The 57,506-nt window shown below is 62.0% G+C and carries 51 protein-coding genes (2 of these 51 only partly in view); 27 read left to right on the forward strand and 24 right to left on the reverse strand.

Annotated features, from left to right (window positions below; all coding sequences use genetic code 11):
• The 4 genes from ACST81_RS07730 to ACST81_RS07745 form a co-directional block, all read right to left on the reverse strand.
• Positions 1-1,279 carry the 5' portion of a sugar ABC transporter ATP-binding protein gene (locus ACST81_RS07730; protein WP_438752329.1) on the reverse strand. It extends 218 nt beyond the left edge of the window, so only the first 1,279 of its 1,497 coding nucleotides appear in the window; it begins with the start codon at positions 1,277-1,279; the stop codon falls past the left edge of the window.
• Positions 1,280-1,370: 91 nt separating this feature from the next.
• A complete protein-coding gene (locus ACST81_RS07735; protein WP_438752330.1) occupies positions 1,371-2,261 on the reverse strand; it encodes an NAD(P)-dependent oxidoreductase in 891 nt (296 codons plus the stop codon).
• Positions 2,258-2,800, reverse strand: coding sequence for a gluconokinase (locus ACST81_RS07740; protein WP_438752331.1), 543 nt, complete (start codon positions 2,798-2,800; stop codon positions 2,258-2,260). Before ACST81_RS07740 ends, ACST81_RS07735 begins: the two co-directional genes overlap by 4 nt.
• Positions 2,769-3,536, reverse strand: coding sequence for an SDR family oxidoreductase (locus ACST81_RS07745; RefSeq protein WP_438752332.1), 768 nt, complete (start codon positions 3,534-3,536; stop codon positions 2,769-2,771). Before ACST81_RS07745 ends, ACST81_RS07740 begins: the two co-directional genes overlap by 32 nt.
• A gap of 125 nt (positions 3,537-3,661) precedes the next feature.
• Here ACST81_RS07745 and ACST81_RS07750 point away from each other — a divergent pair, with 125 nt between their 5' ends.
• Entirely contained in the window at positions 3,662-4,603 is a 942-nt protein-coding gene (locus tag ACST81_RS07750) for a 2-hydroxyacid dehydrogenase (protein WP_438752333.1), read from the forward strand.
• 22 nt (positions 4,604-4,625) lie between these two features.
• Complete coding sequence (locus ACST81_RS07755; protein ID WP_438752334.1) at positions 4,626-5,657, forward strand: L-idonate 5-dehydrogenase; 1,032 nt, start codon at positions 4,626-4,628, stop codon at positions 5,655-5,657.
• On the opposite strand, the gene ACST81_RS07760 is transcribed toward ACST81_RS07755, so the two are convergent.
• On the reverse strand, positions 5,658-6,692 hold the full coding sequence (locus ACST81_RS07760) for a LacI family DNA-binding transcriptional regulator (protein WP_438752335.1): 1,035 nt from the start codon (positions 6,690-6,692) through the stop codon (positions 5,658-5,660).
• 127 nt (positions 6,693-6,819) lie between these two features.
• Between ACST81_RS07760 and ACST81_RS07765 the strand changes: the two genes are divergently transcribed.
• Positions 6,820-7,746 (forward strand): SMP-30/gluconolactonase/LRE family protein, encoded by a 927-nt coding sequence (locus tag ACST81_RS07765; protein ID WP_438752337.1) that lies wholly within the window; start codon positions 6,820-6,822, stop codon positions 7,744-7,746.
• A 194-nt stretch (positions 7,747-7,940) separates the two neighbouring features.
• Here ACST81_RS07765 and pepT read toward each other — a convergent pair whose 3' ends face one another.
• Positions 7,941-9,173: a peptidase T gene (pepT, locus tag ACST81_RS07770; protein WP_438752339.1), complete on the reverse strand. Its 1,233-nt coding sequence runs from the start codon at positions 9,171-9,173 to the stop codon at positions 7,941-7,943.
• Positions 9,174-9,350: 177 nt separating this feature from the next.
• Here pepT and ACST81_RS07775 point away from each other — a divergent pair, with 177 nt between their 5' ends.
• The 3 genes from ACST81_RS07775 to ACST81_RS07785 all read left to right on the forward strand — a co-directional run bounded on the left by ACST81_RS07775 (position 9,351) and on the right by ACST81_RS07785 (position 13,240).
• Positions 9,351-10,973, forward strand: a complete 1,623-nt coding sequence (locus ACST81_RS07775) for an ABC-F family ATP-binding cassette domain-containing protein (RefSeq protein WP_438752340.1) — start codon at positions 9,351-9,353, stop codon at positions 10,971-10,973.
• Positions 10,974-11,312: 339 nt separating this feature from the next.
• A complete protein-coding gene (locus tag ACST81_RS07780) occupies positions 11,313-12,839 on the forward strand; it encodes an ABC-F family ATP-binding cassette domain-containing protein (protein WP_438752342.1) in 1,527 nt (508 codons plus the stop codon).
• Between the two features lie 239 nt (positions 12,840-13,078).
• A complete protein-coding gene (locus tag ACST81_RS07785) occupies positions 13,079-13,240 on the forward strand; it encodes a hypothetical protein (RefSeq protein ID WP_438752343.1) in 162 nt (53 codons plus the stop codon).
• Positions 13,241-13,511: 271 nt separating this feature from the next.
• Here the strand turns inward: ACST81_RS07785 and ACST81_RS07790 are convergent, their stop codons facing one another.
• The 3 genes from ACST81_RS07790 to ACST81_RS07800 are packed head-to-tail and all read right to left on the reverse strand — an operon-like array spanning position 13,512 to position 16,602.
• Positions 13,512-14,612: a D-TA family PLP-dependent enzyme gene (locus tag ACST81_RS07790; protein ID WP_438752345.1), complete on the reverse strand. Its 1,101-nt coding sequence runs from the start codon at positions 14,610-14,612 to the stop codon at positions 13,512-13,514.
• A complete protein-coding gene (locus ACST81_RS07795; RefSeq protein WP_438752346.1) occupies positions 14,609-16,087 on the reverse strand; it encodes a M81 family metallopeptidase in 1,479 nt (492 codons plus the stop codon). Before ACST81_RS07795 ends, ACST81_RS07790 begins: the two co-directional genes overlap by 4 nt.
• 23 nt (positions 16,088-16,110) lie before the next feature.
• A complete protein-coding gene (locus ACST81_RS07800) occupies positions 16,111-16,602 on the reverse strand; it encodes a hypothetical protein (RefSeq protein WP_438752347.1) in 492 nt (163 codons plus the stop codon).
• Positions 16,603-16,716: 114 nt separating this feature from the next.
• Here ACST81_RS07800 and ACST81_RS07805 point away from each other — a divergent pair, with 114 nt between their 5' ends.
• The 3 genes from ACST81_RS07805 (at position 16,717) to ACST81_RS07815 (ending at position 18,589) form a co-directional block, all read left to right on the forward strand.
• Positions 16,717-17,106: a RidA family protein gene (locus tag ACST81_RS07805; protein WP_438752349.1), complete on the forward strand. Its 390-nt coding sequence runs from the start codon at positions 16,717-16,719 to the stop codon at positions 17,104-17,106.
• A gap of 126 nt (positions 17,107-17,232) precedes the next feature.
• Positions 17,233-18,096 (forward strand): MurR/RpiR family transcriptional regulator, encoded by an 864-nt coding sequence (locus ACST81_RS07810; RefSeq protein WP_438752351.1) that lies wholly within the window; start codon positions 17,233-17,235, stop codon positions 18,094-18,096.
• Between the two features lie 316 nt (positions 18,097-18,412).
• Positions 18,413-18,589, forward strand: a complete 177-nt coding sequence (locus ACST81_RS07815) for a hypothetical protein (RefSeq protein ID WP_438753426.1) — start codon at positions 18,413-18,415, stop codon at positions 18,587-18,589.
• Here ACST81_RS07815 and ACST81_RS07820 read toward each other — a convergent pair.
• A complete protein-coding gene (locus ACST81_RS07820) occupies positions 18,570-19,631 on the reverse strand; it encodes a LacI family DNA-binding transcriptional regulator (protein WP_438752353.1) in 1,062 nt (353 codons plus the stop codon). The genes ACST81_RS07815 and ACST81_RS07820 overlap by 20 nt on opposite strands.
• A 248-nt stretch (positions 19,632-19,879) precedes the next feature.
• Between ACST81_RS07820 and ACST81_RS07825 the strand changes: the two genes are divergently transcribed.
• From ACST81_RS07825 to ACST81_RS07855, 7 genes are all read left to right on the forward strand, one after another.
• Positions 19,880-20,857: a substrate-binding domain-containing protein gene (locus tag ACST81_RS07825; RefSeq protein WP_438752354.1), complete on the forward strand. Its 978-nt coding sequence runs from the start codon at positions 19,880-19,882 to the stop codon at positions 20,855-20,857.
• A 96-nt stretch (positions 20,858-20,953) separates the two neighbouring features.
• On the forward strand, positions 20,954-22,468 hold the full coding sequence (locus ACST81_RS07830; protein WP_438752355.1) for a sugar ABC transporter ATP-binding protein: 1,515 nt from the start codon (positions 20,954-20,956) through the stop codon (positions 22,466-22,468).
• Positions 22,461-23,462, forward strand: a complete 1,002-nt coding sequence (locus ACST81_RS07835) for an ABC transporter permease (protein ID WP_438752356.1) — start codon at positions 22,461-22,463, stop codon at positions 23,460-23,462. The genes ACST81_RS07830 and ACST81_RS07835 overlap by 8 nt, the downstream gene beginning before the upstream one ends.
• Positions 23,459-24,454 carry an ABC transporter permease gene (locus ACST81_RS07840; RefSeq protein ID WP_438752357.1) on the forward strand — a complete coding sequence of 332 codons (996 nt, stop codon included), beginning with the start codon at positions 23,459-23,461 and terminating at the stop codon, positions 24,452-24,454. The genes ACST81_RS07835 and ACST81_RS07840 overlap by 4 nt, the downstream gene beginning before the upstream one ends.
• A 4-nt stretch (positions 24,455-24,458) precedes the next feature.
• Positions 24,459-25,307: a sugar phosphate isomerase/epimerase family protein gene (locus ACST81_RS07845; protein WP_438752358.1), complete on the forward strand. Its 849-nt coding sequence runs from the start codon at positions 24,459-24,461 to the stop codon at positions 25,305-25,307.
• Positions 25,308-25,371: 64 nt separating this feature from the next.
• A complete protein-coding gene (locus ACST81_RS07850) occupies positions 25,372-26,859 on the forward strand; it encodes an FGGY-family carbohydrate kinase (protein ID WP_438752359.1) in 1,488 nt (495 codons plus the stop codon).
• The gene (locus ACST81_RS07855) at positions 26,856-27,560 is read left to right on the forward strand and encodes a class II aldolase/adducin family protein (protein ID WP_438752360.1); all 705 of its coding nucleotides are present in this window, start codon (positions 26,856-26,858) and stop codon (positions 27,558-27,560) included. Before ACST81_RS07850 ends, ACST81_RS07855 begins: the two co-directional genes overlap by 4 nt.
• A gap of 49 nt (positions 27,561-27,609) precedes the next feature.
• Here the strand turns inward: ACST81_RS07855 and ACST81_RS07860 are convergent, their stop codons facing one another.
• Positions 27,610-28,833 (reverse strand): ROK family transcriptional regulator, encoded by a 1,224-nt coding sequence (locus ACST81_RS07860; RefSeq protein ID WP_438752362.1) that lies wholly within the window; start codon positions 28,831-28,833, stop codon positions 27,610-27,612.
• A 231-nt stretch (positions 28,834-29,064) separates the two neighbouring features.
• Here ACST81_RS07860 and ACST81_RS07865 point away from each other — a divergent pair, with 231 nt between their 5' ends.
• The 8 genes from ACST81_RS07865 (at position 29,065) to ACST81_RS07900 (ending at position 37,066) form a co-directional block, all read left to right on the forward strand.
• Entirely contained in the window at positions 29,065-30,303 is a 1,239-nt protein-coding gene (locus tag ACST81_RS07865; protein ID WP_438752364.1) for an extracellular solute-binding protein, read from the forward strand.
• Positions 30,304-30,397: 94 nt separating this feature from the next.
• Complete coding sequence (locus ACST81_RS07870; protein WP_438752366.1) at positions 30,398-31,282, forward strand: carbohydrate ABC transporter permease; 885 nt, start codon at positions 30,398-30,400, stop codon at positions 31,280-31,282.
• Positions 31,282-32,127 carry a carbohydrate ABC transporter permease gene (locus ACST81_RS07875; protein WP_438752368.1) on the forward strand — a complete coding sequence of 282 codons (846 nt, stop codon included), beginning with the start codon at positions 31,282-31,284 and terminating at the stop codon, positions 32,125-32,127. The genes ACST81_RS07870 and ACST81_RS07875 overlap by 1 nt, the downstream gene beginning before the upstream one ends.
• 2 nt (positions 32,128-32,129) lie before the next feature.
• Positions 32,130-33,146, forward strand: a complete 1,017-nt coding sequence (locus ACST81_RS07880) for an SIS domain-containing protein (RefSeq protein WP_438752370.1) — start codon at positions 32,130-32,132, stop codon at positions 33,144-33,146.
• Positions 33,147-33,148: 2 nt separating this feature from the next.
• Positions 33,149-34,084, forward strand: a complete 936-nt coding sequence (locus ACST81_RS07885) for a PfkB family carbohydrate kinase (protein WP_438753429.1) — start codon at positions 33,149-33,151, stop codon at positions 34,082-34,084.
• A complete protein-coding gene (locus ACST81_RS07890; RefSeq protein ID WP_438752371.1) occupies positions 34,081-35,160 on the forward strand; it encodes an ABC transporter ATP-binding protein in 1,080 nt (359 codons plus the stop codon). The genes ACST81_RS07885 and ACST81_RS07890 overlap by 4 nt, the downstream gene beginning before the upstream one ends.
• A gap of 71 nt (positions 35,161-35,231) precedes the next feature.
• Entirely contained in the window at positions 35,232-36,326 is a 1,095-nt protein-coding gene (locus tag ACST81_RS07895; RefSeq protein WP_438752372.1) for a glycosyltransferase family 4 protein, read from the forward strand.
• Positions 36,323-37,066 (forward strand): polysaccharide deacetylase family protein, encoded by a 744-nt coding sequence (locus ACST81_RS07900; protein WP_438752374.1) that lies wholly within the window; start codon positions 36,323-36,325, stop codon positions 37,064-37,066. Before ACST81_RS07895 ends, ACST81_RS07900 begins: the two co-directional genes overlap by 4 nt.
• An 18-nt stretch (positions 37,067-37,084) precedes the next feature.
• Here the strand turns inward: ACST81_RS07900 and ACST81_RS07905 are convergent, their stop codons facing one another.
• Positions 37,085-37,915 (reverse strand): MBL fold metallo-hydrolase, encoded by an 831-nt coding sequence (locus ACST81_RS07905; protein WP_438752376.1) that lies wholly within the window; start codon positions 37,913-37,915, stop codon positions 37,085-37,087.
• 229 nt (positions 37,916-38,144) lie between these two features.
• Here ACST81_RS07905 and ACST81_RS07910 point away from each other — a divergent pair, with 229 nt between their 5' ends.
• Positions 38,145-39,941, forward strand: a complete 1,797-nt coding sequence (locus ACST81_RS07910; protein WP_438752378.1) for a metallophosphoesterase family protein — start codon at positions 38,145-38,147, stop codon at positions 39,939-39,941.
• 27 nt (positions 39,942-39,968) lie between these two features.
• On the opposite strand, the gene ACST81_RS07915 is transcribed toward ACST81_RS07910, so the two are convergent.
• From ACST81_RS07915 to ACST81_RS07925, 3 genes are all read right to left on the reverse strand, one after another.
• Positions 39,969-40,433, reverse strand: a complete 465-nt coding sequence (locus tag ACST81_RS07915) for a cyclic nucleotide-binding domain-containing protein (protein ID WP_325464050.1) — start codon at positions 40,431-40,433, stop codon at positions 39,969-39,971.
• A gap of 121 nt (positions 40,434-40,554) precedes the next feature.
• Positions 40,555-43,272 (reverse strand): ABC transporter transmembrane domain-containing protein, encoded by a 2,718-nt coding sequence (locus ACST81_RS07920; RefSeq protein ID WP_438752380.1) that lies wholly within the window; start codon positions 43,270-43,272, stop codon positions 40,555-40,557.
• A gap of 8 nt (positions 43,273-43,280) precedes the next feature.
• Positions 43,281-43,880, reverse strand: coding sequence for a hypothetical protein (locus tag ACST81_RS07925; RefSeq protein ID WP_438752381.1), 600 nt, complete (start codon positions 43,878-43,880; stop codon positions 43,281-43,283).
• Positions 43,881-43,918: 38 nt separating this feature from the next.
• On the opposite strand from ACST81_RS07925, the gene ACST81_RS07930 reads away from it, so the two are divergent.
• The gene (locus ACST81_RS07930; protein WP_438752382.1) at positions 43,919-44,596 is read left to right on the forward strand and encodes a class I SAM-dependent methyltransferase; all 678 of its coding nucleotides are present in this window, start codon (positions 43,919-43,921) and stop codon (positions 44,594-44,596) included.
• Positions 44,597-44,605: 9 nt separating this feature from the next.
• Here ACST81_RS07930 and ACST81_RS07935 read toward each other — a convergent pair whose 3' ends face one another.
• The 8 genes from ACST81_RS07935 to ACST81_RS07970 all read right to left on the reverse strand — a co-directional run bounded on the left by ACST81_RS07935 (position 44,606) and on the right by ACST81_RS07970 (position 55,847).
• Complete coding sequence (locus ACST81_RS07935; RefSeq protein WP_438752383.1) at positions 44,606-45,748, reverse strand: glycosyltransferase family protein; 1,143 nt, start codon at positions 45,746-45,748, stop codon at positions 44,606-44,608.
• Positions 45,745-46,992, reverse strand: a complete 1,248-nt coding sequence (locus ACST81_RS07940) for a glycosyltransferase family 4 protein (RefSeq protein ID WP_438752384.1) — start codon at positions 46,990-46,992, stop codon at positions 45,745-45,747. The genes ACST81_RS07935 and ACST81_RS07940 overlap by 4 nt, the downstream gene beginning before the upstream one ends.
• A 7-nt stretch (positions 46,993-46,999) precedes the next feature.
• Positions 47,000-48,211, reverse strand: coding sequence for a glycosyltransferase family protein (locus ACST81_RS07945; protein WP_438752385.1), 1,212 nt, complete (start codon positions 48,209-48,211; stop codon positions 47,000-47,002).
• 63 nt (positions 48,212-48,274) lie between these two features.
• Positions 48,275-49,450, reverse strand: coding sequence for an ABC transporter permease (locus ACST81_RS07950; RefSeq protein ID WP_438752386.1), 1,176 nt, complete (start codon positions 49,448-49,450; stop codon positions 48,275-48,277).
• Positions 49,447-50,445 carry an ABC transporter permease gene (locus tag ACST81_RS07955; RefSeq protein WP_438752387.1) on the reverse strand — a complete coding sequence of 333 codons (999 nt, stop codon included), beginning with the start codon at positions 50,443-50,445 and terminating at the stop codon, positions 49,447-49,449. Before ACST81_RS07955 ends, ACST81_RS07950 begins: the two co-directional genes overlap by 4 nt.
• Positions 50,446-50,447: 2 nt before the next feature.
• Positions 50,448-52,343, reverse strand: a complete 1,896-nt coding sequence (locus ACST81_RS07960) for an ABC transporter substrate-binding protein (RefSeq protein WP_438752388.1) — start codon at positions 52,341-52,343, stop codon at positions 50,448-50,450.
• Complete coding sequence (locus tag ACST81_RS07965) at positions 52,340-54,241, reverse strand: dipeptide ABC transporter ATP-binding protein (RefSeq protein WP_438752389.1); 1,902 nt, start codon at positions 54,239-54,241, stop codon at positions 52,340-52,342. Before ACST81_RS07965 ends, ACST81_RS07960 begins: the two co-directional genes overlap by 4 nt.
• Before the next feature lie 256 nt (positions 54,242-54,497).
• Positions 54,498-55,847 carry an adenylate/guanylate cyclase domain-containing protein gene (locus ACST81_RS07970; RefSeq protein WP_438752390.1) on the reverse strand — a complete coding sequence of 450 codons (1,350 nt, stop codon included), beginning with the start codon at positions 55,845-55,847 and terminating at the stop codon, positions 54,498-54,500.
• A 213-nt stretch (positions 55,848-56,060) separates the two neighbouring features.
• Between ACST81_RS07970 and ACST81_RS07975 the strand changes: the two genes are divergently transcribed.
• Positions 56,061-57,404, forward strand: coding sequence for a nucleotide sugar dehydrogenase (locus tag ACST81_RS07975; RefSeq protein WP_438752391.1), 1,344 nt, complete (start codon positions 56,061-56,063; stop codon positions 57,402-57,404).
• On the opposite strand, the gene ACST81_RS07980 is transcribed toward ACST81_RS07975, so the two are convergent.
• Positions 57,394-57,506: the end of a DUF3095 domain-containing protein gene (locus tag ACST81_RS07980; RefSeq protein WP_438752392.1), read on the reverse strand. Its footprint extends 1,057 nt past the window's final position; 113 of the gene's 1,170 nt are visible here — the last part of the coding sequence; its start codon lies beyond the right edge, outside the window; it ends in the stop codon at positions 57,394-57,396. The genes ACST81_RS07975 and ACST81_RS07980 overlap by 11 nt on opposite strands.

Consider the following 57,506-nt stretch of genomic DNA (forward strand, 5'->3'; position numbering starts at 1 on the left):
CGCCGGCCGTCGGGTCCTCGGCAACCAGCAGCTTGCGGCCGGTGACCAGCCAGCGGCCGACGACGACCTTCTGCTGGTTGCCACCCGAAAGGGCCTCGATCGGCAGGCTCTGGTCGTTCGGCCGCAGGCCGACGGTTTCACCGATCTTGTGGGCTTGTGCGGCTTCGTTTGCAGGCGAGAGAAACGAGAACAGGCCACGGCCAGAGGCGCCGGGATTGATGAAGGTGTTTTCCCTGAGCGACAGCGACATGGCGACGGATTCTTCCGTCCGGTCGCGGGCGATCAGCCCGATGCCGGATTTCATCGCCGCAACCGGGTTTGAAAGGTCCGGCGTTTCGCCGTTGAGGTGGATCGTGCCACCGAAGGCCTCGCATCCAAACAGGGCGCGGCCGATCAGTTCCTGGCCTGCGCCCCGCAGGCCGACCAGACCCAGCAACTCGTTCTGGCGGATATCGAAGGAAACCGGGCCGGTGCCGCCGCAAGTCAGGTTCCGTGCCGCAAGCACGGTCTTGCCGGGTGTGCAGGCGGCCTTGACGAAGAGCTGATTGGCCGGGCGGCCGACGATCATTTCGATCAGATCGTCCGGCCGGGTCTCACTGACGGGGCGCTGGCCGACCAGCTTGCCGTCGCGCAGGACGGCGACGCGGTCGGCAATGCGGAAAATCTCATCCAAGCGATGCGACACATAGATCATGCCGACGCCGCGTTCCTTCAGCGGGCGGATGGCGTTGAACAGTCGTTCCACCTCGTCGGCGGGGAGGCTGGCAGTCGGTTCGTCCAGCACCAGCACGTCAGCTTCGACAGCCAGCGCGCGGGCGATGGCGACCAGCGATTTTTCCGTGCGGGTGAGGTCTTGGACACGGGTGCTCGGGTCGAAATCGCAGCCGACGAGTTCCAGCGCCTCGCGCGCCCGATCTTCCGTCCGGCGCCAGTCGATCAGCCGCGAGCGCAACGAAAAGCCTTGCGCCAGGCCGACATTCTCACCGACCGTCATCCATTCGATCAGGCCGAGATCCTGATGGATGAAGGCGACCGGCTGGCGGGTGTTGGGCTTCGGCGGGCGATGGCTGTAAGGCTCGCCGCGAAAGAGGATCTGGCCGCCATCCGGCTTGTAGATACCGGCGAGTGTCTTGATCAGCGTCGACTTTCCTGCGCCGTTTTCGCCGAGGAGGGCGAGGATTTCGCCGGGACGCAGATCGATCGAGACATTTTCAAGCGCACGGGTGCCGCCAAAGACCTTGGTGATCCCCTGGAACTCGATGAGTGTGCGATTGTCCATCTCTGCTCCTCCCAAAGCGTCGAATGAAGATATGTTATCGATAACATATCCGGTTAGTCAAGGACCGATATTGGTTACTGTCCCGAATTCGTCAGGAAAGGGCGCCGTCGAGCAGGCGCATCATCTCGGCGGAATCGTGTCCGCCCAGACCGGCGGCGCAGAGCAGCCGGTGGATTTCGACGACCTGGCCGGTCATCGGCAGCGGCGTCTTGGTCTTCAGCGCGAAGGACTGCAGGGAATCCAGATCCTTCAGCATGTTGTCGATCCGCCCGGTTGGTGTGTAGTCGCGGGCGGCAAACTTGGCCATGAATTCCTGCAGGATGCTGGAATCGGCACGGCCGCCAGCAAGGGCCGCGGGGATGGAGGCGGGATCGACGCCACCTGCTTCCGCCAGCTTCGTCGCCTCGGCAACCGCCTGGAAAATCACCGCGCAGAACAGCTGATTGATCAGCTTTGTGGTCTGGCCGGCGCCGCTTGGTCCCATGCGGGTATAGTTGCGGGCGAGATGGCGCATGATGGCATAGGCGCGCTCGATATCGGCCTCATCGCCACCCGCCATGATCGTCAACCGTCCGGCCAGCGCGCCCGGCACGCCGCCCGACAAGGGGCAATCGACCCATTTCATGCCCGTCTCGGCCGCGAGCCGCGCCGCCATGTCGGCGGTGTCGGAGGGATCGATCGACGACATGTCGATCAGCATTTTCGTGGCATCGGCGCCGGCGCTGACGCCTTGGGGGCCGAAGACCACGGCGCGAACGATGTTGGCATGGTTGAGGCTGAGGATGACGAAGTCGCTGGCGCGCGTCGCTTCGGCAACCGAGACTGCGGCGAGACCGCCTTTGTCGGTCAATACCTTGACCTTTGCCGGATCGAGATCGAAGACGGTGACGGTCTGGCCGGTTTCGACCAGACGCGTCGCGATGGCCGATCCCATGATCCCGGCGCCGATGACGGCGACCTTGCAAGGCGTGATGTCGGTCATGCTTCTGCTCCGTTGAGTGCGGCAAGGCGGTCGAGGGCGGCTGCGGTGATGACATCCGGCGCGGGGGCGATGTCGACCGTCACGACAAGGTCTTCGCCTTCGGGGCTTTCCAGGGTCGCAAGCTGGCTATCGAGCAGCGGTGCCTTGAAAAAGTGCCCCGGCCGTTCGGTCATGCGCTGCATCAGGATATCGCGCGAGCCCTTCAGGTAGACGAAGGCAAGCGGTCGGCCTGCGGCCCGGCGCAGTTGGTCGCGATAGATACGCTTCAGCGCCGAGCAGGAAATGACGATGCCATTCGCATCGGCCTTGGCAAGACGTTGTCCGATGATCTCGAGCCATGGCCAGCGATCGCCGTCGTCAAGCGGAACGCCTTCCGACATCTTGGCGATGTTGGTCGGCGGATGCAGGCTGTCACCTTCGACATAGGGCAGGCCGAGATGGGCGGCGAGTTTTTCGCCGATCAGCGATTTGCCGCAGCCGCTCACGCCCATGACGATGATCGGGCCGTTAAAGGCAGGTGGTGATGCCGCCATCGACATAGAGCGTGTGTCCATTCACGAAAGAGGATGCCTTGCCGGCGAGAAAGACGGCCGAGCCGACGAGTTCATCGACATTGCCCCAGCGGCCTGCTGGTGTGCGCTTTTCGAGCCAACCCGAAAATTCGGCGCTATCGACCAGGGCCTGATTGAGTGGCGTCTTGAAATAGCCCGGCGCGATGGCGTTGATCTGCAGGCCATGCTTGGCCCAGTCGGCGCACATGCCGCGCGTCAGGTTCTTCACCGCGCCCTTGGTCGCGGTGTAGGGCGCAATGCCCGGGCGGGCGAGTTCGCTCTGGACGGAGGCGATGTTGATGATCTTGCCCTGTCCGCGCGTGATCATGTGCCGGGCGACCGCCTGGCCGACATAGAAGACGCTGGAAATATTGGTGGTGAGCAGCAGCTCCCATTTCTCGGCCGGAAAATCCTCGAGCGGGGTGCGAAACTGCATGCCGGCATTGTTGACGAGGATATCGATCGCACCGATCTCCGCCTCGATCCGCGCCACGCCATCCGCGACCGATTGCCGGTCCGTCACGTCGAAGACGGCTGCATGGGCGGTATATCCGGCCTTGCGCAGGGTTTCGACGGCGGCCTCGACCTTGTCCGCCGAGCGCCCGTTGAGCACGACTTCTGCGCCGTGCGCGGCCAGCCCTTCGGCCAGCGCGTGGCCGATGCCCTGGCTCGAACCGGTGACCAGCGCCCGGCGCCCACTCAGGTCGAACAACGGAAATCCCATGCAAATGCCTCCCAGCTTCCCTGCCGGATCAATGTTTTCGTTGTCTGTTTACAGCGCCCGGTCTCGCTTGACACATATGTTATCGATAACATATCAAGTCAAGCAAGAAAATTCGGGAGAAAACCATGTCGAAGCCGGAAGTGTTGATGATCGGACCGTACCCTGCCTGGGATATGGAAGACCTTGATCGCCGCTATGTTATCCATCGTCTTTGGGAAGCGGAGGATCGCGTGGCGTTTCTGGCGCACCACGGCGAAAACATCCGCGCCATTGCCACTCGGGGAGAGTTGGGTGCCTCGGCGGACCTGATGCGGGCGCTGCCGAAGCTCGAGATTGTCAGTTGCTACGGTGTCGGCACGGACGCGATCGATCTGAAGTTCGCGCGGGATAACAATATCCGCATCACCAACACGCCGGGTGTGCTGACGGAGGACGTGGCCGATCTCGGTATGGCTCTGATGCTGGCGGCGGCCCGGCAGCTTCCGGCAGGCGATGCCTTCGTGCGGGACGGGAGCTGGACGCAGGGCAATATGGGGCTGACCACCCGTGTCTGTGGCAAGCGTGTCGGCGTTGTCGGCATGGGCCGGATCGGGGCTGCCTTCGCCCGACGCGCGGCGGCGTTCGATTGCCCGATTTCGTATTTCGCCCGGACGCCAAAGCCCGATTTGCCCTACACATTCGTCGCGAACCTCATGGAGCTTGCCCGGCAGTCGGATTTTCTCGTGATCACGCTCGCGGGCGGCGAGGGGACACGCGGCATCGTCTCGGCCGAGGTGATCGAGGCGCTGGGGCCGGACGGCATTCTGGTCAACATCTCACGCGGCACGACGGTGGACGAAGCGGCCTTGTTGGATGCGCTAGAGCAGGGCAGAATCCGGGGCGCGGGCCTGGACGTTTTCCTGAACGAGCCACGAATTGATCCGCGTTTCGCGGCCTTGCAAAATACCGTCCTGCAGCCGCACCATGGCAGCGGCACGGTCGAAACCCGTCAGGCGATGGGAAGACTGGTGCGCGACAATCTGGCGGCGCATTTCGCCGGTCAGCCGCTGTTGACGCCGGTTGCCTGAACAGAGGAGAGGGGAGAACGTCATGAAGTCCGTCGTCATCCATGCAGCCAAGGATTTGCGCATCGAGGAGACCAATCCCGACAGCGCCGGGCCGGGGCAGGTCGAGATCGCCATCGAGGCCGGCGGCATCTGCGGCTCCGACCTGCATTACTACAATCACGGCGGTTTCGGCACGATCCGGCTGCGCGAGCCGATGATCCTCGGGCACGAGATCGCCGGCACGATCAAGGTGCTCGGCAGCGGAGTCTCGGGTCTTGCGGTCGGCGATCGGGTCGCCGTTTCTCCGAGCCGGCCTTGCAGCGCCTGCGACTATTGCATGAAGGGGCAGCAGAACCATTGCCTGAACATGCGCTTTTACGGCAGCGCCATGCCGATGCCGCATATCCAGGGTGCGTTTCGCCAGCGTCTCGTCGCCGAAAGCTGGCAGTGCCACAAGGTGGCCGACGGTGTCTCGATCAACGAGGCGGCCTTTGCCGAGCCCTTTTCGGTGACGCTGCATGCGGTCAACCGCGCCGGCTCGCTGCTTGGCAAGCGCGTGCTGGTGACCGGATGCGGCCCGATCGGCTCGCTGTGCATTCTGGCAGCCAGAGCCCATGGCGCCCAGGAAATCGTCGCCACCGACGTCATGGATGCGGTCTTGCTGAAGGCGCTGGAGGTCGGCGCCGACCGTACCATCAATGTCGCGGAGCATGCCGAAAAGCTTTCCTCATATTCCGCCAACAAGGGATATTTCGACGTGATGTTCGAAGCCTCCGGCAACGAGCGTGCGGTTCGCGCCGGCCTCGAAGTCCTGAAACCGCGCGGCATTCTCATGCAATTGGGGTTGGGTGGCGACGTCTCGCTGCCGCAAAACCTGATTGTGGCGAAGGAAATCGACATGCGCGGCAGCTTCCGGTTCCATGAAGAGTTCGCGCTGGCGGTCGATCTCATCAACCGCCGCCGGGTGGATGTGAAGCCACTGCTGACGGGGATTTTCGACCTGAATGATGCCGTGGCGGCCTTCGAGGCGGCGGGCGATCGCAGCCGGTCGATGAAGGTGCAATTGTCGTTCTGATCAGGTGCTTTCGCGCTCGACGACGCGAAAGCCGGTGAGCGTGATCCGTTCCGGCCCCTCGGTCGGTGCGCTCTGGATCGACTGCGTCAGCTTCAGCGCCGCCTGCCGGCCGATACCGTAGCAATCGACATTGACCGTCGTCATGCGCGGATGACAGCAGGCGGCGATCTCGTAATCGCCAAATCCGGCAATGGCGATGTCCTCGGGGACACGCATGCCGCGGCGGCGACATTCCATCAGCGCGCCGAAGGCAGAGAGGTCGGAAACGCAGAGCGTCACCTGGGTATCCGGCCAGCGGTCGAGCATGCTGACCACCGCCTGCGCGCCCTGTTCCATGGAAATCGGTGGAACGCCGAAGGAAATGACGCGGTCGGATTGCAGGCCGAGCCGGTCCAGCGCCCGCACGAAGCCGGCGCGCCGCTGGCTGCCGCGCGTATCGCGACCCGTCGTGCCGCCGATATAGCCGAAGCGTTGATAACCCTTAGCGGCCAACGTTTCGACCAGAAGCTCCATCGCCCCACCATTGGAAAAGCCGACGACCTTGTCGATCGGATCCGGCGGCGTATCCCAGGTTTCGATGACTGGAATACCGGCCTGCTGCAGCATTCGCCGTCCTCTGGCGGTATGGGCGCCGCCGGTCAGGATGATGCCCTCGGGACGCCGGCGCAGCATGGATTCGATCAGCTCCTCTTCCCGCTCGACCGAATAGTTGGTGTAGCCCAGGAGCAGCTGTAGCCCGGTGCCTTCCAGCGCGTCGGTAATGCCGCGCGCGGTGTCGGAAAAGTTGGAATTGTTGATCGACGGGATGATCGCCGCGACGAAGCCGGTGCGCCGCGACGACAGGCTGCCGGCCGACTGGTCGAGCACATAGCCGAGTTCGTTGATCGCCTGCGTGATTCGCTCGCGCGTCGCCTTGGAGACATGACTGCCCTCCTTCAGCGCGCGCGATACGGTCATGGCCGAAACACCGGCGCGGCGGGCGACGTCGTTCATCGTCGGCGCATCACTTGCCTTGTTATCCGGCGTTCTCGTCATTCTGTGTTCCCGTCCCCAGGCTCATCGCAAAAACCTGTTTATTGCCGGATATGTTATCGCTATCATCATGAAGAAACAACCGCCCGTCGATCAGGATGCGGGCCGGGAATCATCAAGGGGAGTGAGCATGTTCGGAGAAGTCGAGGGAACGGGGTTCGAGGTTCTGGATCCGCGTTTTGGAGCCTGTTTCGTCGGCCACGCGCGGGTTGAGCGGCTGTGGACGGGTGGACGCTGGCTGGAAGGGCCGGCCTGGTTCGCGGCCGGCCGTTATCTCGTCTGCTCGGATATTCCCAACAACCGCATGCTGCGCTTTGACGAGACCAGCGGCGCGGTCTCCGTCTTCCGCCAGCCGTCCAACAATTCCAACGGCAACACCATCGACAACCAAGGGCGCATGGTGACCTGCGAGCACCTGGCGCGGCGAGTGACACGGACGGAGTTCGACGGCACGGTGACAGTGATTGCCGATCGCTTCGAGGGCAAGCGCTTCAATTCGCCGAATGACGTCGTGGTGAAATCCGATGGCTCCATCTGGTTCACGGATCCGTCCTACGGGATCATGCACGATTATGAAGGCGAATATGGCGACGAGGAGATCGGCGCCTGCAATGTCTACCGCGTCGACTCGAACACCGGAACCATCACCAAGGTAGCCGATGATTTCGAAAAGCCGAATGGTCTCGCCTTCTCGCCGGACGAGCGGCACCTCTACATCGCCGATACCGGCGCGAGCCATCTGGAAAACGGTCCGCGCCATATCCGGCGGTTTGCGGTTTCAGACACGGGAACGCTGTCCGGCAGCGAGGTCTTCGCCACCTGCACCAGCGGCATGTTCGACGGTTTTCGCATCGATCGGACGGGCCGGATCTGGTCAAGCGCCGCGGATGGTGTGCATTGCTATGACCCGGATGGAACGCTGATCGGCAAGATCCACATTCCCGAAATCGTCTCGAACGTGACGTTTGGCGGCGCGCGGCGCAACCGGCTGTTCATCACCGGAACGACTTCGCTTTATGCCGTCTATGTCACGGCGAACGGGTCGAAGCTCGGGTAGAAGACAGGGCGATCTCATACGGCAAAGTCCCCTCCCCAACCCCTCCCCACAAGGGGGAGGGGCTTAACCCGTCGCCCGGCCCGTCGTTTGAAACAAGGGGCGGCGGTTGGGTCTCTCCCCCTTGTGGGGGAGATGGCCGACAGGCCAGAGGGGGGTTTTGCCCAACATAAAAATCCTACGGGCGGGAAATGCCGTCAGGCCCGCTCTTCCCAGACCTTGGCCAGCTCGACGATGGTCCTGACCGCCTTTTCCATGTCCTGACGGCTGACCCATTCGAGTGGCGAGTGGAAGGCGTGGCCGCCGGCAAAGATGTTGGGGCAGGGCAGGCCCATGAAGGACAGGCGCGAGCCGTCCGTGCCGCCGCGAATGCTGCCGCGCACCGGCTCCATGCCGGCGCGGCGGACGGCTTCGAGCGCGTTTTCCATGATCTCTGGATGCTGATCGAGGACGGCCTTCATGTTGCGGTACTGCTGCCTGACCTCGACATTGCAGGTGGAGCCCGGATAGTCCGGCATCACGTCGGCGACGATTGCCTCGATCAAGGCTTCCTTTTCCGCCAGGCCGGCATCGTTGAAATCGCGCACGATCAGGCCGATCGTCGCCTTTTCCATCGAGCCGATGACGCCGGTCGGGTGGATGAAGCCGTTCCTGCCGTCGGTTCGCTCGGGCGAGAGGTGCCTTGGCAGGCGGTCGATGATGGCGCTGGCGATCTTGATGGCGTTCTCCATTCTCCCCTTGGCAAAGCCCGGATGGATGGCGACGCCCTGGATGGTGATCTCGACGCCATCGGCTGAAAAGGTCTCATCCTCGATATGGCCGGCGGTCTCTCCGTCCATCGTGTAGGCAAACCGCGCGCCGAGCTTTTTCAGGTCCACCTTGTCGACGCCGCGGCCGATCTCCTCATCTACCGTCAGGAGCAGCTTGATCGTGCCGTGCTTGATGTCGGGATTATCGACAAGGAATTGCGCGGCGCTGATGATTTCGGCAAGGCCGGCCTTGTCGTCGGCGCCGAGCAGGGTCGTGCCGTCGGTGGTGATGATGTCGTTGCCGATCTGGTCGCGGAGCGCCGGATGTTCGCTGACGCGGATTATTTGCTGCGGATCGCCCGAAAGCTGGATATCGCCACCGGCATAATTGCGGATGATATTCGGCTTCACATTGGTGCCGGTGAAATCGGGTGCAGTATCCATGTGCGAGCAGAAGCAAATGACCGGCACGTCCTTGTCGGTATTGGCGGGAACCGTCGCATAGACATAGCCGTGCTCGTCCATATGGGCGTCCCTCAGGCCCATGGCCAGCAGTTCCTCGACCAGCAGGCGGCCGAGGTTTTTCTGCTTCTCTGTAGAAGGTTGAGCCGATGACGTCGGATCGGATTGCGTGTCGATGACGACGTAGCGAAGGAAACGATCGAGAACAGTGTCGGTCATGGCAGGCTCCATTTTAATGGCGGCAGGTGGCTCTCTGTAGTCGCCATGCGTGGCATCGTGAAGATTGCCTTGAGAAAAAGCACGTCGAAAGTCCGATATTGCAGTGCGAAAAACCTGCGACATTCGGCGAGACACGTGGCATAAGGGCGCCGAAACGTTTCTGGACACCCTACGCACATGATCCGCATTGAAAACATCAGCAAGCAGTTGAGCCACCGCATCCTGTTCATTGAGGCCTCCGCCGCGCTCAACAAGGGCGAGAAGATCGGCCTCGTCGGCCCGAATGGTGCCGGCAAGACGACGATCTTCCGGATGGTCACCGGCGAGGAGCAGCCCGATGAAGGTCAGGTGGCTGTCGAGCGGGGCGTGACCGTCGGCTATTTCAACCAGGATGTGGGTGAGATGGCGGGGCGTAGCGCCGTTGCCGAGGTGATGGACGGTGCCGGCCCGGTCAGTGTGGTTGCCGCCGAATTGCACGAACTCGAAACCGCCATGGTCGATCCCGACCGGCTGGATGAGATGGATGCGATCATCGAGCGTTACGGCGAAGTGCAGGCGCGCTACGAAGAGCTGGACGGATATGCTCTGGAGGGCAGGGCGCGGGAAGTGCTGGCGGGCCTGAGCTTCAGCGAAGAGATGATGGACGGCGATGTCGGCGCGCTGTCCGGCGGCTGGAAGATGCGCGTGGCGCTTGCTCGTATTCTCCTGATGCGTCCCGACGTCATGCTGCTCGACGAACCGAGCAACCATCTGGATCTGGAGAGCCTGATCTGGCTCGAGGACTTCCTCAAGAACTACGAAGGTGCGCTGCTGATGACCTCGCACGACCGCGAGTTCATGAACCGCCTCGTCAACAAGATCATCGAGATCGATGCTGGCGGCCTCAACAGCTATTCGGGCGACTACGCCTTCTATGAACAGCAGCGGGCGCTGAACGAAAAGCACCAGCTGGCCCAGTTCGAGCGTCAGCAGGCGATGCTCGCCAAGGAAATCAAGTTCATCGAGCGCTTCAAGGCGCGCGCCTCGCATGCCGCGCAGGTGCAGAGCCGGGTGAAGAAGCTCGACAAGATCGAGCGGGTGGAACCGCCCAAGCGCCGCCAGGTCGTCGCTTTCGATTTCCTGCCGGCACCACGCTCCGGCGAAGATGTGATCAACCTGAAGAATGTCTACAAGAGCTATGGCAGCCGGACAATCTACGAAGGTCTCGACTTCATGGTGCGGCGCAAGGAGCGCTGGTGCATCATGGGCATCAACGGCGCTGGAAAGTCGACACTTCTCAAGCTCGTCACCGGCTCGACCGATCCCGATCAGGGCAGCGTTGCGCTCGGCGCCAGCGTCAAGATGGGTTATTTCGCCCAGCATGCCATGGACATCCTCGACGGTGACCTGACCATTCTCGAATGGCTGGAAGAGTCCTTCCCGCGCGCTGGACAGGCGCCGCTCAGGGCGCTCGCCGGATGTTTCGGCTTTTCCGGCGACGACGTGGAGAAGAAGTGCCGGGTACTTTCCGGTGGCGAGAAGGCGCGGCTGGTCATGGCGAAGATGCTGTTCGATCCGCCGAACCTGCTGGTGCTCGACGAGCCGACCAACCACCTCGATCTCGACACCAAGGAAATGCTGATCAAGGCCCTGTCGGAATACGAGGGCACGATGCTGTTCGTATCCCACGACCGTCATTTCCTCGGCGCCCTGTCGAACCGCGTGCTGGAACTCACGCCCGAGGGTATCCACGAATATGGCGGCGGCTACACGGAATATGTGGCGCGCACCGGCCATGAGGCACCGGGTCTGCGGGGGTGAGTGAACACGCCCTGGGCGTGGTTCTCGGCGGCCGGTTGTAATTCCGACCGGGGAATGCTATTCGCTTGACACATCTGATCGAGAAAGGAGGGCTGCGTTATGATGACATTTTTCCGGCACCATCGCCAGCGTGGCCCCGTCAATGCCCTGCAAATGCGTTTGCAGGGCTGACCCGAGACAGTTTTTCAAAACCGCTTTCTGGTCTGCCCTTCGTGGCACCGCAGCGCCGAGCCTGATGGCTTGGTTGTCTGCTTTTAGTTTCGCCGCAGGATACGCATCGCATCGAAGATGGCTGAGTGCTCTCGATGCACGCGTGCGCGGCAAGATCAGAGACCGATCATGACCCTTATCAATATCCGCAATCTCGGCATCACGCTGAGCGCACCTTTGTTCTCCAAGCTCAATCTCGTCATTAATGCCGGCGACCGCATCGGCCTTGTCGCCGCCAATGGCCGGGGGAAATCCACCCTGTTTCGCTGCCTTGCGGGTATGCTCGAGCCCGGCGAAGGTGACATTACCAAGGCGCGCGGGCTGACGATCGGCTATGTCGAGCAGAACGTGGCGCCCGGCTTGCTCGGCTTGACGTTTCGCGACGCCGTTCTGGATGCGCTGCCCGCCGATCAACGGGAGAACGAAAGCTGGCGCGCCGATGTCGTGCTGGAATCGCTCGATGTTCCCGATGCGCTGCGGGAGCGGTCGATGAAACAATTGAGCGGCGGCTGGCAACGGATCGCGCTGCTGGCCCGCGTCTGGGTGACGGAGCCGGACGTGTTGCTGCTCGACGAGCCGACCAACCATCTCGACCTTGGCAAGATCGCCTTGCTGGAAGACTGGCTGAACGCACTGCCGAGGGACGTTCCCGTTATCCTTTCCAGCCACGACCGCGCCTTTCTCGATGCCGTGACCAACCGGACGCTGTTCCTGCGTCCTGAACAATCGCCGGTCTTTTCGCTGACCTACAGCCGGGCACGACTGGCACTCGACGAGATGGATGCCTCCGACGAGCGGCGCTACCAGCGCGACATGAAAGTTGCCGACCAGCTTCGCCGGCAGGCGGCCAAGCTCAACAATATCGGTATCAATTCCGGCAGCGACCTGCTGGTGGTCAAGACCAAGCAACTGAAACAGCGGGCGGACAAGCTGGAGGATGCGGCCAAGCCCGCGCATCACGAACGCTCCGCTGGCGCGATCCGGCTTGCCAATCGCGGCACCCATGCCAAGGTGCTGGTGACGCTGGAGGATGCGAACGTGGAGACGCCGGATGGCACGCTTCTGTTCAAGACCGGCAAGCAGTTCATCTGCCAGGGTGACCGGATCGTGTTGCTCGGCGCCAACGGGGCCGGCAAGACCCGGCTTGTCGCCATGTTGCGCAAGGCGATCGAGCAGCCGGATGCGCAGCATGACGGTATCAAGGCGACGCCGTCGCTGGTTCTCGGATATGGCGACCAGGCTCTTGCCGATCTTAACGATGCGGATACGCCGATGCATGCGATCACCCGCCGCTTCGATGTCGGCGACCAGCGGGCTCGCTCGCTGCTGGCAGGCGCCGGCATGTCGATCGAGATGCAGGGGCGGTCGATCGGCCAGCTGTCCGGTGGGCAGAAGGCGCGGTTGGGCATGCTGATCCTGCGGCTCGCCAACCCCAATTTCTACCTGCTCGACGAGCCGACCAACCATCTGGATATTGACGGGCAGGAGGCGCTGGAGGGCGAGTTGATGGCGCATGAGGCCAGCTGCCTGCTGGTCTCGCACGATCGCAGTTTCGTTCGATCGGTCGGCAATCGCTTCTGGCTGATCGAGAAACGCAGGCTGGTCGAGGTCGAAACGCCGGAAAGCTTTTTCGCGGCGGTGGCAAATCACGGCTGAAATTTCGCAATCGCACACACCGGCCGGATGAAAGCCTAGTATCGAAATTTGCAGAACTCCGCCGTAAAAGGTGGGGTTTTGTCGTTTTGAAGCGGTTTATGAAATAGGCCAATTCCACAGGCGGTGTATAAGGACCAGTCGGCGCTTATCCCGTCAAGGGCCGCTCGAACTTCGTCGGCCAGCTGCTGACGCTGGGCATCCGGCCGGAGTATATCCAGATTGGTACGTCCGGCCTGTCGATGACAGGCGCACCGACGGTCATCGAGCGTCTAGGCGCCCAGACGGTTGTCTATGCATCGCTCGATGGTCAAGGCGAGAACTTCTGTGCCATGCTGCTGCCGGGCAGCGCCGCGATCCGGATCGAGGAGACGGTTCCGGTCGGCATCGCAGCCTCGGACTGACACTTGTTCAATGCGTCCGGGATAGCGCTGGAACGCCGTGTGGAACTGACGGATGTCGATATAACGTTGTCGGCGGGGGCGGCTTGATAGTCGGTATGCTGAACCGAAAATCAGTTGCGCCTGAAAAGGCGAGGACCGGTGCCGACAAACTCTGGAATGGTTTTGGACCAAGCGGCCTCTAAACTCTCCGTCATGCCTGTGACAAGCACAGGCATTATGGAGGAGACAGTATCGACCCCTCGGCCCAGACGTCAGGACGCCCGAACCACGTTTACCAGACGAGGCCGCGCGCGGCGACTTTTTCCACCCGGGTGACGACGCCGTCGCGATGAAACACCATGTCGTCGAACAGGTTGGAGACCACGCAGGTGTGGTTGGGAATGATCAGCAGCCGGTCGCCGATTGCCGGGCGACGGCCTTTGCATCGGCTGAGGTCGATGACGCCGTGTTCTTCCGACAGGCCGGTGATGACGGCGTCAGGATAACCGACCACGAGGCCATAATTGGAGAAACCTAGCAGATCCGAGGTCAGCGTCTTGGAGCCGGCATCGATGACGGCGCGATCCTCGTTCGGACGGGAGACGACGGTGACCAGAATGTGCATGGCGCAATCGTCTTCGGTGCAGTGTCCGGCGCGGATCAGCGAGCGATCGTTGTAGATATAGGTGCCGGCGCGGTGCTCGGTGGCCGACGGAACGAGATGCGCGTCGAACAGGCTGGGCGTGCCGCCATTGCTGACGACCGGGCACGGAATCCCTTCGGCCGAGAGTTGCGAGACGGCGGCAGCGAAGAAGGTTTCGACCGCCTCTGCGGCTCCGGTCTTCGGAAATGTCATCAGGCCGCCGAAAACGAGGCCGGGCGCATCGTTGATCCGGCGAGCGAGTGCAACAGCATCCTGTGACGACTGGACGCCACAGCGTCCGCCGCCGGTATCGCATTCGACCATGACCGTCAGCGGCTTGCGAGCGGCGAACCAGGCCGTCAATCCATCGACGGTGGCCGTGCTGTCGGCCACGACCTTGAGGCTAGACACCCGGTCATTCAAAGCGGAGAGACGGGCGTGCTTGTCGCTGCCCAGAATGTTGAAGGTGATGAGGATATCCTCGAAACCTGCATCCGCGAAGACTTCGGCCTCGGTGATCTTCTGGCAATTGATGCCCTTGGCACCGGCGGCGACCTGCGCCTCGGCCAATGCCGGAATCTTGTGGGTCTTGATATGCGGCCGGAAGGAAAGGCCGTGGGTATTCATGTAGTCTTGCACGCGGGCGATGTTGCGCGCCATGCGGTCCTCGTCGATGACGGGGCGCGGGGTCGAAACCGAGGACAGGGTATCGCCCGGCTTCGGCATCATGGTGGCGTCGCTGTGGGTCATGTCACGCTGCTCCCTGTTCCATCCCGTGGGGATTGTCCCATCGGCCAGATATCGCGCGGCGCGCGGCGATAGGCCGTGCGGGCCGGATTGTTCGGATACGGTGTGCCGGCCGAACAGTAAAGGATTTCCGCGGCGATCCTGGCGAAGGACGCATAGAAATGGTTGGTCGACTTGATCACCAGGATTTTCTTTGCCGTCGGATCGATGCCCATGGTCGAGAACAGGCTCGGGTCGAAGCTCTGGGCGCGGGTCGAGTTCAGAATGATGTCGATCCCGTCGAGACGGATATGGGCGGAATCGCCGAAGGGGACGAAGCTCTCGCCGAACCGCATTTCGGCATTGCGCACCAGCCGGACGATCTTGACGATGCCATCGATCGGATTGCCTGTGCCGGGCGCGGATTTCGCGCCGAAACGCAACTGGATCTCGGCGCCTTCGCCGGCCGCCATGCAGATCTGCACCGCCATCGGATCCCAGATCGTGCCGACCGCCGTGTCCGTGGCGCCCTGCGCGAGAAGTTCGGCCAGCAGAACCGTCGCGTCCCCGGCGGTGCCGCCGCCCGGATTGTCCCAGACATCGGCGATGACGACAGGACCGCTTGTCGCGGACATGGCACGCGAAACGGCTTCCCGCTCGTCGATCTGCGGCATGATGAAGGTGCCACGCTTGGAAAAGAGATCGAGACCCAGTTCGCGGGCAAGGGCTGCTCCCTTTTCCGGCTTGCCGTCGGTGATGACGACCATCTTGGTGCCCATTTCCGGCACGTCGCCGGCCATGAAACCGTGGACGACGGAGATAGACAGGATATCCGGATCATCCGCTTCCATCTGGACAATTCTATCGACGAAGGAGCGCATTGGGTCGCGCGAGGTCGGGTAGACGTCGATCATCCGGCAATCGAAAGCCGACATGATCGGCTTCACGCGTCCGGCCAGCGTATCGAGCGCGATCCGCCAGAGGTCCTTGGCGCGATCGACAAAATCGGTGTGTGGAAATTCCTTGAAGTAGACGAAGAAGTTCGCGGCGGCGATCCGTTTGGCGGTGAGGTGGCTGTGCGGATCGAGTTCGGCGCAGACGAGGATGTCCGGCCCGACGATCTCGCGCACACGCGCCAGGAAATCCCCTTCCGTATCCTCGTAGCCATCGGCGACCATGGCGCCGTGCAGCCCGAGCACGACGGCATCGATCGGCAGGGCGGCGCGCAGTTGGTCGAGAATTTCGTCGCGCAGGCCTTCATAAGCCAGACGATTGACGAGGCCGGCGGGGTCCGCCCAGGCGGCGGTGCCCTCGACAAGCTCGAACCCCTTTTCGGCGGCCAGTCGGCGGCCGACGGTAATCGGCGCGGAGCAAAGGGTCGGCGTTTTCGGATGCTCTCCGGGGGCTGCATAAAGCGAGGCCTCGAAGGCGCGGCGATCGACGCAGATCGGTGAGAAGGTGTTGGTCTCGGTCGCCAGGGCGGCGGTGAATATGCGCAATGCCTTTGCCTCCTGCTTGCCGCTCAGGCGTCATCCATCGGATTGGGCAGGTAACCCGTGAAGCCGGAGATCTTCCACCGTCCCTCATGCAGCCGGCAATAATAGAGCGTCTGCCATTTCAGGACGTCGATGCTTCCATCCGACTTCTTGAGGATTCCGTCGAACTTCTTGCGGGCCAGCGCCATGTCGCCTTCGATCTCGATATCCTCGAGCGTCGTCGTGGTGAAGATGACGTTGCGGGTATCCTCGGCGAAGGATTGTCCGGCAAAATCCTGCGCCTGGCGCAGCCATTCGTCGCGATAGGCAGCCAGCGACGGGAAGGCGAGGCGCCATTTGTCGGGGCTGACCGAGCGCTTTCCGTCGATACCGATAAAGCCGTCTTCGACGAAATCATCGGCCACTTTTGACCAGTCGGCAGAAAGGAAAGCATCGATGTCGCGTTCGACCAGCATCTGCCAGATGGAATGACGCACGGTGTCTGAAACGGAAAACGGATTGCGGAAAGGATCGCGCACGCTTGCTCCCTGATATTGAAATTATTTTCATAAATTGTGTTTTTCTCTGGTCAAAATCCGCGTCTTATGGTCATTTGTCAACGGATTAAGAAAATAATTTGCAAGGACAAAGCTGTGGCGATCAAGCGTTACGGAACCGGACAGGTGGGCGCGGGCGGCAAACCGCTGCCCTTTGCGCGCGCCGTCGAGGCCGATGGCTGGCTCCATGTTTCCGGACAGGTCGCCATGGAGAACGGCGAAATCATCGAGGGTGGCATCATCCAGCAGACGCACAAGACGATTGAGAACCTGCTCGCGATCCTGAAGGAGGCCGATTACGGCGTCGAGCATGTCGTTCGCGTCGGAGTCTGGCTGGACGATCCCCGGGATTTCTGGACCTTCAACACAATCTATCAGGACTATTTCGGCAGCCATCCGCCGGCGCGCGCCTGCGTGCAGGCGTCGATGATGGTCGATTGCAAGGTCGAGATCGACTGCATCGCCTACAAGGAAAAGACGGCCTGAGCGGAGCGGTGGCATTGGGAGCAGAGATGGACATCGGGTGAGAATCGTGTGCCGGATCGCAGCATTGCAGCGGTTTCGGGCGGCCTTCGAAAGGCCGCCGCGCGATGTCATTGAAGGTGTTTTCTGATGGATATTTTCTCAACGCTTCAGGAGGAGAAGGGCAAGCTTTCCCAGGCCGAAAGCCGGATTGCCGATATTCTCCTGACCGATTTCGAATTCGCCGTGAATGCCTCGATCATCGAGCTGGCCGGCAAGGCGGATGTCTCGCCACCGACCGTGACCCGCTTCTGCCGGCGGCTGGGCTGCGACAGCTTTTCCGACTTCAAGGTGCAGCTTGCGCGCACGGCCTATGTCGGCATGCGCTACCTCAAGCCCGAGCCGAAAAGCCGGGAGCCAGGGGATGTGGCGCAGGACGTTGTCTCGAAGGCGCAAAATGCGCTGTTCATCCTGCACAAGAATCTCGATCTCGCAGCCATCGAAAAGGCGACCGAGCGGCTGGCCGGTGCGGAGATGATCTATGCCTTCGGGTCCGGCGGCAATTCCTCGATGATCGCCAGAGAGCTGCAGAACCGGCTGTTTCGCCTCGGACTGCGCGTCACCGCCAGTTCCGATCACAGCATGCAACTGATGATGGCGGCTGCCGTGCGGCCGGGTGATGTGCTGATCGGCTCCTCGTTTTCCGGCCGGAATGCCGAACTGGTGCGCTCTTTCACGCTGGCGCGCGAGCAGAAGGTGACGACGATCGCGCTGACGCAGAGCGGCAGTCCCGTCGCCCGCGCCGCCGACATTACCGTGCCGGTCGACCTGCCGGAGGGCACGAACATCTATCGACCGACCTCGACCCGTATCGCCTATCTCGCGCTGGTCGATATCATCGCCAGCCTCGTCGCCTATCACATCCAGCCCCAAGCGACGGTAACGCTGCGGCGCATCAAGCAGCAACTCGTCGCCCACCGCGACGGCGACGATCGCCAGCTTCTCGGGGATTGACGCACAGCATGTCCAGAAAGGAACCGGCATGGCATCATCCGTCGCCATCGTCACGGGGCCGCAGGCGAAATCGGCCGCGCGATCTCCCTGCGTCTGGGGCAGGACCATGATTTCGTGCTGATGCCGGATCACGATGGCGGGGCGGGCGGGTGGACATTGTCGTCGGCTCAAACACGACGATCCGGGGCGTGCCGGTGCAGGGGCTTGGAACGACCGGCGGCAAGGCGGCGCTGATGCTGCGGCCCGAGCGGCTCTCCCTGACGCACTGAGCGACCGGGGCGGCGGCACGCACCTCGCCGCAACTGTCACGGGCATCATTTTCCTCGGCAGCGATATCCATTTTGCCGCCGCTGCCGAGACTGGAGCCGCACTGTCCGTGCGTCTGCCTTCGGCCATCAGGCAGCGTCGCGCATCAGCCGGGAAGATGCGATCTCGCTCGGCTTCGATCCCGCCAGCGCGCATGTGTTTTCGGCCTAACCGTCGATATCCTTGATCGCATCCAGCGGCCCCTTGAGCGCGGTGCGCGGATGGACGAGGTCCGGCTGGATCAGGTGGACGCTGATGGCCGGGCGGTGCTCTTCCATGATCGAAAAGGCCTTGGCCAGCATGCTTTCGATGTCCTGGCGGATCATGATGACCGGGAAGGGCAGGAAGGAGCCGAACGGGTCGTAGTCGTAGCAGCCGACGACGATATCGGCGAAGGTCTCGTGCGGATGCTGCGCCATGAAGCGCAACAGGCCCTCGAAGTTGATCGACGAGTTGATGAACAAGCCGCGCGGCAGCTTTCCCTCGCGCTCGTAAAACCGTTCGAAGGCGGTCTGCGTCATATTGGGCGAATACCCGGTCGGCTGGATGCATTCTTCCGGATCGGAGCCCAGCATCGCCGTCTTGGTATCGCGAAAGCCCTTGATACGCTCGCGGCTGGCATGGTCGTTGCGGCCGCCGAACAGGTAGAGTTCGTCCGGCGCCAAGGGATTGTCGGCGCCGAAGCTGCGGATGATCGCATCCGTCAGCATGCGCGCGCCCTCGTAGTTGTCACTGATGACGGACGGCGCCTTGGTGCCGGGCAGGTCGATATTGATGTGCCTGATGCCGGCGGCCTCGCATAGCGCGTGCACACTGTCGGGATCGGTGGCGCCGGCGATGAACAGTTCGTCGATCGAATAGGAAATCAGGGTTTCGACCGTCGCCAGTTCTTCCTGCGGATCGCGGCAGGCGCTGACGACGATCGGGCATTTGCCGTGGCGGCGCACTTCGGCTTCAAAGGTCTGGGCCATCGACGAGAAATAGCGATTGTCGTGCACCGGCAGCAGCAGTCCGACCAGGCCCGAGCGTGAACTGCGCAATCCGCGAGCTTGCAGGTTCGCGGTGTATTGATGTTGTTCGGCAAGGTTCTGGATGAGTTCGGCAGTGCTTTCCTTGATGCGCCGCTTGCGCCAGGTGCCGTTCAGGACGGCGCTGACAGTTGAAGCGGAACAGCCCGACAGGATCGAGAGATCATAGATCGTCGCTTTTTTCTTAGCCTGGTTTTTCACGCTGCCTCCTCCCGATTGCTTATTGGCAATCCCCACTTGACGAAAGTTTAATTCTAAAAGATATTAATTGCACCATCGATTGTGCAAAAAAGAAATATCGATTGTGCCGATGAAGATGGTCCCGCTTGAGGAGGCGGGGAGTGGGAGGATGCGAATTCCGCGTCAACTCTGATCTGAGGTCTTGCAACCCGTCATTCGGACGGCTTGCCGTGTTTCCCGCGCGGAAACGTTTGGAGGAGGATTTTACGATGAAGAAGTTCATGATCGCGGCGCTTGCCGCGTCGTTGTCGTTCGGCGTTTCGTTTGCGGCGATGGCCGCCGACAAGGTTGGCGTCGTCGTCAAGATCGGCGGCATTCCGTGGTTCAACGCCATGGAAGCCGGGATCAAGGAGCAGGGCGCCAAGCTTGGCGTCGATGCCTTCATGGTCGGCCCGACCAGCGCCGACCCGGCACTTCAGGTACGCGCCATCGAGGATCTGATCGCCCAGGGCGTCAAGGTCATTGGCGTCGTCCCGAACGATGCCAAGGTGCTGGAACCGGTTCTGGCCAAGGCGAAGGAAGCCGGCATCATTGTCATCACCCATGAATCGCCCGGCCAGAAGGGGGCCGACTGGAACTTCGAATTGGCCTCGTCAACCGGTTTCGGCGAAGCGCATGCCAAGCTTCTGGCCGAGAAGACGGGTGGCAAGGGTGAATATGCCGTGTTCGTCGGCTCGCTCACCGTTCCGCTCCACAATGCCTGGGCCGATGCGGCAGTCGCCTATCTCAAGGCCAACCATCCCGACATGAAGCTGGTCGGCGAACGCTACGGCGTCGCCGAGGATGTCGACAAGAGCCGCTCCACCGCGCTCGACCTGATCTCCGCCCATCCCGATCTCAAGGGCTTTCTAGCCTTCGGCAGCCAAGGCCCGATCGGCGCCGGCCGCGCCGTCGAAGAGCGCCGCAAGACCGGCGAAATCTTCGTGCTTGGTCCCTTCTCGCCCGGCCAGGGCCAGAAGCTGATCAAGTCCGATGCGATCTCCGGCGGCTTCATGTGGAATCCGAAACAGGCCGGCGAAGTCTTCGTCACCATGGCGGATCGCCTGATCAAGGGCGAGAGCGTCAAGGAAGGCGACGACATTCCGGGTCTCGGCGTCATCAAGCCGGTGGGCAACGACATCATCGTCGACCAGTTGCTGCCGATCAACAAGGACACCGTGGACGAGCTTGCAGGCATGGGCCTGTAACGTCCGCGAACGTTTTCTCCCGGGCTGCTGGGCTGGCTTCGGCCGGCTCGGCGGTGCCCGGAGCGTTCCCCGGTTGCATTCTCACAGGTTGATACGATGACGATACGTGCTGACGCGGAGGGCGGCCAAAAGCCGCTCCTGTCCCTGCGCAACATCAATATGACCTTCGGCGGCGTCAAGGCGCTGAAGAATGTCAGTTTCGACGTGCTGCCGGGCGAAGTCCACTGCCTGGCCGGCGAAAACGGCTCCGGCAAGAGCACGCTGATCAAGATCATCACCGGAGTCTATCGCCCCGGAGACGGCGCCGTCATCGAGTATGACGGGCAGGCCTATTCCCACATGTCGCCGGTGACGGCGCAGAATTCCGGCATTCAGGTGATCTGGCAGGATCTGGCGCTGTTTCCGGAAATGACGGTGGCCGAAAACATTGCCTTCCAGACGCTGCTTGGCCGCTGGCCGCGCTTCGTCAATTACAGGAGCATGCGCGAAACGGCGGTGAAGGCGCTGGCCCGGCTCGGTGTCACGCTCGATGTCGACCGACCGCTCAAGGGCTATCCGATCGCCCAGCGCCAGATCGTGGCGATTGCCCGCGCGCTGGTCGGTGAGGCGAAGCTTGTCTTCATGGACGAGCCGACGGCGTCGCTGACGCAATCGGAGACGGACTACCTGCTCGGGATCGTCCGCACGCTCTCCGCATCCGGCGTCGCCGTCGTCTTCGTCAGCCACCGGCTGGCCGAAGTGCTCGACATATCCAGCCGGTTGACGGTGCTGCGGGATGGCGCACTGGTCGGCGTCTATCCGACCAAGGGCATGACGCAGTCGCATATCACCGAATTGATGACCGGCAAGACCTTCGACCAGACGATCCGCGTCCGCGATGTCGGCGCCAATCCGGTCGTGCTCGAAGTCGAGGGCCTGAGCCGTCCCGGCCAGTTCGAGAGCATCTCCTTTACCGTGCGGCGTGGCGAGACACTCGGCATCACAGGGTTGCTGGGGGCAGGGCGCACCGAACTCGCGCTTTCGCTGTTCGGCATGCTGAAGCCCCGGGCTGGCACCATCAAGCTGGAGGGGAAGCCCGTCCACTTCTCCTCCAACCGCGACGCCATCAGGGCCGGCATCGCCTACCTCTCGGAAGATCGCCTGTCGCTCGGCCTGATCCAGCCGCAGTCGATTGCCGACAATCTGGTGATCGCATCGCTCGACAATGCCATGGCCGGCGGCATGCTGTCCGACCGGCGCAAGCGCGACCTCGTCGCCCGCTGGATCGCCGATCTCGGCGTCAAGATCGGCAAGCAGGACGATGCGATCTCCACCTTGTCCGGTGGCAACCAGCAGCGCGTGGCCATCGCCAAATGGCTGGCGACGGATCCGAAACTGCTGATTCTCGATGCCCCGACGGTCGGCGTCGATGTCGGCGCGCGTGCCGGCATCTTCGATATCGTCGCCAAGCTCGCCGATAGCGGTCTTGCGATCATCCTGATCTCTGACGAGGTACCGGAAGTCTATTTCAATGCCGACCGCGTGCTGCACATGAAGCAGGGGCGCGTCGTCGATCAATTTATGCCGGCGGAATGCTCACTCGCGGATATCGAGGCAGCCGTCTATGCGTAAGATCGTTCAATCCCACGCGACGGAATTTGCGCTTCTGGCTGTCATCGCTATCATCAGCCTCTTTCTGTCGTTCGTCACCGACCGCTTCTTCACGCTCGGCAATGCGTTCGATCTGCTGAACACCAGTTCCGTCAACATCATCTTTGCCGTCGGCCTGCTTGTCGTGCTGATTGCCGGCGGCATCGACATTTCCTTCGCGGTCGCAGCCTCCGTCGTCCAGTATGTCGCGGCGCTGATACTCGGCTGGATGGGGGGCGGCGGCTGGATCAGCGGGCTTCTGATCGCCGGTGCGCTCGGTGTGCTGCTCGGCGCCATCAACGCCTTCCTGATCCACAAATTCCGGATCATCTCGATCGTTGCGACCATCGCCACCTTCAACATCTATTTCGGCCTGCTGATGTTCTTCACCCGTGGCGTGTCGATCTACAACCTGCCGGACTGGCTGACCACGCGGGTCATCCTGTTCGAGCACGAGATGGCGGATGGCAGCTGGATCGAGATCACCCTGCCCGTACTGGTGATGCTGATCTGCGTGACCGCGACCTGGGCGTTCATCACCCGCACGACGACCGGCCGCCAGCTCTATGCTTTCGGCGACAATCCGGAAGGCGCGCGCCGGTTCGGCATCAATATCGGCGCCATGCAGTTCATCGCCTTCGGCTGGCTCGGACTGATGGCCGGTATCGCCGGTCTCGTGCAGGCGCATTATGCGCAGGAGGTCGTGCCAAATGCACTTTATGGCCGTGAACTCGACGTACTGGCAGCTGTGGTTCTCGGCGGCGCGCGACTTGGCGGCGGCAAGGGCTCGGTGCTCGGCTGCGTGCTCGGGGTGCTGCTAATCTCGATCACCCAGAACGGGCTCAATCTGGCTGGCGTCTCGCCCTATGCGTTCAAGATGATCGTCGGCGCCATCATCCTCGTCGCCATCACCCTGTCGAACACCAGCATCGAAAAGCTTCTGCCGTTCATGCGTCAGGGGGAGGGCCGTAAATGACCGTGATCCTCGATCGTATCAAGGCAATTCTCGGCCCGGACATGGCCGGCCCCGGTTTCGCGCTGCTCGCCGTACTCGTCTTCTTCAGCCTGGCATCGTCGCAGTTCCTGAGTTCCGCGACATTTGGCGCCGTCGCCTTCCAACTGCCGGAACTCGGCCTGCTGACGCTTGCCATGCTGCTGCCGGTGTTGACCGGCGGGCTCAACCTCGCCATCACCTTCACCGCCAATTTCGCCGGACTGACAGCGGCCTGGGTGTTGCAGCAGAACGGTGGCGCCGATGCCGGGCCGTTCGCGTTTTTGCTCGGCAGCATCCTGGCGATCGGCGTCGGCGGGCTGAGCGGCGTGGTGATGGGGCTGGTCATCGCCTATACCCGCGCGCATCCCATCCTCGTCTCGCTGTCGATGATGATCTTCCTGCGGGGCTTGGGCGAATTCCTGACGCGTGGCGGCGATGTCTCCGGTTTCCCGGCCTTCCTGCAGCCGCTCGGCCATGGCAGCATTCTCGGATTCCCGGTGCCGCTGATGGTGTTGATCGGCTGCGTGCTGATCTGGCACCTGCTGTTGACGCGCATGAAGCTCGGTTTCAACACCACCATGATCGGCTCGAACATCGAGGCGGTGCGCTATTCCGGGGTCAACACGCGCAAGGTCATCGTGCTCGTCTACGCACTCTCGGGCGCCATGTGCGCGGTTGCCGGGATCATCATGCTGGCGCGGTTCAACTCGGTGCGCGTCGGCCATGGTGAATCCTACCTGTTGATCACGGTGCTTGCCTGCTTCTTGGGTGGCGTCAATCCGTTCGGCGGGTTCGGTCGCGTCATTCCCGTCTTTGTCGCCCTCGTGGTGCTGCAACTGCTCTCGTCGGGCCTCAATATCATGGGTGCCAACCAGCATCTGGCGACCGCCGTCTGGGGCATCCTGCTCATTGCCGTGATGATCCTGCGCTTTGCGGCCGGGCATTTCAGATTTCTCAAGCGAAAAAAAGGATAGAGCCATGGAAGGTTTTGGCGTTCATACCAGCATGTGGACCATGAACTGGGACCGCGCGGGCGCGGAAAAGGCGATCGCCGCCGCCGTCAAATACGAGATGGATTTCATCGAGATCGCGCTTCTCAACGCGCCGGCGGTCGATGCGGAACACAGCCGCAAGCTTCTGGAAAAGCACAAGCTGCGCTCGGTCTGCTCGCTGGGCCTGCCGGAGCATGCCTGGGCTTCGGTCCATCCGGAAAAGGCCGTCGAACATCTGAAGGTCGCCATCGACAAGACGGCGGACATAGGGGCCGAGGCGCTGTCGGGCGTCATCTTCGGCGGCATCGGCGAGCGCACGGGCATGCCGCCGACGCAGAAGGAATATGACAATATCGCCAAGGCGCTGCAGGCCGCCGCCAAGCACGCCAAGACGCGCGGCATCCAACTCGGTGTCGAGGCGGTCAATCGCTACGAGAACCACCTGATCAACACGGCGCAGCAAGCGGTCGACATGGTCGAGCGGGTCGGCGCCGACAATATTTTCGTGCATCTCGATACCTACCACATGAATATCGAGGAGAAGGGTGCTGCCAACGGCATCCTGATCGCCCGCGATCACATCAAGTATATCCACCTCTCCGAAAGCGACCGCGGCACGCCGGGTTATGGCAACGTTCCCTGGGATGCGATCTACGCGGCGCTCGCGGCGATCGGCTTCAAGGGTGGGCTGGCGATGGAAAGCTTCATCAACATGCCGCCCGAAGTGGCCTACGGGCTTGCGGTCTGGCGGCCGGTTGCCAAGGACGAGGCCGAGGTGATGGGCAACGGATTGCCGTTCCTGCGCAACAAGGCGCGACAATACGGCCTGATCTGAGATGGCAGGGCTGTTTCCGCTCCGGCGGGGACAGCCATATCGCAGGCGAGTTCAGGGCATTGAAATGGCGGAAAGGCGTATCTTCGACCGGATGGGAACTGCGCAGTCGGCGACTGTCGCCGTTCTCGATGTCGGCAAGACCAATGTGAAGCTCAACGCTGTCACTGCATCCGGCACCATTGCCGAAACAGTGTCGGTACCCAATCCGGTGCTGGCGACGGGTCCATGGAAACATCATGACCTGAAGACCTTAAGCGACTGGGTGTTCGACCGTCTCGCCGGTCTGGCGAAGCGTCATCCGCTGGAAACCTTCGTTTCCTCCGGCCACGGTTCCGGCGGCGTTCTCGTCGGACCCGATCCGGACGATGGCGACGGCACCGCCTTGCCGATGATCGATTATGAGCAGCACCTGCCCGAAGACATCCGCGATCGCTACACGCCGCTATCAGGTTCCTTTTTCGATCGCGGCAGCGCCATGATGCACGCCGCCACGCATCAGGCGCGCCAGATGTTCTGGATGCAGCAGGCCGAACCCAAGGCATTTGCCCGTGCCCGCTGGTTTCTCGGCGTGCCGCAATATTGGGCCTGGCGGCTTTCCGGCGTCGCCGTCTCCGAGGCGACGGTGCTCGGTGCTCAGTCACATCTCTGGAACGTCGCGGAAGGCCGCTGGTCGCCGATCGTCGCCTCGCAGGGCTGGGCCCGCCTGCTGCCGCCCTTCGCAAAGGCCTGGCAGGCGGTGGGTTCCATTCGCCCGGCGCTTGCCAGACGATACGGCTTGCCAGAGGGCATGACGGTTCTCGCCGGCATCCACGATAGCAGCGCCAATTTCTATCGTTACCAGGCGGCCGGCTTCGACGAGGCTACGGTCGTTTCCACCGGCACCTGGATCGTTGCGCTGAGCGGCCGCACGCCGCTTGCGCATCTCGACGAGCGTCGCGGCATGACCTGCAACAGCGATGTCGAGGGACGTCCGGTCGGTGGCGTGCTGACCATGGGCGGGCGGGAGTTCACCCATATCGTCGGCAAGGATGAGGGGCATCTGAATGCCGATCCGACGATCGTCAGCCGGATGATCGAGCGGGGCACCATGGCCCTGCCATCCTTCGGCGACGATGATGGCCTGTTTCCGGGGAGCGCAAGCAAGGGGCATTTCGCAGGCCCGGCGCCGAAGGATGCCGCCGAACGCAAGGCCATGGCGGTGCTCTATACCGCGCTGCTGACGGTCGAATGCCTCGATGCGCTCGACAGCAGCGGCCGGGTCATTCTCGACGGCAGCTTCCTGCGTGATCCGCTCTATGCGTCTCTCGTCTCGGCCCTGCGACCGCGCGGCGACACCGTCGCCAATCTCGACAGCTATGGCGTCGCGTCGGGGACGGCGCTTCTGGCTCATCACGGCACCCGGCTTAGCCGGGCTGCGATCGCCCTGCAAAAGCCGCCTGCCTTTCAGCATCCGCCCGCCGAATTGGCCGCCTATCTCCACCGCTGGCAGGGGCTGGCGCGGCAATCGGCACGCACTCTGTTTTCATCACGACACGAAAGGTCCACCTCATGAGCGATACCCAAACCGATATTACCGCGCTGCGGCGCGAAATGGTCGATATCTGCCGACGAATGAATTCGAGCGGCATCAACCAGGGAACGGCCGGAAATCTCTCCGTGCGCACCGGCAGCGGCTTCCTGATCACACCGTCGTCCTTGCCCTATGATACGATGACGCCGGATGATCTGGTGGAGATGGATTTCGACGGTACCTATGTCGGCCGGCGGCCGTCTTCTGAATGGCGCTTTCATCGCGACATCCTGAAGAACCGCACGGATATCGACGTCGTGCTGCATTGCCATTCGGTCTACGCGACGACGCTGGCCTGCCATCACAAGACCATTCCGAGCTTCCACTACATGACCGGCATTGCCGGCGGTACGACAATCCGCTGTGCTGAATACGCGACCTTCGGTACGCAGGCTCTCTCGGACCATGCGCTGGTCGCGCTGAAGGACCGGCTGGCCTGCCTCCTGGGTCAGCATGGCCAGATCTCGCTCGGCAAGACGCTGGAATCGGCTTTATGGCTGGCGATCGAGATCGAGACCCTGTCGCGCATGTATGTTCAGGCCCTGACGCTCGGCGAACCACCGGTTCTGCCCGACGACGAGATGGCGCGGGTGATCGAGCAGATGCGCAAGATGAGCTACGGCCATGCCCCGGATGCCGAAGGGATTAACGATGTAGCCCGCCCTCGGACCGCGCAGTCCTGAAATTGCGCGACCGATCATTCCGGCGTGCGTTCGATGGCGGCTCCTTTTGTCAGAGCGCGTTGGCGCGGGTCTTCAGGATCGCCGAGAAGCGAGGATCGAAGGCCCTGCTGATGGGTTCGGCGGCAGCCCCGAGCGCGACGGACCAGGGATCCGTCATGCCCAGTTGCAGGCGCGGAAGGGTCCGGTCAGGCCGGTTGGCATTGGACGGCAGCAGTGGAAGGATGGCGTCGAACAGCTTGCGCGTCAGCGGTTCCGGAGCGCCCGAGCAGAGGATGACGGTCTGCGGATCGAAGATCGTTTCGATCAGTTGCACTCCCCAGCGCAGCTCTTCCGCAGCAGTCTCGATCCAGCGGGTGAGGGACGGATCGTCTTTGTCCACCAGCATGTTCAGCCGGTCGTGCAGGCCGGGGTCTGAAGGATCGGCGCCGAGATGCTGGTAGAGCGAGGCGAGCGAGGCGCGGTGTTCGAGCGATGTCTGCTCCGGGCGGCGGGCCGTCGGTGGCAGCAGCGCCATGCCGATTTCGCCGGCATTGCCGTTGCCGCCGGCATAGAGTTCGCCGTTGAGGATAAGGCCCGCGCCGATACCGTAGCCGACATAAAGGCAGACGGCATGATCGATGCCATGGGCGGCACCCACCATGCGCTCGGCCGTCGCGCAGGCCGCCGCGTCATTCTGCAGACCGACTTCCAGCCCGGTGCCGGCGGCGAGTGTTTCCAGCAGCGGAAAATTCTGCCAGGCGGCCATCATCCACTGGTCGTCATTATCCGTTGCTAACCCGAAGGGCCCGGGCATGGCGACACCAAGCCCCACCAGCCGCTTCTCGGCCTGTTCGGCGATCCCGGCAAGTTCCGTCCTGACCTGTTCAATGAGATCGAGAATGACTTTGGCGCCGTTGGCCGGCCCGCCCGGCGGCAGGTTTGCCTGGGCGCGCACCAGAACCGTGCCGACGAGATCGACGGCGATGGCGCGGGTGACGTGCCGATCGATCTGCAGGCCGATGGCAAAGGCGCCATCCGGCACAAGCCTATAGGGCGTGGATGGCTGGCCGCGGCCATTGCGCACGGCCGTCAGCGAAACAACCAGCCCGTCGACTTCCAGGTCCTCAATGATGTTCGAGACCGTCTGCTTCGTCAGCCGTGTCGCCCGGGCGAGATCGGCGCGTGACAACTGCCCGTTCAATCGCAGCGCATCGATCATGACGCGGCGATTATGGGCGCTCGTGCCTTCCTGGTTGGTGCCGCTTTTGGCCCTGATCGGCCGCATCTCGTTCATCCCGCAAATTCCTCTTGACACTATTAGCATATTGAACAAGAAATAAGTCAAAGCAATTGACTTAATAAGAAGCCGAAAAGAGCTTCATGGGAGCGAAACGGCGTATGGGCCAGCCCGAACCGCCGTGTGACACTTCGACAGGCATGCCGAGAACCGCCGATGGCGGGGTCGGAACGGCGTGGGCGACCGCGCCCAACGAAACGATTGTTGTCCAATCACTGGAGGGAAGACATGTTGAAATCCAAGCGCAATGCGCTTCTCGGCGCCACTCTGATCGGTGCATTTTTCGCCACGAACGCTTACGCGGAAACCACGCTCAATGCGTTGTTCATGGCGCAGGCGGCCTATAGCGAAGCCGATGTCCGCGCCATGACGGACGCCTTCACCAAGGCCAATCCGGACGTCAAGGTCAATGTCGAGTTCGTGCCCTATGAAGGCTTGCACGACAAGACGGTGTTGGCGCAGGGTTCCGGCGGCGGTTACGACGTCGTGCTGTTCGATGTGATCTGGCCGGCGGAATATGCCAGCAACAAGACCCTGGTCGATGTTTCCTCGCGCATCACCGAGGACATGAAGAATGGCGTGCTGCCCGGCGCCTGGACGACGGTCCAGTATGATGGCGCCTCCTACGGCATGCCGTGGATTCTCGATACGAAATACCTGTTCTACAACAAGGAAATCCTCGAAAAGGCCGGCATCAAGACGCCGCCGAAGACCTGGGACGAGCTGTCCGAACAGGCGAAGATCATCAAGGACAAGGGCCTGCTTGCAACGCCGATCGCCTGGAGTTGGTCGCAGGCCGAAGCCGCGATCTGCGACTACACCACGCTGGTCAGCGCTTTCGGCGGTGATTTCCTCAAGGACGGCAAGCCGGACTTCCAGACCGGTGGCGGTCTCGACGCGCTGAACTACATGGTGTCGACCTACACGTCCGGCATTTCGAACCCAAACTCCAAGGAATTCCTCGAGGAAGATGTCCGCAAGGTGTTCGAGAACGGTGAGGCGGCCTTCGCGCTCAATTGGACCTACATGTATAACCTCGCCAATGCCGGCAAGGACAGCAAGGTCGCCGGCAAGGTCGGTGTCGTGCCGGCGCCGGGCGTGTCGGGCAAGAGCGAGGTTTCGGCTGTCAACGGCTCGATGGGCCTCGGCATCACCACGACGAGCAAGCATCCCGACGAAGCCTGGAACTACATCACCTTCATGACCTCACAGGCGGTGCAGAACCAGTATGCCAAGCTCAGCCTGCCGATCTGGGCCTCCTCTTACGAGGATCCGGCCGTCACCAAGGATCAGGAAGAGCTGATCGGGGCTGCCAAGCTGGCGCTCGCCGCCATGTATCCCCGCCCGACGACCCCGAAATATCAGGAGCTGTCCGTCGCTCTGCAGCAGGCCATTCAGGAATCGCTGCTTGGCCAGTCGTCGCCGGAGGATGCGCTGAAGACCGCCGCCGAGAACAGCGGTCTCTAAGGCTAGAAAGCCCCAAATCCACTGATCTCCGGGCGGCATCCTTCCTGTCGCCCGGCCCCTTGCATCATGTCTTATTTTCAGGAAGAGTTGCCCCATGACCGGGACATCGATGACCACACGCGCATGGCTTCTGATGCTGCCACTGCTCGCCGTCATGATCGCCGTCATCGGCTGGCCGCTCGTCGATACGATCCACCTGTCCTTCACCGACGCCAAGCTGGTCGGCACGGCAGGCAATTTTGTTGGCATCGACAATTACGTAAAGACGGTCACCGGCTCGAACTTCCAGCGCACGCTGGTGACGACGACGAAATTCGCCGTCATCTCCGTCTTCGCCGAAATGGTCCTCGGCGTGCTTGCCGCTCTCCTGCTCAATCAGGAGTTTCGTGGACGTGCCCTGCTGCGCGGGCTGATGATCCTGCCCTGGGCCTTGCCGACCGTCGTCAACGCCACACTCTGGCGACTGATCTACAATCCGGAATATGGCGCGCTGAATGCAGCGCTGACTCAGATTGGCCTGCTCGATGCCTATCGCTCCTGGCTCGGTGAGCCCGGCACGGCGATGGCTTCTCTCATCATCGCCGATTGCTGGAAGAACTTTCCGCTGGTGGCGCTGATCGCCCTTGCCGCGCTGCAAGCCGTGCCGCGCGATATCACCGCCGCCTCGCTGGTCGATGGCGCAGGTCCCTGCGCGCGCTTCCGCTTCGTCACGCTGCCCTATCTCGCCGGCCCGCTGATGGTGGCGCTGGTGCTGCGTACGATCGAGGCGTTCAAGGTGTTCGACATCATCTGGGTGATGACGCGCGGCGGCCCGGCCAACTCGACGCGCACCTTGTCGATCCTCGTCTATCAGGAGGCATTTTCCTTCCAGCGTGCCGGGTCGGGTGCCTCGCTTGCGCTGATCGTCACGCTGCTGGTCGCGGTGTTGGCCGCCGCCTATGCCGCCCTTGTGCGCAAAACGGCGGGGAGCAATATCTGATGGAACGCAAGAGCCTGCCGTTTTCGATCTTCATCCATGCCTGCGCGCTGCTGCTCGCCGTCATCATCCTGGCGCCGCTGGTCTGGCTGTTCGTCATGAGCATATCGCCGGCCGCCGATCTCACCGCCAAGCCGCTGAACTGGTGGCCGCAGACGGTCGATTTTTCGCGTTACGCGGTCCTGCTGTCCAGTGTCGAAAACAGCGCCGGCGCGGCCTTCGTCGCGTCGCTGATCAACAGTATCGTCGTCGCCGGCCTGGCGACGCTTGCCGCTCTGGCTCTGGCGATCCCCGCCGCCTGGGCGGTATCGCGCACGCCCTCGGTCGGCTGGTCGCTTTATATGGTGATCGCCACCTACATGCTGCCGCCGGTGGCGCTGGCCGTGCCGCTCTATTTCGGCCTGTCGCATCTCGGCCTGCTCAACAATGTTTTCGGCTTGGCGTTGGTTTATCTTACCATCCTCGCGCCCTTCACCACCTGGCTGATGAAATCCGGCTTCGATTCCATTCCCCGCGAGATCGAGGCGGCGGCGATGATGGATGGCGCCGGGCTGTTTGCAACCTTGCGCATCATCACCCTGCCACTTGCTGCACCGGTGATGGCGACCTCGGCGCTGTTTGCCTTCCTGCTGGCCTGGGATGAATTCTTCTATGCGCTGCTGTTCACCTCCGACCTGCGCGCCAAGACACTGACCGTCGCCATCGCCGATCTCGCGGGCGGACGGGTTTCCGATTATGGGCTGATCGCGACCGCGGGTGTGCTTGCCGCCCTGCCGCCGGTGGTGATCGGCCTCGTCATGCAACGTGCCCTGATCTCGGGGCTCACCAGCGGCGGCGTCAAGGGGTGACCATGTCTTCACAGAAAATTCGTCCGGAAGGCTTGAAAGCCATCGACCGTGAAATGGCGCGCCAGAATGCCGATGCCATCGCTTCCTTCGAAAGCGCCGGCGAACGGGCAAAGGTTATCGCCGCCTCGCTCAGGGAAACCGGCGGCCTGCTGCTGCTCGGCATGGGCGGTTCGCATGCGGTCAACCGCGCGGTGGAGCCGCTCTACCGCGCGCTCGGTATCGAGGCGATCGCTGTTCCGTTGTCCGAACAGCTCGGCATGCCGCTGGCGATCGAGGGCCGAACGGTGCTGATCACCTCGCAGTCCGGAGAAAGTGCGGAAGTTCATCGCTGGTTTTCCGAAACCGGCGGCTCCGAACACACGTTCGGCCTGACGCTGGAAGGGTCGTCTTTCCTCGCCAGGACGACGCCGAGCCTTATCGGCGCCGGCGGAACCGAGCTTGCCTTTGCCGCGACCCGCAGCCTGACGGTGAGTTTTGCGCTACATCTGGCGATCCTTTCGGCACTCGGCGAGGACGCTTCACCGGCGCTCGCTGCCCTTGCGGCACCGGCGACCAATGATCTCGATGCGGCGCTTAAGGCGTTTGCAAACGTGGCGGCGGTGGTCACCTCCGGCCGCCGCCTTCAGGGGCTTGCCGAAGCTTTGGCGCTGGGGTTGACCGAGCTTTCGCGCGCGCCCTGCTTTTCGCTGGAAGGCGGGCAGTTGCGGCATGGACCGATGGAAATGCTGGGGCCGCAGGTCGGCGTCGTATTGTTTCGCGGCAATGACGAAACGGCCGATCTCGTCACCGCGATGGCCGTATCGGCCGTCGAGACCGGATCTCCGGTCATCATCTTCGATGCCTCGGGCAAGCCGCCGGTTGAAGGCGCGACGACACTCGGGTTTGAGCCCGCGACTGGGCTCGCGGCGATCTTCTCGATGCTGCCGGTAGCGCAATGCTTCATGATCGCTTTTGCCGATGCGCGTGTCGACAATGCCGGCACTCCGGTGCGCTCCACCAAGATCACCCGGAGTGAATGAAAATGCGTCCGCTTGCGGTGATTGGAAATGTCAATGTCGATCTGATCCTCGGGCCGGCCGAGCCCTGGCCGAAGGCCGGGACCGAGATCATTGTCGATCATGACGAGTTGCGGGTCGGTGGCGCCGCCGGCAACAGCGCGCTCGCCTGGGCCGCCCTCGGCGTTGATTTCGATATCGCCGCCAGCATCGGCTCCGACGAGTTCGGACGCTGGCTGCGGCAGTCCTTCGGCAGCCGTGCGGAGAAATGGACCGTGCATCCCGAGGGCACGACGCTGTCGGTCGGCATCACCCATCCAGATGGCGAGCGTACCTTCTTCACCACGCGCGGTCATCTGCCACGTTTCTCGCTTGCTGACATGCTTGCCGTCCTTGATGGAAACCGGCTTTCCGGCGGTATCGCCCTGTTGTGCGGATGCTTCCTGACAGACGACCTGACGCGGAACTATTCCGCCCTGTTCGATTGGGCCGATCAACACGACATCATGATGGCGCTCGATACCGGCTGGCCGCTCGACGGCTGGACGGAAGAAAACAAGCAGGCGACGCGGGACTGGCTGTCGCGCTGCGGCTGCGCACTGTTGAACGAGGTCGAGGCAACCACGCTGTCCGGATTGGACGACCCAGCGGATGCGGCGCGTCATATCAAGGATCACATGCCCCAAGGCGCCGTCGTCGTCGTCAAGCGTGGCCCGGAGGGTGCGATCGGTATCGATGCGGATGGAAATTTCGCCTCGGTCGCGGCGCCGGCCGTCAAGGTCGTCGATACCATCGGCGCCGGCGATGTTTTCAACGCCGCCTTTCTTGCGGCCTTTGCCGAGGGAAGGCCGCTCATCGATTGCCTGACGGCTGGCACCGGCGTCGCCTCGCGCGCCATTTCCACCTTGCCCCGCAGCTATGGCGGCCCGCTCCCGGCCGCGAACGAAGAGGCCGCATCATGAGCGCGCTGGAAATTCAGAATGTCCGCAAGACCTATGGCGCGGTCGAAACGCTGAAGGGCATCGATATTTCGCTGGAAAGCGGCGAGTTTCTCGTGCTTCTCGGCTCTTCCGGCTGCGGCAAGTCGACCCTGCTCAACATCATCGCCGGCCTTGCGGAGGCGTCGGGCGGCGATGTCCGAATCGGTGGTCGTTCAGTGCTTGGCGTCCATCCCAAGGATCGCGACATCGCCATGGTGTTCCAGTCCTATGCGCTCTATCCGAACCTGTCGGTTCATCGCAACATCGGCTTCGGCCTCGAAATGCGCAAGGTTCCGACGGCGGAGCGGGAAAAGGCCGTGCAGGAAACGGCTAAGCTCTTACAGATCGAAGCCTTGCTTGATCGCAAGCCAAGCCAGCTCTCCGGCGGTCAGCGCCAGCGCGTGGCGATCGGTCGGGCACTGGTGCGCAAGCCCCAGGTTTTCCTGTTCGACGAGCCGCTGTCCAACCTCGACGCAAAATTGCGCATGGAAACACGGACGGAACTGAAGCGCCTGCACCAGATGCTGGGCACGACAATCGTCTACGTTACCCACGACCAGATCGAGGCGATGACGCTGGCGACCCGTATCGCGGTGATGCGCAATGGCAGGATCGAGCAACTCGGGACGCCCGAAGAAGTCTATAATTGTCCGGCCACGCTTTATGTCGCCGGCTTCGTCGGCTCGCCGCCGATGAATGTTCTCTCCGCCGTGGTCGGCGAGGATGGCCTGCGTCTCGACGGATCGGGGCAGGTAATCACGATGCCGAACCATTTGAAAGGCGTGGCCGCCGCTGGCCGGCGCGTCAAAATCGGTATCCGGCCCGAAGCCCTGCGCTTGGCTGGAGAGTTCGATGGACTGCTGGCGCTCAAGGTTGATATCGAGGTCGTCGAGCTGACAGGCCCGGAACTGGTGGTGACAGGACGTGTGGGTGGCGAGCGCGTGACCGTCTGCCTGCCGCCGCGCGCCCGGCTCGACGTCGGCATGACGCAGCTGTTTTCATTCGACGAGGATGCGCTGCATTTGTTCGACGCCGAGACGGAACAGGCATTGCGCTGATCCTTGGAAGGCAGCGAATCCGCCCGCCGGCGGTTTCCTTCTTCAGTCCGATGTCCTAGAACCACATCTGCATGAAGATCGCGTTCTATTCCCCGCTGAAATCACCCAACCATCCCGTTCCCTCCGGCGACCGGCTGATGGCGAGGTTGCTGATTTCGGCGCTCCAGCGGGCAGGACACAAGGTATATGTCGTCTCTGAACTGCGTGCCTTTCTTCGTGAACCATCCACGCCTGAGGTCGCCGATCTGTTTGGAAGGGCGGAAGCGGAGAAGGAGCGAATCGCGGCGCAATGGCGCGCATCGGGACCGCCGGACGCCTGGTTTTGCTATCACCTTTATTACAAGGCGCCCGATCTCATCGGGCCGAGCCTCGCGCGTGAATTCGGCATCGCCTATCTCACGGCGGAGGCGTCCTATTCAGAGAGGCGCAATATCGGGCTGTCGGCGGAAATGCAGGATCGCGTGCTGGACGCGGTGCGGCTGGCGGATGTCAACATCTGCCTGACCGAGCGCGACCGTGACGGGCTTGCGGCAGCGGCATCCGATGCCCGGCTAACACTCTTGCCGCCCTTCATCGATCCGGCGCTGATGCTGGCGCGCAAGCCGGAGCCCCAGCCGGGGCGGCTGATCACCATCGCCATGATGCGGCCGGGCGACAAGATGCAGAGCTATGGCATGCTGGCGGAGGCACTGGCGCGGCTCACGCATCTGCCATGGACCCTCTCGATCGTCGGCGACGGTCCGCAGGCAGCCCAGGTGCAGGCGCTGTTTTCACGTTTCAAGGCGGATCGCATCTTTTGGCACGGTGAAAAGACAGCGGATGAAATTGCCGATCTGCTGTCGGCCTCGTCACTCTATCTCTGGCCCGGATGCGGTGAAGCCTTCGGCCTTGCCTATCTGGAGGCGCAGGCGGCGGGCCTGCCGGTGGTCGCTCAGGCCGTTGCCGGCGTGCCATCCGTGGTCGTTCATGACAGGACCGGGCTGCTGACACCGCCGGATGATGTCGCCGCCTATGCGCAGGCGATCGAGCGGCTTTTGACTTACGATGGTTTGCGCGCGGGGCTGGCGTCGGAAGCACGGGTATTCGCGAGCGAAGAACGCTCGATCGACCGGGCAGCAATGAAACTTGCGGATATTCTCGATCAATATGTGAAGCGGGCACGATGACAGAGTTTGACAGCCTGATCAGCCGGGAGCTGGACCGGTGGCAGCGGGCAGGCAAGACGGCCCGTTTCTGGTTGCGGGATGACGATGCGGTCGAGCCGACGCCCGCGCTCGACGATTTTCTGGCGACGGTCAGCGAATTTTCGGTTCCGGTGACGCTGGCTGTCATCCCGGCTCACACCGGCGCGCCGCTGGTGCAACGGTTGGAGCAAGAGCCGCACGTCTCCGTCGCGGTCCATGGCTGGTCGCACCGGAATTATGCCGGCCCGCAGGAGAAGAAACAGGAGCTGGGCAGCCATAGGCCGGCTCCCGATGTCCTTTCCGAACTGAGTGCCGGCTTCGACAAACTGGCGGCGCTGCATGAAGGCCGCTTCGTTCCCATGCTGGTGCCGCCATGGAACCGGATCGACAAGATCCTTGTGCCGCATCTGTCCGACATCGGCTTCAAGGCGCTCTCGGTCTATGGTCCCGAAAAGCCGGCGGCGTTCGGCGTGGTCAATTCGCATGTGGACGTGATGGACTGGCATGGTACGCGGGGAGGACGCAATCCCCTGGAACTCGCTGCGGAGATCGTCGCGCGGCTGCAGCACACGTTCGACCATGGCGGTTTAACGGGTGTTCTGACACATCATCTCGTGCACGATGAAGCCGTCCGGGGTTTCCTGACGGCGCTGTTCAAGGTGACAACAAGCCACCCCGCTGCCCGCTGGGAACCGGTGGCGGGTATCCTGCGCGACCTCTGAAAGCAGTAGCGGTCTATCTTAAACGTCGATCACCTGACCATCACGGGCCGTAAAGGCGCCGTTGAATTCCTGGGCTGCCAGCCGCTGGATCGCGTCGAGTTCGCTGTCGGTTCGCAGCGGCGAGTGATGGATGAAGGCGACCTGCTTGGCACCGGCGGCCTTGGCAAGGCGAATGGCCTGCTGCCATGAGGAATGGCCGTAGCCGACATGCCGGTGCATCTCGTCGTCGGTATACATGCAGTCATAGAGGAACAGATCGGTACCTTCGATCAGGTCGAGCACGGCGGGGTCGAGACTTCCGGGGCGATGTTCCGTATCGGTGACCAGCGCGACGGCGCGGCCGCCCCATTCGACCCGATAGCCGATAGCGCCGCCGGGATGGTTGAGGCTGCCGGTCTTCACCGCGACATTATCATGGGGAACAAGCACATCGCCGGAGCGGAAATCGCGACAGTTGATCGAGGCGCGGCAGATATCCGGCTCGACCGGAAACCACGGCGGCCGCATGAATTCGCCGATCATCTGGCGGGTGGACATGCGTCCGGCCAGATGTCCCGACCAGATGGTGACCGAGGCCATCGGATCGAACAGCGACGGCAGATAGGGCAAGCCGACGATATGGTCATAGTGGCAGTGAGTGAAGAACAGATTGAAATCGGAAACGCCTTCGGACTTCAGGGTCTGGCCGGCGGGCATCAGCCCGGAGCCGGCGTCGAACAATAGTCGGTGCGATCCGCATTGCATTTCGATGCAGATGGTATTGCCGCCATAATGCTGAAATTCGGCCCCCGATACGGGGAGGCTGCCTCGAACTCCCCATAGCCGTACACGAAACAACTTATCGTTCACTCTTTTGCCTCAGTCACGGTCAGTCGCCTGCGTTCCGTTCATCTGCAACTGTCCCATCTCTTTCTTAATGCCGTCTTTTTGGCGGGCTTGATTAACCAAGCCTCATTTCCGCCATGTTAGCCAAACTGCCCGGCTTAAGCGAGACGCCAATTCGCTTTTTCTTTCCATCTGTGCCAGAGACCACGGCAAATGAATCCTGTTTGAACCTTTGATGGAAAACATCCAGAGAATGCCGTCCTCCAAGCCTCCGCGCATTGCCGTCATCGCCGACGCGCATTTCCATGACCTCTATGCCGATTATGGCTTTCCCGGTCTCGCGCATGGCGATCGCCGCCTGTCGTTCCGGCTGCTGGCCGATACGGCCCGTTCGACCCGCGTCTTCAACGAAAGCTATTTCGCGCTTCTCCATACGCTCGACGACATCGCGGCGCGCGGCATCCGCCATGTCGTGCTGCTGGGCGATTATTCCGATGACGGGCAGGTGGAGACGGTTCGCGGCGTCAGGCGAGTGCTCGATGATTATGCCGCGCGGTTCGGCATGCGATTTTACGCTACCGTCGGCAATCACGACATTTTCGGCGCGGCCGGTCGCCATCGTGCCAAGCGGTTTCTCAACGCGGATGGCAGCTACAGTGTCGTCAGCAGCGATCCCAATGTGCGCGACCGGGGTGCGCGGGAGGTGATCGCGAGTTCGCTGATGCACTGCGAAGGGTATCCTGACGGCCTCAAGGAGATGGCCGATTTCGGTTTCTACCCCCGGCCTGGCGACATTCATTGGGAAACGCCCTTCGGCCGTGATGGCGACCCTGCGTCGCGGATTTATGATGTCCGTTCGCCCGATGGCCGGACCACTCGCTCGCTGATGGATGCGTCCTATCTCGTCGAACCCTTTGCCGGCGTCTGGCTGCTGATGATCGATGCCAATGTCTTCGTTCCCGCCGATGGCATCGTTCCGGGCGAGGCGGGTGACCTTGCCGATTCCACCAGTGCCGGCTGGAACGCCATGTTGCGGCACAAGCGGTTCGTGCTTGACTGGATGACGAATGTGGCGGCGCGTGCGCGCCAAGAAGGCAAAAGCCTTCTCGCCTTCTCGCATTATCCAGTGATCGATCCGCTGGATGCGACGGTCGAGGACGAGATGGCGCTGCTTGGCCGGACGGGCATGGTGGAGCGTATTCCTCAGGCGGCCGTGGCCGAGGCGCTGATCGATGCCGGAATCGACATTCATTTCAGCGGCCATCTCCATGTCAACGACACCGCCCGTCATGCCCTGGATGGCCGGTTCCTGATCAATATCGCCATGCCGTCGCTCGTCGCTTTCCCCTGCGCCTACAAAGTTATTTCAATCGACGAGCGGACGATCGACATCGAGACGATCGGCATCGACGCGATGCCGATCGATGCGGATTTGAAATGGGCCTATGAGAAGGAAGTCGTGCCGTCAGGGCTCGATGCCGGCGGCATGCTCGACGTGGCCGACTATGGTGGCTTCGTCTCCGAGCATATCGGCCATCTGGTCGGCCGTCGTTATCTCAAGCGCGAATGGCCGAAGGAACTTGCGGCGCTGTTCCGCGGTCTTGATCTCACCGATCTGGCGGTACTGGCGCTTATGGAACCCTTGGCTGCGCCGGATGCGGTGACGGCGGCGATGGCCGCCCGTGACGATGCTCCAATGCGAGCGCGCTTGGCCGATTGGCTTTCTTCGGAACGGTTCGAGCCGACGGCTCTTTCCGGCATCAAGGCGCTGGATTTCCTGGGGGACTGGTATCGCCTGCGGATGGGCAGCGAACTGGCTTTGGGCTGGATCAGCCGGGAGCGCCTTGCCGCCTATGGCGCCGTCGAACGTCTCTATGCCGAAGCCGGATGGGCGAATGCGGGATCGATGCAAGGCCAGCTTGCCCTGATCTTCCGCATGTACGGCAAATATGCCGCCGGCCTGCCGTCCGGTAATTTTCGCATCGACCGGGAGACGGGTTCGATCACGCCGATCGTGGAAGCGGAGCAGGGCGTGCGGCAAGCCCGCTAACGCTTGCCGTACGCAATTTCCATCTGCTCAATCGGCTGCGCGCGCCGCACGGCTGCGGGCTTCGGAAAGCTCGCTGGTGGTGTGGCTCAGGCGATCCGCCAGCACGCGCATGATCTCGATGGTGATTTCGGGAAAATCGGTCAGCAGCTTGAGGAAGTGATCCTTGCGGATGCGCAGGGCTTCGAGCGCCGTGGTCGTCTGGACGGTGGCGGTACGCGACACGTCGCAGAGAATGGCGATTTCGCCGACGATCGAATTGGTTTCGACTTCGGCGATCTTGATCGGACCTGTGGACGAATCAACCAGGATATCGGCCTTGCCGGCCAGAACCACATAGGCCGCGTCACCGGTATCGCCCTGGTGAAAGAGAGCCTCGCCAATGTCATAGCTGACACGATCGGAGGTGAACGCGAGAAGCTTCAGCTTTCCCGGTTCCACATTCGAAAACAGCGGCACCCGCCGCAGCATTTGAACTTCGTCTTTCAGAAGCATGTTCAAGCCCGTCCCCATTTTCCGCCTTTACGGTTCGGCAGCCGGTGTTCCTCACCCGTGCCGCCGTCCGGAAGAACGTCCATACCCGCCTGTCCTGCGCGCATGGACTTTGCCTTTGACATTATGATGATACAAGTTCCTTAAAGATACCGTTATTCTTGACCAGCGCCGCATGGGTGCCCTCTTCCACAAGCATGCCCCTGTCGAAGACCAGGACGCGGTCGAACAGGCTTGAAAGCGAGGTGTTCGATAGCACCCAGACGACCGCCGGATCGCGTCCGTCGCGACGCACCAGTTTCAGTACATCGCGAACGATCTCGTCCTGCAGGCGGTGGTCGAGGCCGGGCAGCGGCCGGTTGAGGATATAATAGTCCGATCGGCGCACCAGCGCGCGCGCCAGATTGAGCTTTTGGCGCTGGACCGAGGTCAGCCGCTTGCCGCCGGCGCCGAGATTGAAATCGAGGCCGATATCGAGAACCTGTTCCAGCAGGCCCAGCGTGTTCAGGAGCGAGCTGACGATCGTGCGGATGCGCTTGGAACCATCGGCATGCTTGTGACTGATGCGGCCGAACAGGATATTGTCCATCAGGCTTGCCGACGCGTTGTAATGGTTGGGGTCGTAACGCTCGATCTCGTCGCGCATCTCCTCAGGCATGCCGTCATGGAACTGCCGGCGCACATCGATGATCTTGGCCATCAGTTCCTCGGTCAGCAGACCGAAACGATGGCGGGGTTCGATATAGCGGAAGGCGAGGCGAATGAACGCACCGCGATCATCTTCCGATGCCACGTCGAAACCCTTGCCCTTGTATTTCTGCAGCAGCAGCTGATAGGTCGGAATATCGTCCGCCGTCATGAAGGTCAGCTGCTGGAAGAACGGGTGGTCCGGCGGTAGGTCGGAGAACAGTTCGACGGCGTTCTCGGCGATGCTGTAACCCATATCGAACAGGATATGATCAAGCCCGGTGCCGCCAACGACGGAGCGGAAATAGACGTTCTTGCCGATAGCCTTGCCGACAAACGAGGGGCCGGTCGCGGTGCCGAACAGCAGGTTTTCGCCGACTGTCGCTTCGGTGTTGTAGGCGCCCGGCTCGAATGACACGACGAGGCTGCTCAATCCTGCCTCTTCCAGCTCTTCGCGCAGGGCATGACGCATCTCGACGATGCCTTCCGCAAGTCCCGGATGGTCTTCCGGCGAAACGGTGGTGCGCAACGCGAGGTCGAGGATGTCCTTGGACAGTTGGACCGTGTCGAGAACCGAAAGGACCGGGGCAAAGAGGTCGCTGTCATTCGTCGCGTTGGCAGCCTCGTAGTCGATCCAGTCGCTGTTGACGTCATGATGCGGGTTGCCCGCGAGCCGCGCCTCGTTGATCTGCCATTTGCGATGGGTTGCCCGGCTGCCTTCATAGACGGCATCCTTCAGCGGCGCATGCTTCAGGCCATAGAGCAGATTGTCTCGCAGGGTTCCGTAAAAGAAATAGGTATCGGCCGAGACATAGGAAATGCCGCGTCCGGTTACCGATTCCGGCAATTCGAGAATGTCGTCGCCGCCGAGCGTCACCTTGCCGCTTTCGGGCCAGACGAGACGCGCGAAGGCTTCCGCCAGCATGTCGCCGCCGCCAGCCGCGCCGCCGACAATCGCGACCGTCTCGCCCGGATGGATCTGCACCGAGACGCGCTCCAGCAGTTTCGCACCGCTATCGTCCGCCAGCGATAGGTTGACGGCCGCCAGCGGATGCTTCAGCGCGCCGGCATCCTTGATGGCGATGGCCTGCACGGCGGGATCAATTGTCCGGTCGACGCTGAACTGCTCGACCACCTGGACATATTTCACCTGCACGTCCTGGCGGGTCTGGTCCCAGTCGATCAGGTCCTTCAGCGGACCGGGCAGGTCCTTGTAGGCGCTGATGACGGCGATCAACTGGCCGATATCGAGACGGCCCTGCAGGGCGAGATAGCCACCGATGCAATAGAACAGGAACGGCGTCAGCTGCGCGAGGAAATTGTTGATGAACTTGACCAGGAATTTCCACTGGTAGAGGTCATAGCGGATTCTGAAGATCAGCCCCAGGCGCGAGGCGATGTCGGCACGCTCATAGTTCGACGTGTCATAGGCGTGGATGGTGCCGATACCATCGACGATCTCGCCGACGCGGCCGGCAAGCTCGCGGGCGGTTATCTGGCGTTCGCGGCCCAGCACCAGCAGGCGGCGACGCATGCGCGGGATGATCAGCGCCTGGACAGCGACCATGACCGCGGCGATCAGGCCGAGCCAGGTATTCTGCATGAAGATGAAGAACAGTGCGGTCAGCGCCTGTCCGCCAAGCAGGGCGGGCTGGACGAAGGCGTCGCCGGTAAAGCCGCCGAGCGGCTCGACCTCGTCCTTGACCATGCTGGAGACTTCCGCACCCTTCATGCGTTTGAACTGGCTGGGGGGGAAACGCAGGATGCGATCGACAAGCTCGAAGCGGATGCGCCGTAACAGCCGCTCGCCAAGCCGGCCCTTGAAGGTGTTGATGTAGAATTTGAAGAGCCCGTTGATGATCACCAGCAGCAGGAACACGAGGCTGAGCGCGAACAACGTCTGCATGCGCGTCAGCTCGAAGCCGTCGAACAGCGCGACATTGCCGATCCATGGCAGATCGAAATTGATGTTCATGAAGGTCTGGGTCGCACCCGGCTGATCGAAGCCGTCACCCTGGATCGGGCCGTTGACGATCTGCTTGGGCAGGTCGAACGACAGGAAATAGGGGATCATCGACACGGCGACGACGAGGAGGATCCACAACTGCTGAGCGCGGGTGTGAGTCCAGATGTAACGGGCGATACTTTTTTCCATGGGCGAATTCAACCAGCCGTGCTGCGGGTGTCGAGGACGTAGAAGCGTCTGGCAGCGTATGGCGTGCCGGCGATCTCCGGGTCATGCAAATGAAGATCGAATTGTCCCCTGACCGTCACGGACGGGCGGCTGATGATATGCGGCACCTGCGATGCGGCGCGTTCCAGCTCAGGAGCATATTCGATGATGACGATACGGGCATTGTCGATCAGCGAGAACAACAGGTCGCCGAGCGGATCGCGGCGGCCGAACGGTTTCAATGAGTAGCCAAGCAGGACGAGGCCGTAGCTGCGGGGCGCATAATCGTAGTCGATCTGCTGGAACTTGGCGGGGACGTGCCTGACGATACAGGGCTGGCCGTTGAGCTCGGACGCCTCGTAAGCCTCGGTCTTCGGATCGACGGAGGTAACGGACAGCGGATGATGGGTGAGATAGGGCGTGATCGGCCGGATATGGCCGCCGATTTCGAGGATATGCGGGCAATCGCGCATGAAATGGGCGGCAAAAACCTGTCGCATGGTCGCGCCCAGCCCTGCCAGATGCGGGATGTCCTTTCCGTCCTCCTGAGACGGCGAAACGGAGGAGACATCCTTCAGGTTGACTTGCATTCCTTGCACTCCAGAAAAGTCCAGACTACAACACGCACATGACGAAAACCACCCGAACAAACGAAGCAAACACAACAGATTGGCACGAGAGTGCCTTCGATATCATCCGCGGTCTGTCCGCCTATACGGGAAGCTCCCTGATCGAGGGCCTTGCAAAAGTTGTTGCCAAATATCCGGACGCGGACGTTGGCACGGCCTTCAACCACAAGCAGGTTGGAAGCAAGATATGGGCACGTGACAAGCTGGTTGAAAGCCTTGGCGGAAAATTTAAACACATCATATTGCTGGGCGGCTGGTATGGCGTGTTGCCGGGCATGTTTTTTGACGACAGGCGCTTCGATATCGACCTGATCGAGAGCATCGACATCGATCCCGAGGTGGGCGCCATCGCCGAAACGCTGAATGCCAGGGCAGGCGAACGGTTCCGGGCGGTGACGCAAGACATGTATGCGCTCGACTACGCGACGCTTGGCGCCGACCTGGTGATCAACACCAGCTGCGAGCACATTGCCGACCTGCCGGCCTGGCTGGCGCTGTTGCCGCGCGGCACGAAGGTGTTGCTGCAGTCCAACGATTATTTCAGCGAACCGACCCACATCAATTGCGTGCCATCGCTGGAAGCCTTCCAGAAACAGACCGCACTTGCCCATGTTGCGTTCGCCGGATCGCTGAAGATGAAGAAATATACCCGCTTCATGGTCATTGGAACGGTCTGATCGATTCGATCAGAGCAGGCCGCGCAGGATTTCGGCGGTGCGATGGGCGCCGTCGAGATCAAGGTTGTGCGGTGGTTTGCCGGCTGCCGTGAGCGCGGACCGGATCGCCGCCGCCATGCTTTCCGCCGGCAGGTCGTCTTCGGTCAGCACATGCGCAAGCCCAAGCCTGGCCAGACGCTCCGCCCGAACCGTCTGCTCCGTCTCGCCGCCGGCGGTGAACGGGATGAGCAGCGCATGGCATCCGGCGCGCAGGATATCGCAGACGGTGTTGTATCCCGCTTGTGACACGGAGAGCTTCGCCCCGGCGAGCAGGCTTGCGAAATCCGGGCGGAACCGGAAGACGCTGACATGCGCCGGCGTATCGGCCGAGATCGCGTCGAAATCGGCTTGCGGCAGGTTGGGGCCGGTGATCAGCGCCCAGGACAGTGTGCCGTCGATTGACTTTGCCGCCTCAAGTGCCGCCCGGATCAAAACATTGCCGACGGCGCCGCCGCCGGCCGAAACGATAATGTCGAACTGTTCCCGTGGCTTGGCGGGCGGTGGTGCCGCCACCAGGCCTGTGTAGACGACCGTGTCGGCGATCTCGGCGGCCAGCGGAAATGTGTCTTCGAGTCGCGCGAAGGCCGGGTCACCATGCACCAGCACCCGGTCGAAATATTGCTTGATCGTCGCCACCGTCTCTTCGTCGCGGCCGGGCTTCGAGCGTTCCTGCAGGATGTCGCGGAGCGAGGTGACGACCAGCGGCTTCGGCCGTGTCTTCTCGATCTCACCGAGAAGCGGCAGCAACTCGAACCGAACCTGGCGGCGGCCGAAGGGGAAGGCTTCGATGATGACGATATCGGGCTCGTTTTGGCGGAAAGCCGAGAGCAGCAGGTCGCGGCGACTGTCCTTGAACGCATCATCGACCGGATTGCCGTCGATGTCCGCCAGCCCGGAAAAGCCGGCGTCGCCGGACGTGATGGCGGGCAGGGCAATATGGCGAACCCGCGGACCGGGAAAACCGGTGACCGGCGTGCCGCCGGTCACGACCGTCACGTCGAAATCCGCTTCGGCAAGCGCGTTGGCAATGCGGCTGGCGCGGGCGAGGTGGCCGATGCCGAGCAAATGCTGGACGTAGAAGAAGACGCGTTTCCGTGTCGCTGGAGCGGTCATCGGGTTTTCTGCCATTCGGCTTCGAACAGCTGTTTCAGCTCGCGAATGCTGGTTTGATGGTCAAATTCGCGGCGCACCTTGCGTTCCGCGGCCTCTCCCAGTTGGGCGCGCAAAGCCGGATCGCGGATCGCCCGTTCCAGCGCCGCGGCAAAAGCCTGCGGATCTTCCGGCGGCACGACAAAACCGTTTTCACCATCGACAAGCAGTTCCGGCACGCCGGAAATGTTGGTGGAAATGCAGACCAGCTTCTGGCTGGAGGCTTCGACCAGCACGTTCGGCAGCCCGTCCCGGTCTCCGTCGGCAGTGATCCGGCAGGCAAGCGCGAAGATATCCGCATTGCGATAGTGCTGCAAAACTTCGGTCTGTGACATCGATCCGTGCCAGGTGACCCTGTCCGCGATGCCCAGTTCCTTCGCCAGTGTCTGAAGTTTCGCCAGTTGTTCGCCGCCGCCGATATGCTCGAACTGCCAGTGGCGATCCTTCGGCAACAGGCTGAGCGCACGCAGGACGATATCGAAACCCTTCTTCTCGACCGCGCGGCCGACACTAACGATCGTCACCGGCGCTGCCGGCCGCGATCCGTCGAAGGGCGGGCGTTCGTCATCGAATTCGCCGAAGCGGGTGAGGTCGAGGCCGTGATAACTCAGGTGCACATGCGGCTTGTTGCCGGACAGGTGGCGCAGATGCTCATATCCCGTCTGCGTGCAGGTCACCGTCCAGCGCGTGCTGGCGAGCTTGCCCTTCAGCTCCCAGTCCGGCGAAGTCCAGATGTCCTTTGCATGGGCCGAGCAGGTCCAGGGCGTGCCGCTGATGATGCTGGCATACCGGGCGACGGAGGCGGGCGTGTGGATGAAATGTGCGTGCAGCCATTCGCCACCCTTCGGCCATTCCGCTGAGAGAACCATGGCCTGGCCGAAGCGGCGAATGCGATTGCGGGTCCGGTCGCGCCGGAAGTCGGACACAAATGCCGGAAGCGCGCGCCAGAAACCGGGGTTCGGCAGGCATTTGGCGAGCGCGCGCAGGACACGTGGCGCCTCTTCATGCAGATATTCGGGCAGGTAATGGACCGGGGCACGGATTTCGTCGTGAACCGGGTGGCGCTTCTTGTCCGTTGGGCGCCGCAGCGCCACCAGCGAGAGCTCGAAGCCGGCCCGTTCCAATCCCAGCAGTTCCTGGGCGATGAAGGTTTCCGACAGGCGCGGATATCCCTTCAGGACCACGATGATCTTGCGGTTTTGCATCAACGCGGACTTATCCCTTCACCACGGTCAGGTGCTCGTGCTCCCGGCGGCCCAGCCACTCGCCGACGATCTGCGAGATGTTCGCGAGGCCCTCGAGTGTCAGGCCGGCGGCGCTTTTCGACGGCGGCTGGCGCTCGGGCAGAGCCTTCAGCGCAGCGGCAAAGCGCATGGGATCGGCCGCCTCTTCTGGCCGCAGCATGTCGATCAGCCCGAGTTCGGCAGCGCGGCTGGCGCGGATCAGCTGTTCCTCACGCGGTGCCACGCGCGGCACGATCAACGCCGGCTTGTCGAAGGAGAGGATTTCGCAATAGGTGTTGTAGCCGCCCATGGCGACGACGGCCTTGGCGCCGGCGATCAGCTCTTCCATGCGGTTGTCGAACTCGATCACCTCGATATAGGCGATCTTCGCGCATTTCATGATCAGCTTCTGGCGCTGCTTGGCCGGCATGTACGGGCCGAGCACGACGAGAGCCTTGTGCGTCAGCGTTGCGTCATCCTGATAGGCATCGATCACGTCATGGACGAGATCGGAGCCGTCGCCGCCGCCGCCGGTGGTGACCAGGATATAGTCGCCCTTCGGCTTGTGCTCGGATTCCTTGATATCATGCGAGACGCTGCGCTGCAGGAAGCCGACGAAATCCATCTTGGAGCGCACGATCGGCGGAACCTCCAGCCCGACCAGCGGATCGTAGAAATCCGGCGGGCCGTAGACCCAGACGCTATCGTAGAATTGCCCGATCTTGCGCATGACATCGTTACGCTTCCACTCGGCTTCCAGCAGATGCGGCGCGTCCATGACTTCGCGCAAGCCGAGCACCAGCGTTGTTCCCTGTTTTTTCAGATAGGCCAGCGTCTCCTCGACCTCGCCATGCAGGCCCATCGGTTCCTTGTCCACGATGAAGATGTCGGGCTGGAACGTTTCGGCCGTGTGGCGGATGATCGACTTGCGCATCTTCAGCGTCTCGTGCAGGTCGATATGCCGATCCATCGATGTATATTCGCCATTGCGCAGCTTGATCACGCTGGGGATCTTCACGAAGTCGACGCGCGCCCGGTAGTCGAAGGCACCGGCGATCGTCGCCCCCGAAATGATCAGGATGTTGACGCCGCGATAGTCCTCGACCAGCGAATGCGCGATCGTGCGGCAGCGCCGGAGATGACCAAGTCCGAACGTATCGTGGCTGTACATCAGGATGCGGGCATCCTCGATCCGGCGCGTCATGAGCAGAGCCCCTTTTCGCAGCCCAACTCCTTGCGGAGTGTCCTTAGCATCTCAGTATCCACTTCACTTGTACGGGTCGGCTGCATCGCGGAGACCGTCGCCAAGGAAATTGAAGGCGAGAATCACCAGGATGACCGGAATGGTTGGAAACAACAGCCAGGGATAAAAGGCAATAACACTGACGCTGCGGGCTTCCGTCAGCAGGATCCCCCAGCTGGTGATCGGCGGACGCAGGCCAAGGCCGAGGAAGCTGAGCGCCGTTTCGCCGAGGATCATGCCGGGGATGGACATGGTCGCCGTGGCGATCAGATGCGACATGAAGCCCGGCACGAGGTGGCGGCCGATGATACGAGGCGTGCCGGCGCCCATCAGTTGGGCGGCAAGCACATAGTCTTCCTCGCGAAGCGCGAGCAGTTTCGAGCGGACGGCGCGTGCAAGCCCCGTCCAGTCGATGAGCCCGAGAATGGCGGTAATGCCGAGATAGATGAAGATCGGGCTCCAGGTTACCGGCATGATCGCCGCGAGCGCCATCCACAGCGGAATGCTCGGGATCGACTGCAGCACCTCGATGATGCGCTGGACGATCAAGTCGAAGACGCCGCCCTTGTAGCCTGCCAGGCCGCCGATCGTGATGCCGAGCACGAAGCTCATCGTGATCCCCAGCAGGCCGATGGTGAGCGATATGCGAGCGCCGTAAAGAATGCGCGACAGCACGTCGCGGCCGAGACGGTCGCTGCCAAGCAGGAAGAGCTGGCCGTCCTTAGCCGGGCAGAAGAGACGGACATTGCCCTCGACAAGGCCCCAGAAACGGTAGGCGTCGCCACGGCAGAAGAAGCGGATCGGCTCGACCTTCTCGGTGTTGTCCGTGTAGATGCGACGCAGCGTGTTCATGTCGAGTGTCATCGTCCGACCGTAGACGAACGGCCCGACGAAGCTGCCTTCATGGAAGAAATGGACACGCTGTGGCGGAGAATGGATGTAATCGACATTGCGCGTATGCAGGTTGTACGGCGCCAGGAACTCGACAACGGCGATGATCGCATAGAGGAAGGCGAGGAAATACAGCGAGAACAGGGCGATCCTGTGCTTCTTGAATTTCCACCACATCAGCCGGAGTTGCGATGCCTGGTAAACCTGCGACTGCTTCTCCGTCATAACATCGACGGCATGCGGATCGAAGGGGGCCGGGGATACGTAATGCGCCAGCGGTGCGCCGGATTCGGGAAGGGATACCGTCACTTGGTGCTACCGCCTTGCAGTCTGATACGCGGGTCGAGGAATGCCAGCGCGATATCCGATATCAGGACCCCGATCACCGTGAGGAACGCCAGGAACATCAGGAACGATCCGGCAAGATACATATCCTGGCTTTGCAACGCTTTGATGAGCATCGGGCCGGTCGTTTCCAGGGACAACACGATCGCGGTGATTTCCGCTCCGGAAATGATCGCCGGCAGGATCGATCCGATGTCCGAGATGAAGAAGTTGAGTGCCATGCGCAGCGGATATTTGACCAGCGCCCGGAAGGGATGCAGGCCCTTGGCCCGGGCGGTGACGACATATTGCTTCTGCAGTTCGTCCAGCAGATTGGCGCGAAGCCGCCGGATCATGCCCGCGGTGCCGGCCGTGCCGATGATGACGACCGGAATCCAGAGATGCTCCAGGATCGACTTGAACTTGTCCCAGCTCATGGATTCCGCCAGATATTTCTGGTCCATGAGATGACCGATCGTTGTGCCGAACCAGATATTGGCGAAATACATCAGGATCAGCGCGAACATGAAATTGGGGATCGCGATGCCGATCAGTCCCAGGAATGTCAGCCCGTAATCGCCCCAACTGTATTGATGGGTGGCGGAATAGATTCCGATCGGAAAGGCAATCAGCCACGTGAACAAGATTGTCACGAAGGAGACCATAACCGTCAGCCACAACCGGTCCCCGACCACGTCGCTGACCGGCAGCTGGTATTCGAAGGAATAGCCATAGTCCCCCTGGATCATGCCTGCGACCCAATGGAAATAGCGCATGATCGGCGGACGGTCGAAACCGTACTGCGCGCGCAGTTCCTGGATTTCCGCCATATCGACGTCTTCGCCCTGGGCGCGCAGCTCCGAAATATAGCTTTCGAAATAGTCACCCGGCGGAAGTTCGATGATGGTGAAAACCAGCGCCGAAATGATCAGTAGTGTGGGAAGCATCGCCGCGACGCGCCAAAGGATGTATCGCAGCATATTCAGCTGACCTCACTGCTGTACCAGAAGGTATCCGGCATGTAGACCCCGAGATAACAGGTCGGATCGAACCCGTAGAGGCCCTTTTCCGGAATATTGCGCAGGCGCGCGGAATGCAGGACAGGCTGCAGCGACGCATTGACGATGCCGATCGAGAACACCTGCTGGGCATAGATGTCGAGCATCTCGAACCAGATCCGCCTCTTCTCCTCGAGATCGGCCGCGTGGTGCCAGTCGTCCAGCAGCTTCAGGAGATGTTTGACCTCCGGAATGTCGGGTGCGTCGCCCTTGGTTTCGCCGGAGAGGTAATGCATGCCCCAGACGGCCCATTGCAACTGGTCGTCGGAGGTCGGCGCCAATTGGCCGGGATTCATGTCGGCGGTCGGAACACCGTTTTCCATGCCGGAATACATCGACACCATGATGTCCCCGCCCATGGCTCGGCTGCGGAAAACATCGCGCTGCGAGGTCTTGATGAAGAGCTTTATACCGATCTTCGACCAGTGATCGGTGACCAGTTCGAGTACGTCGGTTTCGAGCGTGCTTTCGCCCGCTGTCTCGACCACGATCTGCGCGACGCGACCGTCCGGCAACAGGCGCAGGCCATCACTGTCGCGCTCCGTCAGGCCGATCTCATCGAGCAGTGCGTTGGCCTGATCTGGGTCGTGGGCGGCCCAGGCCTTGGCATTCTCTTCCTTGTACAGCGGGCTTTCCGGCAGGACAGAGTCGGCGGCTTCCGTTGCCAGACCGTAGAAGGCCACCATGTTGATTTCGTGCCGGTCAATGGCCAGCGACAGGGCGCGGCGGAAGCGGACGTCCTTGAATAGCGTGCGCCAGGCTTCGTCGCTGCAATTGAGGTTCGGCAGAAGGTTGACGCGGGAACCCTGCGTGCGCTTCCACAGGTTGACCTTGACCGGATAGCGGCTCTCGGAATCCTTCAGGAAACTGTAATCGACAAAGTCGATGCCGGTCGACTGCAGATCGCTTTCGCCGGCGCCGGTCTTGGCCGCAATGATTTCCGAGGAACTGACGTTCAGCACGAATTTATCGATATAGGGGAGCTGCGTTCCCTTCTCGTCGACCCGGTGGAAATAGTCGTTGCGCACGAAGACGAACTGGTCGGCCGGCGGCGCGGTCGTGTTGCGCCAGGGGTCGAGCGTCGGCAGTTCGGGATTTTCGGGCCGATAGCTGCGCGACATCTTGATATGAAGATCGGGCCATTTCTTGACCTTGTACTTCTTCATCAGTTTTTCGAGCGTTGCCTCGTCCTGATAGTCAGCATGGAACTGCTTCATGTAGGCGGCAGGCATGACGATGGTCGCTGCGAGAGGCGCGGCCAAGTTGGGCAGGAAGTCGGGGTTCGGCGTTTCCCAGGTATAACGGACGGTCAGGTCGTCGATGACCTCGAAGACCGGCGGTTTGTCGTCGGCGAGGAAATAGGTCGGCAAGCCGCCCTTGCGCAGCTTCTTGTTGAGAACGACGTCGTTCCAGCAGTATTCGAAATCCTTCGCGGTGAGCAGGCTGCCGTCGGACCAGCGATGGTTCGGCCTGATCTTGAAGGTGAAGATTCGGCCCTCCTGGACGTCGAAGCTCTCGAGGATATCGGCCTGCAGTTCCAGTTTCTGGTCATAGCCGACCAGACGCGCGTAGCCGTTCAGCGTCATCAGCCGGATATCCTTCTGGCTGCCGATCAGCATGCGTACGGTGCCGCCCGGCATGCCGGGCTCCCGGCCCATGGCGGCGATGTTGACGAGGCGAGGGTTGGTCGGCAGGCGGCTTGCCGCGTCGGCCGGAACCGTCGCGACCGCCGGCTGGTCGGTTGTCGGTTCCGTCGCTCGCGCAAGGCCGGGCATCAGGGTGGAAGCCAGCAATCCAAGGGTCGTACGGCGTGTGATCACGGTCTCAACTCCCTTATATCGGCATTTCGCCGGGCCAGAACCAGATGGCCGCCGCCCAGGTCGGCGGTGGAGAGGGCATCTTCACCGCCCTCATTGGAGAATTGCTTGCCCCAGCTGCGCGTATCGGCGCCGCCGCCGAGGTTCAATCCCTTGAAATCCAGGGGACGATCGAGGTCGGGGAAGGGGACGGCCGCGAGCAGTGACTTGGTGTAGGGATGCACCGGCGCCCGCATCAGCACTTCGCGCGGAGCGATCTCGACGATCCTGCCGCCGCACATGACCGCGATCCGGTCGGCCATATAATCGACGACGGCGAGGTTGTGCGAGATGAACAGGTAGGTGAGGCCCAGTTCCTTCTGCAAATCCTTCAAAAGGTTGAGGATCTGCGCCTGGACGGAGACGTCGAGCGCGGAGACCGGCTCGTCGCAGATCAGGAGGTCGGGGCCGAGCGCCAGGGCGCGAGCGATGCCGATGCGCTGGCGCTGGCCGCCGGAGAAACTGTGGGGATAGCGGTTGAGATGGCGCTCGTTGAGGCCGATCGCCTTGAGCAGCGCCTTGACGGTTTCCTGGCGGGACTTGGCATTGCCGCGGCTGTGGATTTCCAAGGGTTCGCTGAGGATGTTCTGCACCGTCATACGCGGCGACAGCGAGGAAACGGGATCCTGGAAGACCATCTGCACCTTGGTGCGCAGCGTTTGCAGACCGGAACCTTCGGCGTTCAGAACATCGATCGGGCCATTGCTGCTGTTGAGCATGACAGCGCCCTGATCCGGGGTCACGGCGCGCATCAGGATCTTGCTCAAGGTGGTCTTGCCGCAGCCGCTTTCGCCGACGAGGCCCAGACATTCGCCGCGCAGGATGTCGAAACTGACGCTGTCGACCGCGCGGGTTGCGCCCGCCGTATCCTTGGTGAACCAGCTTGACTTGCGTGTGGTGAATGTCTTGCCGATATCGCGCACGGACAGGAGGACGTCCTCCTTCTGGCTGGCATCCGGGGGGGCGATCACGGTCTTTCCGAGCAGGCTGCTCGTATTGACGGGAACCTCGCGGAGCGCCTTCAGCCGCTCGCCGGGCTTCATGTCGAAATGCGGAACGGCGGCCATCAGACCCTTGAGATAGGGGTGCGAGGGGTTGCGGAAGATTGTTTCCACCGGCCCGGCCTCCATGATCTCGCCGTGATAGATCACCACGACCTCGTCAGCGACATTGGCGACGACGCCGAGATCGTGGGTGATCAGCAGCATGGCCATGTTCAGTTTCGTCTGCAGGCCGCGCAGAAGCTGCAGGATCTGGGCCTGGATGGTCACGTCGAGCGCGGTTGTCGGCTCGTCGGCGATCAGCAGCGACGGATTGCAAATCAGGGCCATGGCGATCATCGCGCGCTGGCGCATGCCGCCCGACAATTCGAACGGATACATGTCATAGGCGCGCGACGGCTTGGAAAAGCCGACCATGCCGAGCATTTCCTCGGTGCGCTCACGCCGCTCGCGGGCAGAGAGTTCGGTGTGGATTTTCAGGGATTCGCTGATCTGGTTGCCGACCGTATGCAGCGGCGACAGCGAAGTCATCGGCTCCTGGAAGATCTTGCCCATGCGATTGCCGCGCAGGCTGCGGATTTCGCGCCCGTCGCGCGGCATCTGCAGAAGATCGGCCGGCCTTTGCCCAGTGGCGGGATCGCAGAAGAGGATGCGGCCGCTGCAGCTTGCCGTCTTCGGCAGGATGCCCATGACCGCCTGGCTAATGACCGATTTGCCCGACCCGGATTCCCCGACCAGGGCGGTGACCTTGCCCGGCAAGACGCGAAGGCTCGCCTTTCGAACAGCATCGAGTTGCCCGCCGAACATCGCGAACGAGATACTCAAATCCTCGATCCGCAACAGGTCTGCGCCTGAATTCATGCCAACAGGTCCCTTGTTTCAGAGCTGCCGGCCAATCGGCAGATACCCTTTCGGGCTGCACGCCCGGCTCCATCGCGGGAGACTATCCCACCGAAATTGGCCTGTCCATGACCCATGGCTGGTAAAGTGCACACGGATATAGCCCGGACCACGTCGCGTGCCGGGCATGAGAAACTGTAATCTTTCGAACGGAATCGTGCCTTTCAGCGTCCCGTCAGGGCGTGAGTTGCCTCCCGCCGGTCATTCGCCCCAGCCGCTACTGCAACAGCCTGTTCCAGATGAGGTCTCGTGGTTGGGCTTTTCGACTGTTTCGATAGAGAAGCATGACCTGCTCAGCCTCCGAACGGGTTTCGAGCGATCGGCTCTGGACTGCCTCGGCATGGTCGAGTTTCATGTTCTCATCTCCGGGAAGCAGCACCGTCACCTTCTGGCGTACACCGCGCAGTTTCTCCTGGCCGAGCGTCACCCAGTCGCCGCCGCAATAGGTGGCAAAAGCCTGGCTGGCGACGATCGGCTGAGCGTATTTCTTCGTCAGGCCCTGCAATCGCTCCACCTCGTTGACGGCGGCGCCGAAGGCCGAGAAGGTCAGGCGATCGTTGAGGCCGACATTGCCGAACATGACATTGCCGACATGCAGGCCGATGCCATAACGGACATCGGGAAGGCTGCGTTTCTGGCGGCCGCCATTGAGTTCCGCCATGCGCGCGGTCGCCTGGCGGGTGGCGGCCATCGCGGCGAGGGCCGCCACCTGCGACGGTTCGCGGTGGCGCCCGCAGGGATAGACGGCGAGAAATCCATCGCCGACAAAGCTCAGGATTTCGCCGCCATTGCGGCTGAAGGGCGTGGCGATCGCGTCGAAAAACTCGTTCAGCGTGTCGATGTAAACCTGCCGGCCTTCCTTTTCGGCCAGCACCGTCGATTGGCGCATATCCGCCATCACGAGTGCCGCGCGGATCGTTTCGCCGTCGCCCCGCCGGGTCTGGCCGGAGAGCACGCGCTTGCCGGCATTCTCTCCGAGATAGGTGGTCAGCATGTTGTCCGCGAGCTTGCCGAGCACCGCCATCTTCGCCGCTACGGCCAGATTGTTCTGAATGCGCAACAGGGCCTCGATGACCGCATCGCTGAACCCGCCCTGAGCATCCGTGGACCATGAGCCGATCATGCCTTGGCCGGATGTCTCGCCGAAGGACTGGACGAAGGCGATATAATCGGTGCAGCCCATTTCCTTCAGTTCATCGAAGATCGGGAACTCTGACGGCGATGCCGGGTCGATCTGCCGGCGCAGATGTTCGAGATTGTTGCTCAGCAGATAATAATAGGGGCTGAGCAGAAAGCGGTCCGGCTTGTCGTCGGACGGGTCGGCGCGGTATCCCTCGACCGTGACGCCCTGTCCCCTCAGCCATGTGAACCCCAGGGCATCGTAAAGCGGGTGGAGCATCGAAAAGCTCAGATGGACCCGGTTGAGCGGTAATCCCGATGCGGCAAGCCGCTCGCAGAACCCCGTCACGACCGTCTCGAGATTTTCACCATTGAGCGCGGCCTGCTGAAGCCAATTGGATACGCGATCCAGCAGGTGAGTGGAAACATTCGCCTTGTGGATGGTCATCGTGTCTCTGTCGCTTTTCCAAGGAAGCTCGCTTCAGGGATATAAGAACCGATCTCGGCAATACCAGATTGACGACCAACAAAAGTGATGGCCCTCACAATAATTGTCCTGAAGCCCAGCGGATGCGCTCCTTGACACCGGGTCAATTTATCCTCAACTGACCGGCATCGACCAAGCCGCCTCCGCGCATCACGATCAGTCGGGAACATTCCATTGAACGTCCATTCCTCCTTGAGCGACACCCTGCTTTCGAAGATCAAGGCCCGTGAGGCCCATGTCGCCGTCATCGGGCTCGGTTATGTCGGCCTGCCGTTGGCGATCACCGTTGCCCGCGCCGGCTTCCCCGCCACCGGCTTCGACATCGATCCGCAGAAGATCGTCGCCATCGATGCCGGGCGTTCCTACATCGAGGCGGTGCCGGACGATATCCTGTCCACGGAGACGGTCGAGGGGCGCTTCCGGGCGACGACGGATTTCGCTCGGCTTGCCGATTGCGATATCGTCGTCATCTGCGTGCCGACGCCGCTGACCAAGCATCGCGACCCCGATCTCTCCTTCATCACCCGCACCTGCGACCGCATCGCCGAGACGCTGAAGCCGGGGCAGTTGATCGTCCTGGAATCCACCACCTATCCCGGTACCACCGATGAAGTCGTACGCCCGATCCTGGAGCGGACGGGATTGAAATCCGCGCAAGATTTCTTCCTCGGATTCTCCCCGGAGCGCGAGGATCCCGGCAATCGCGATTTCCACACGTCGAGCATTCCGAAGGTTGTCGCCGGAGATGGCGAAGCGGCTTCCGCCCTTGTGACGGCCTTCTACGGCGCGGTGGTGCAGACCGTCGTGCCGGTCTCGTCGCCGGCGACGGCGGAGGCGGTCAAGCTGACCGAAAACATCTTCCGCGCCGTCAACATCGCGCTCGTCAACGAATTGAAAGTTGTCTACGAGGCGATGGGCATCGACATCTGGGAGGTGATCGACGCCGCCAAGACCAAGCCCTTCGGCTATATGCCGTTCTATCCGGGGCCGGGTCTCGGCGGTCACTGCATCCCGATCGATCCGTTCTACCTGACCTGGAAATCGCGGGAATACGAATTGCCGACCCGCTTCATCGAACTTGCCGGCGAGATCAATTCGGCCATGCCGCGCCATGTCGTCGGCCGGCTGGCCGAAGCGCTGGATATTCATCTCGGAAAGGCGCTCAGCCGGTCGCGCGTTCTGGTGATCGGGCTTGCCTACAAGAAGAACGTGCCGGATATCCGCGAGAGCCCGTCGTTGAAGCTGATCGAACTGATCGAGGAACGCGGCGGCAGTGCCGCCTACCACGATCCGCATGTGGCGGAGATTCCGAAGACGCGGGAATATATGGCGCTGAAGGGCCGGCAATCCGTGCCGCTCGACGAACAGTCGGTCAGGAGCTTCGATGCCGTCCTGATCGCCACCGATCATGATGCGGTCGATTATGCGGCGCTTGCCCGCTTCGCGCCGCTGATCGTCGACACGCGCAATGCGTTTTCCCGGCGGAACATCGAAGGCGGCACGATCCTCAAGGCATAGCGGCGGCGAGGTGTTGCTTCTTCATCCGGCTGGCCGCCATCGCGTAGCCGCCGGCGGCGCCGTCGATGAAATGCATGTGATCGTGGCTGAGCGGAGTCGGCA

Origin of the sequence: Pararhizobium sp. O133 (assembly GCF_051669845.1) — a bacterium.
Classification (GTDB): domain Bacteria; phylum Pseudomonadota; class Alphaproteobacteria; order Rhizobiales; family Rhizobiaceae; genus Pararhizobium.

What these genes read in the sequence shown, in the direction of transcription:
- ACST81_RS07735 (WP_438752330.1), bottom strand. Translation starts at nt 2,261, where the DNA reads ATGACCGACATCACGCCTTGCAAGGTCGCCGTCATCGGCGCCGGGATC.
- ACST81_RS07740 (WP_438752331.1), bottom strand. Translation starts at nt 2,800, where the DNA reads ATGTCGATGGCGGCATCACCACCTGCCTTTAACGGCCCGATCATCGTC.
- ACST81_RS07745 (WP_438752332.1), bottom strand. Translation starts at nt 3,536, where the DNA reads ATGGGATTTCCGTTGTTCGACCTGAGTGGGCGCCGGGCGCTGGTCACC.
- ACST81_RS07750 (WP_438752333.1), top strand. Translation starts at nt 3,662, where the DNA reads ATGTCGAAGCCGGAAGTGTTGATGATCGGACCGTACCCTGCCTGGGAT.
- ACST81_RS07755 (WP_438752334.1), top strand. Translation starts at nt 4,626, where the DNA reads ATGAAGTCCGTCGTCATCCATGCAGCCAAGGATTTGCGCATCGAGGAG.
- ACST81_RS07760 (WP_438752335.1), bottom strand. Translation starts at nt 6,692, where the DNA reads ATGACGAGAACGCCGGATAACAAGGCAAGTGATGCGCCGACGATGAAC.
- ACST81_RS07765 (WP_438752337.1), top strand. Translation starts at nt 6,820, where the DNA reads ATGTTCGGAGAAGTCGAGGGAACGGGGTTCGAGGTTCTGGATCCGCGT.
- pepT (WP_438752339.1), bottom strand. Translation starts at nt 9,173, where the DNA reads ATGACCGACACTGTTCTCGATCGTTTCCTTCGCTACGTCGTCATCGAC.
- ACST81_RS07775 (WP_438752340.1), top strand. Translation starts at nt 9,351, where the DNA reads ATGATCCGCATTGAAAACATCAGCAAGCAGTTGAGCCACCGCATCCTG.
- ACST81_RS07780 (WP_438752342.1), top strand. Translation starts at nt 11,313, where the DNA reads ATGACCCTTATCAATATCCGCAATCTCGGCATCACGCTGAGCGCACCT.
- ACST81_RS07785 (WP_438752343.1), top strand. Translation starts at nt 13,079, where the DNA reads ATGACAGGCGCACCGACGGTCATCGAGCGTCTAGGCGCCCAGACGGTT.
- ACST81_RS07790 (WP_438752345.1), bottom strand. Translation starts at nt 14,612, where the DNA reads ATGACCCACAGCGACGCCACCATGATGCCGAAGCCGGGCGATACCCTG.
- ACST81_RS07810 (WP_438752351.1), top strand. Translation starts at nt 17,233, where the DNA reads ATGGATATTTTCTCAACGCTTCAGGAGGAGAAGGGCAAGCTTTCCCAG.
- ACST81_RS07825 (WP_438752354.1), top strand. Translation starts at nt 19,880, where the DNA reads ATGAAGAAGTTCATGATCGCGGCGCTTGCCGCGTCGTTGTCGTTCGGC.
- ACST81_RS07830 (WP_438752355.1), top strand. Translation starts at nt 20,954, where the DNA reads ATGACGATACGTGCTGACGCGGAGGGCGGCCAAAAGCCGCTCCTGTCC.
- ACST81_RS07835 (WP_438752356.1), top strand. Translation starts at nt 22,461, where the DNA reads ATGCGTAAGATCGTTCAATCCCACGCGACGGAATTTGCGCTTCTGGCT.
- ACST81_RS07840 (WP_438752357.1), top strand. Translation starts at nt 23,459, where the DNA reads ATGACCGTGATCCTCGATCGTATCAAGGCAATTCTCGGCCCGGACATG.
- ACST81_RS07845 (WP_438752358.1), top strand. Translation starts at nt 24,459, where the DNA reads ATGGAAGGTTTTGGCGTTCATACCAGCATGTGGACCATGAACTGGGAC.
- ACST81_RS07850 (WP_438752359.1), top strand. Translation starts at nt 25,372, where the DNA reads ATGGCGGAAAGGCGTATCTTCGACCGGATGGGAACTGCGCAGTCGGCG.
- ACST81_RS07855 (WP_438752360.1), top strand. Translation starts at nt 26,856, where the DNA reads ATGAGCGATACCCAAACCGATATTACCGCGCTGCGGCGCGAAATGGTC.
- ACST81_RS07860 (WP_438752362.1), bottom strand. Translation starts at nt 28,833, where the DNA reads ATGAACGAGATGCGGCCGATCAGGGCCAAAAGCGGCACCAACCAGGAA.
- ACST81_RS07865 (WP_438752364.1), top strand. Translation starts at nt 29,065, where the DNA reads ATGTTGAAATCCAAGCGCAATGCGCTTCTCGGCGCCACTCTGATCGGT.
- ACST81_RS07870 (WP_438752366.1), top strand. Translation starts at nt 30,398, where the DNA reads ATGACCGGGACATCGATGACCACACGCGCATGGCTTCTGATGCTGCCA.
- ACST81_RS07875 (WP_438752368.1), top strand. Translation starts at nt 31,282, where the DNA reads ATGGAACGCAAGAGCCTGCCGTTTTCGATCTTCATCCATGCCTGCGCG.
- ACST81_RS07880 (WP_438752370.1), top strand. Translation starts at nt 32,130, where the DNA reads ATGTCTTCACAGAAAATTCGTCCGGAAGGCTTGAAAGCCATCGACCGT.
- ACST81_RS07885 (WP_438753429.1), top strand. Translation starts at nt 33,149, where the DNA reads ATGCGTCCGCTTGCGGTGATTGGAAATGTCAATGTCGATCTGATCCTC.
- ACST81_RS07890 (WP_438752371.1), top strand. Translation starts at nt 34,081, where the DNA reads ATGAGCGCGCTGGAAATTCAGAATGTCCGCAAGACCTATGGCGCGGTC.
- ACST81_RS07895 (WP_438752372.1), top strand. Translation starts at nt 35,232, where the DNA reads ATGAAGATCGCGTTCTATTCCCCGCTGAAATCACCCAACCATCCCGTT.
- ACST81_RS07900 (WP_438752374.1), top strand. Translation starts at nt 36,323, where the DNA reads ATGACAGAGTTTGACAGCCTGATCAGCCGGGAGCTGGACCGGTGGCAG.
- ACST81_RS07910 (WP_438752378.1), top strand. Translation starts at nt 38,145, where the DNA reads ATGCCGTCCTCCAAGCCTCCGCGCATTGCCGTCATCGCCGACGCGCAT.
- ACST81_RS07915 (WP_325464050.1), bottom strand. Translation starts at nt 40,433, where the DNA reads ATGCTTCTGAAAGACGAAGTTCAAATGCTGCGGCGGGTGCCGCTGTTT.
- ACST81_RS07920 (WP_438752380.1), bottom strand. Translation starts at nt 43,272, where the DNA reads ATGGAAAAAAGTATCGCCCGTTACATCTGGACTCACACCCGCGCTCAG.
- ACST81_RS07925 (WP_438752381.1), bottom strand. Translation starts at nt 43,880, where the DNA reads ATGCAAGTCAACCTGAAGGATGTCTCCTCCGTTTCGCCGTCTCAGGAG.
- ACST81_RS07930 (WP_438752382.1), top strand. Translation starts at nt 43,919, where the DNA reads ATGACGAAAACCACCCGAACAAACGAAGCAAACACAACAGATTGGCAC.
- ACST81_RS07935 (WP_438752383.1), bottom strand. Translation starts at nt 45,748, where the DNA reads ATGACCGCTCCAGCGACACGGAAACGCGTCTTCTTCTACGTCCAGCAT.
- ACST81_RS07945 (WP_438752385.1), bottom strand. Translation starts at nt 48,211, where the DNA reads ATGACGCGCCGGATCGAGGATGCCCGCATCCTGATGTACAGCCACGAT.
- ACST81_RS07955 (WP_438752387.1), bottom strand. Translation starts at nt 50,445, where the DNA reads ATGCTGCGATACATCCTTTGGCGCGTCGCGGCGATGCTTCCCACACTA.
- ACST81_RS07965 (WP_438752389.1), bottom strand. Translation starts at nt 54,241, where the DNA reads ATGAATTCAGGCGCAGACCTGTTGCGGATCGAGGATTTGAGTATCTCG.
- ACST81_RS07970 (WP_438752390.1), bottom strand. Translation starts at nt 55,847, where the DNA reads ATGACCATCCACAAGGCGAATGTTTCCACTCACCTGCTGGATCGCGTA.